This window comes from Acidaminobacter hydrogenoformans DSM 2784 (assembly GCF_900103005.1).
Classification (GTDB): domain Bacteria; phylum Bacillota; class Clostridia; order Peptostreptococcales; family Acidaminobacteraceae; genus Acidaminobacter; species Acidaminobacter hydrogenoformans.
Window position 1 is genome coordinate 1 of the sequence record NZ_FMWL01000007.1, and the last position, 57,671, is coordinate 57,671.

Genomic DNA, 57,671 nt, shown 5'->3' on the forward strand with positions numbered 1-57,671 from the left:
TTTTTCAAAGGTTAAAGATGGTCTCGCTTATGATCGGTTTCGTCGTAGGGGTATGAAAAAAATAGTGGCGGATATGATGATGGTTGCTATGGCAATAAATCTGAATAAGCTTCATAGCAAAATCCAAAACAACCAAACCGGCATTATCGAGTACAAAAAAGCAGCTTAGACCAGATATTTAAAAATACGGTGAATAGGCTTTATTGTCGACCCTATAATTCAAGATCTCATGGATGGTTTGTCAATAAGCAAAATTATTGAAAGTCAGTAATTCCAATTGGCGTAAAAAAAGAGTTGCTGTGAAACTAAATGTTATAGTTTCGCAACAACTCCTTTTTGAATAGTATTCTATATCCCAAAGCTTTGACTTAGCGCCGGCGCGCGAAAAAAAATGGAGATGCGAGGGTGAAGCCGACCAAAATTCCAGCGCCTGCTTTAATATACGAGCCTTGGAAGAGGTAGATGATACCAAAAATGATCAGGGCAATGCCTGCAAGCAGCGGCGCGTAAAATTTAAGTTTTGTCATGTCGTCGTCCTCCTGAAGGAAAGTGTGTGCGAAGCTTGTCTTACTTACTGGCAGTGCCTGGTTATCCTATGACCACAAGATCCTTGGTGAAGTGATTAAGGACTTCACAGCCAGTATCCGTGACGAGGACGAGATCCTCGATTCGGACGCCAAATTCAGTGTCAAGATAGATACCGGGTTCAATGGAAAAGATCATGCCTGGCTCAAGGCGGGCGGTGTTGCCTGAGGAGACGTCGCCAAACTCGTGAACCTCAAGGCCAATGGCGTGGCCTGTGCGGTGTGTGAAGTAAGGCCCATAGCCTCCCTCTTCAATAATTTTTCGGGCGGCGGCATCAATGTCGCAAAAGCGAGCACCTGGGCGCACTTCCTCTATGGCTGCCAAGTTAGCCTTTCGAACGAGCTCGTAAACTTCCCGGGCCTTGTCAGAAACCGTTTTGTAGAAAAATGTACGGGTCATGTCAGAACAATAGTCCTCCTTAACGCAGCCAATGTCGCAAATAATGGCATCCCCAGGCTTTAACCGGGTGGAGCCTGTATCATGATGGGGAAGGGCGGCGTTGGCGCCAAAGGCTATGATAGGTGTGAAGGACAGGTCGTCTGCGCCTAAGCTGCGATAAGCTTCCTTCAAGACGGCGCTAAGCTCAAGCTCTGTGGCGTCATGAGAGACCGCCTCCTGAAGCAGCTGCATTGCTTGATCATTCAGCGCGGAGGCTTTTCTCATAAGATGCTGCTCCGCCTGATCTTTGACCATCCGGATCGAATCAATGGTAAACGAGCCATTGATAAATGAAGCGTGAGGCAGCTTTTCCATCAGTGGCAGCAAAAAACGGGCTGGCCAGTTTTTGTCGACACCTATGTCGCCTTCATCTGCCATGAGCTCGGCCAAGATCGAAACGCCGTCCTCCGTGTCTTTGAAGTATTTAAGCGTGAGCCCGGAGTCTGTCTGTAAAGCCAGCGGAAATAGCGCGTTCAGCAGTAAGATTTTGGCGCCATTTAAATTTAGATAAAGAACGAGCAGCCGCTCTCCAGGGTGAATCCATTCGCCGGTGAGATAATAAATTGACGCTGGGTCAGATACAATCAGCTGTGCCATGTGTTGCTTTCGCATCTGATTTGTCACTGCGTTTAGTCTCGTTTGGTTCACTGCAACCCCTCCATGTCCAGAGATAGTTTAATTATAACAGTTTGGCCGTGGCACAGGTACTAAAGATTGCTAACACAGGCAAAACAAAAAAAAGAAGCGGGTGCCCAAGCTTAAGCTCACTGTTAAAGCTTACTGACACCGCTTCCTATAGTAGAATTATTTTCCTTTGCTTTCGAGATATTCGTCGAACGTCATCAGCTTGTCGACCATACCTGCTGGAGAGAGCTCAATGATTCGGTTGGCCACCGTCTGGATGAGCTCGTGGTCGTGTGAGGACAGCAGGATATTGCTGCTGTATGCGCCAAGACCATTATTCAACGCGGTGATAGATTCCAGGTCAAGGTGATTTGTAGGCTGATCGAGGACCAGGACGTTGGCCCCGGACATCATCATCCTTGAAAGCATACAGCGGACCCGCTCCCCGCCGGAAAGGACTGTAGCGGATTTAAGCGCTTCCTCGCCGGAGAAGAGCATGCGGCCAAGGAAGCCGCGGATATACGTCGCGTCCTTCTCCACAGAATATTGTCTCAGCCAGTCGACCAGGTTGAGGTCCACGTCGTTAAAGAATTCAGAGTTGTCTTTGGGGAAATAAGATTTGGTGATTGTGACACCCCACTTGACAGTGCCAGCGTCAGGCTCCAGCTCGCCCATGAGCACTTTGAAAAGCACCGTGTTCACCAGCTCGTTGTCTCCAACAAACGCAATTTTGTCGCCTTTACGGACTGAAAAGGTGACATCTTTAAACATCAGTTCGCCATCAATAGACTTGGTCAAATTTTCAACAATCAGGATGTCATTGCCAACCTCGCGGTCCGGCTTGAAGCCTACAAACGGATAGCGCCTTGTGGAAGGCTGAATGTCATCCAGCGAAATTTTATCGAGAAGCTTTTTCCTGGAAGTCGCCTGCTTTGATTTTGAAGCGTTCGCGCTGAACCGGGCAATAAATTCCTGAAGCTGCTTGATTTTTTCTTCCTTCTTGCGGTTTTGATCCTTTGACATCTGCAGTGCCAGCTGGCTGGACTCGTACCAGAAGTCGTAGTTCCCAACGAACATTTTGATCTTTCCAAAGTCGACGTCCGTGACATGGGTACATACCTTGTTCAGGAAGTGCCGGTCATGGGAGACGACTATGACAGTGCCTTCAAAATCAATCAGAAAATCCTCCAGCCAGTTGATGGACTGAATGTCGAGGTTGTTCGTAGGCTCGTCCAGAATCAGGACCCCAGGCTTACCAAACAAAGCCTGCGCCAGTAAAACTTTAACTTTTTCCGAGCCCATGAGCTCGGACATTTTTTTTGCGTGCATATCTGTCGTGATGCCAAGGCCCTGAAGCAGGGCAGAAGCTTCAGCTTCAGCCTCCCAGCCGCCCATTTCAGCGAATTCATGCTCGAGCTCGGCGGCACGCATGCCGTCCTCATCAGAAAAGTCTTCTTTCATGTAAACCGCGTCTTTTTCTTTCATAACCTCGCTGAGGCGTGGATTGCCCAAAATGACGGTCTCCATGACTTCGTTTTGTTCGAATTCAAAGTGGTCCTGCTTCAGGACAGACAAACGCGTCCCAGATGCGACAATGACTTCGCCCGTATTGGGTTCCAGGTCGCCGGACAAAATTTTCAAGAAGGTACTTTTTCCTGCACCGTTCGCGCCTATGACCCCGTAGCAGTTTCCCGGGATAAATTTTAAGTTGACATCTTCAAAAAGCTTGCGTTCGCCGAAGCGCAAACTGACGTTGGATACCGTGATCACAATGCATCTTCCTCATTTCGTATTTTGTTGGTGAGTTGAGTTTTCTTTATACAACATTGTATTATATCACAAAATTCTCTTGGAAAATTAAAAAATAAACAACCTTGGTCCAAAGCAGTATTCTCCGGTGCTTTGCCGATGGTCTCAAGAGGCCCCCCAACCCAAACGCATCTCCACCCCCAAACAACCTGAATTCCTTGTTTTTCAGTGAAATTCACATTGTGACTAAATTTACAGCATGTTATACTTAACTCAGCGGTTCACAATTTCATCAGTGCTTTTTTCGAGCTGAAAGACCTAACACGCACCTTGCGTCATGGTGTTCAGCCGCCGGGTCACAGGAGAAATCCTGCGGCCTCCCACTTGAGGAAAGGAAAAAGCCCCATAGAATCATTTTAGGCACAAGGGTTTACATAGAGCGCAAGCGCTTTCTTCTTTAAAAAACCTATGGTGGCAGTACGCGTCATAAGTACTGAATTGCTTAAAATGTCTCATTTAGGGCGTCCTTTTTTTGAGGATGTTTTTTTATCCCCAAAATCTAAGGAGGCAACGTTATGAAATCAACAATTAACTCAAAATCAAAAAAATCTTTAACCCGTTGGATGCTGGCAGTGCTGATCACTATGATGGTGTTCGCCGCTGGCTGCAGCCAGCCAGCCCCGGCAGAAACGCCTGCTGAGACACCAGCGGAAACCCCTGCTGAGACACCTGCAGAAGCAACACTTCCTTCTCTTGAGGGTCAAACCCTCATTCTTTCCACTACGACCAGCACACAAGACAGCGGCCTTCTCGACTTTATCCTTCCGGATTTTGAAGCGAAGACAGGCGCGGAAGTTAAAGTTGTCGCTGTAGGTTCGGGCGCTGCAATTCAAATGGGTGTAGATGGTGAAGCAGACGTCCTTCTGGTCCATGCCAAAGCAGACGAGGAGAAATTCGTCGCTGAGGGTCACGGTATCCAGCGTTTTTCTGTTATGTACAATGATTTTGTCATTGTAGGACCTCCAGCGGATCCAGCCGGTCTCAAGGCGGCGTCTTTTGCAAATGCCGGCGAGGCGCTCAAGCAAATCATGGATAACGGCGGTTCGTTTGTATCCAGGGGTGATGATTCCGGAACCCACAAAAAAGAAAACAGCCTTTGGAAGCTGGTCGAAATGACACCGGAAGGCGATTCGTACATCTCTGCCGGCAAAGGCATGGGAGATGTCCTCCAAATGACCTCTGAGCTCCAGGCTTATACTATGACGGACCGCGCGACTTATCTCAGCATGAAAGACAATCTTGAACTGGAAATCGTGACGGAAGGCCTTGATGGTTTATTAAATCCATATGGCGTCATAGCTGTCAATCCGGACAAGAATGACCAGATTAACGCTGAAGCTGCTCAGGCCTTTGTCGACTGGATTGTTTCTGATGAAACGCAGACTCTGATCAGTGAATTTGGCGTTGAGAAGTTTGGCGCGCCGCTCTTTTTTCCAGACGCTGAGTAAAAAAACTGTGAACCGCTGCTGTATTAAAATGGATTTAGAAGTTGACTGCTTGGGGGCTCAAACGCTTTCGTTGGCAGATTGAGCCCTGGGCAGGCTTCATAAGTGATTTAATCAAACATTCTCCAATGTGTTAGTAAAAGATCCAAAAGGGAGGCGAGCAGATTGGATTATATAGCGGACGGATTTGTGCAGGCTTTTCAACTGCTGGCGTCCTTTGATCCAGAGGTTTATGGTGTCATAGGCCTGTCGCTGATTGTTTCAACGCTGTCAGCACTGATCGCAGGGGTTCTGGGAACAGTGTCCGGAATCTATACAGGGCTCAAGTCCTTTAGAGGTAAGCGGCTGTTTGCAAGAGTACTTTATACAATGATGGGGCTGCCTCCAGTTGTCGTGGGACTTTTAGTCGCTCTGGCCCTGTCCCGGCGTGGCCCGCTTGGAACGCTGGAGCTCATTTTCACACCGACGGCTATGATCATTGCGCAGGTCATACTCGTCACACCAATTGTGACAGGTATCGTCTTCAATGTAGCGGTAAAACGTGGCCGTGAGGTATACGAGCTCGGAAAAACTTTGGGTGGCGGTCCGCTTGACCTGCTTAAGCTTTTCATAAAAGAATTGAGAGTGGAGCTTCTCGCGGCTTATGTGACAGGTTTTGGCCGGGCGGTTTCCGAGGTGGGTGCCGTTATGATAGTTGGGGGCAACATCAAAGGCCATACACGGGTCATGACGACCTATATTGCCATGAACAACAGCATGGGCAATTATGCCCAGTCTATTGCCATGGCTATTGTACTGCTCGCGCTCGCTTTCCTGGCTAATGCCTTTGTCTATCACGCCGCCGGGGAGGAAATCTGATGGAACTCATAATGGAAAAAGTTCAGAAGCGTTATGGAAAGCGCCATTTATTTGATATTGAAAATCTCAGACTGCCTTCCGGGGGACTTTATGGTCTGATGGGACCCAACGGCGCCGGCAAGACCACCTTGCTGAAAATGGTGGCGGGACTGGGCCGGCCGGATCATGGCGGGTTTCTATATGACGGGATCCCTTGGCATAAAGGTCTGTTTAAAGACATAACCTATTTAAGCCAAAAGGCTTATATGATGAATGCGACTGTAAAGGAAAATATTGCCTGGCCACTTGAAGTGCGGGGCATTGGGACGAAAGAACGCGAGATTAGGATTCAGCAGGCGCTCGAGCGCATGGAGATTCCCGAGCTCGCAGACCGAAAAGCAACGACCCTGTCCGGGGGAGAAGCCCAAAAGGTCGCCTTTGCCAGAGCCCTGGTTTTCAAGCCAAAGCTTCTTCTCATGGACGAGCCTGCTGCCAGTCTGGATAAACAAGCCAACGCGCTGTTTGAATCCAGAATGCTGCAGTATCATGAGGAGACAAACGCGACTGTAATTTTTATTACCCATAGCGCGGAACAGGCACAAAGATGCTGCAAAGAACTGCTGTGGCTCGAAGATGGGAAGATTGAAGCCGCTCCGCCGCACGTCCCACTACAAATCATGAGGTGATCACTTTTGGATCTTTTCAATGTACTGACGTTGACTGAAATCACGAAAAGGTTGGAGGACACATTTATAAGCAGCCTTCTTCCAACAGAAACGCTGCCTTTGAATCAGGCACTGGGCAGAATTTTGGCTGATGACCTGACTGCGGCGGAGGATGTGCCCCATTTCTCAAGATCCGTCGTAGACGGCTATGCGGTCAGGGCTAAAGACACCTTTGGCGCAAGCGAAAGCATTCCGGGATTTCTCAGCGTCGTGGGCGCAGTTGAGATGGGGCATCCCGCAGCGCACGCTGTCAGAGCCGGCGAGGCGGTCTATGTGCCTACCGGCGGGGCGCTGCCGGAAGGGGCGGACGCCGTCGTTATGATAGAGTATACCGAGCCCTTTGGAGCGGGACAGATTGCGGTGCATAGACCATCGGCACCACTGGAAAATGTTATGTCCAAGGGGGACGACATCACCGTAGGTGAGACCGTTCTCAGGGGTGGCACCCGGCTGAGGCCTCAGGAGCTTGGCGTGCTTTCAGCCCTTGGCGTGAACAGTGTGACAGTCTTCGCGCCGCTTCAGGTCAGTGTGCTCTCAACGGGGGATGAAATCGTCCCAATCCATGAAAAGCCCGCGGCAGGTCAAATCAGAGACATCAACAGCTACACCATCACGGGTCTGGTCGAAGCTGCCGGGGGTCGCGTCCGCAGGGCGAGCCTCGTTAAAGACGATTTTGACGCGTTGAAAGCAGCTGTCGCAGAGGCCATCACCGACAGCGATCTCGTGCTGCTGTCCGGCGGCAGCTCGGTGGGGGAAAAGGACTATACCCAGCGCGTTATACAGGCCTTTGAAGATTCGGAAATTTTGGCGCATGGTCTGGCCATAAAGCCAGGAAAACCAACGGTTGTGGCAAGAATTGGAAGAGTTTCTGTCTTTGGCCTTCCGGGGCAGCCGGCCTCAGCCATGATGATCTTCAAGGCGGTGGTGGAGCCGCTTCTTCAAAAACTGACAGGGGCAAATGCTTTGCCGATGGTATCGCAAGCCACCACCAACCAGGAAGCCGCACTGTCCCCCAGCCTCAGCACCCGTTCGGTTTTAGCGGCCGCTTCTTCTAAGATCCACGCAGCGCCAGGAAGAACGACTTTTCAAATGGTTGCGCTGGAGATGAGATCCGGGGAGCTTTTCGCGGTGCCTGTGCATGGCAAGTCTGGCATGATCTCGCTGATGAGCCGGGCAGATGGGTACATTCAAATCGAGCCGGCCCAGGAAGGGATCCTTCAAAATCAAACTGTTCAGGTCATTCTGTTTTAGCAAATTTTCCCGGAGGTGTCAGTGATGAAGCACGATCGCAATATTTATCTCAGCAATATGGCGCTGAACGAGGCCATTGAACTTTATACATCGGCCTGCGCGAGGGGCGAAATTTCCCTTGAAGACGAAGTGCTTCAAACGGTAGAGGCCCTTGGCCGAGTGACGGCGGAACCGGTTTTCGCTTCCCTGTCAGCGCCCTGGTTCAACGCCAGTGCCATGGATGGAATCGCGGTGAACGCGGCGTCAACCTATGAAGCCAGCGAGAGAAGACCTGTCGTGCTCACTAAAGGCAAGGATTACATCATAGTGGACACGGGGGATCCCATTCTCGATCCATGGGATGCCGTCATCATGGTAGAAGACCTCGTTGATTTGAGTGAGGAACAGGTAGAGATTCGGGCAGCCGTCTCACCTTGGGAGAACGTGCGCCCTGTGGGTGAGGATATTGTTGCCGGAGAGCTCATACTGCCTGCGTACCATAGGATTACGCCCATTGATTTAGGGGCGCTTCTCAGCGGTGGCGTCAACGCGGTGAAGGTCTTGAAGAAGCCCAGGGTCGCAATATTGCCAACCGGCACAGAAATCATAGAGCCTGGGACACCTATGGAAATGGGGAAAATTATTGAATCCAATTCCAGGGTCTTCGAAGGCACAGTGATCCAGTGCGGTGGGGAGCCCATCCGTTTGGCACCGGTGGCAGATGATTATCCGCTGCTTGTCGAGACGGTTAAAAAGGCCGCTGAGTCCAGCGATATGGTCATTATAGTCGCAGGCTCCTCTGCAGGGACGGAGGACTTCACGTCCCGAATTGTTGCAGAGCTGGGCGAAGTCTATGTCCATGGCATAGCCCTAAAGCCCGGAAAACCAGCAATTCTTGGAAAAATTGGCCATGCGCCAGTCATTGGGCTGCCAGGCTATCCGGTCTCCTCGTGGGTGGTCTTCGATACTATAGTCAAACCACTGCTTTATACCATGCAGCATCAGCGGCCGCTTCAAAGGCCTACAGCAGAAGCTGTCCTTTCCAGGCGTCTGGTCTCATCCCTCAAAAACCTTGAGGTGGTCCGGGTCAAGCTGGGTAAGGTGGGTGACAAGCTGATCGCGACGCCGCTAAACCGTGGGGCTGGTGTGACCATGTCCCTGGTGCGGGCAGACGGCCTGCTTGAAATTCCTCAAAGCAGTGAGGGCTTTGAGGCGGGGACGAAGGTGCCGGTTAGGCTTCTCAGGCCAATTGAAGAAATTGAAAACACCGTGGTCGTCATAGGGAGTCACGATCTGGTCATTGATCTGCTGGCAGATCAGATTCACACCAAGTGGCCAGATTCCGGGCTTTCGAGTGCCCATGTGGGCAGCCTTGGCGGCGTCATGGCCATAGTTAAAGGCGAAGCCCATATGGCGCCCATTCATCTCCTGGATGAAACAGCGGGGCAATACAATATGTCTTACGTCAAAAAGCTCTTTCCGACATTTAAAGGCTATCTGATTCGAGGTGTCAAGCGAACCCAGGGACTTATGCTGCCAAAAGGGAATCCCAAAGGCGTTCAGGGCCTTGAGGACTTGACCCGGGTGGATATACGATTTGTCAACCGCCAGCGAGGCTCAGGCACGCGGCTGCTTTTGGATCATAATCTCAAGATCAGGAATATGGACTCAGAGGGCATTCAGGGCTATGACCGGGAGATGACGACGCATATGGCGGTGGCCTCCGCGGTAGCTTCAGGAACCGCTGATGTGGGTCTTGGAGTGCGCTCGGCGGCAGCGCTGACAGGCCTTGATTTTATACCGGTAGGAGATGAAGCTTACGATTTTCTCGTGGCAGAGTCACATATTCAGGCTTTACCGGTTAAGCGTGCTATAGAAGCGCTTCGCTCTGAGGCTTTCAAGAATAAAGTGCTGGCACTGGGCGGCTATGGCGTTGAAAACTGCGGCGAGGTGATCACGATTGAGTAGAGAGCATAGAGAAGAGGGCGGTGTAATGCTGACACACATCAATGAGAGTGGCCGTGCAAAAATGGTCGACGTTGGGGAAAAAGGCGAGACCCTTCGGATTGCCACGGCCAGAGGCCGAATCAAGATGTTGCCCGAGACCTTTGACCGCATCATGAACGGCGGGGTCAAGAAGGGTGATGTCCTCGCGGTAGCACAGGTGGCTGGCGTTATGGGAGCAAAGCGAACGTCAGACCTGGTACCCATGTGCCATCCCATTTTTCTCACGGGTGTCGATTTGACCTTTACGCCGGATGAGGCGGCGGCTGCCATTGAAATTGAGGCGGTTGCCAGGACTGTAGGCAGAACCGGTGTGGAAATGGAAGCGCTGACCGCGGTGACAACAGCAGCCCTGACTATATACGACATGGTCAAGGCCATGGACCGGACCATGGTCATTGACGAAATTAAGCTTGTGCAGAAGTCCGGCGGGAAGTCAGGGGATTTCGTCCTGGAAGCGGAGTAGGGGTGAGGGCTTTGGAACTCAGCGGCATTCAATTCAAAGCTTCAAAAGGAACACCTATGATCCGGCAGGCGTCAGGGATGCTGATTAAAGGGGAAGGGCTTGAGGGCAATTACCATATAGGCGGCACCAGACAGGTCAGCCTCATGGCCTCTGAGGCGCTGAACTCCCTGGAGCCGCTGAAAGGCGCAGGCCTTTGTCTGAAAAAATACGCCGCGAACCTGATTACGACAGGGCTGGATTACGCGAACTTAAAACCCGGAGACCAGCTTGCAGTGGGCGAGGCAGTGATTGAGCTCAGAGAAGTTGGAAAGCATTGTTTTTTCGAATGTGTACTTTTTCAGCAGAAAAGTGTCTGTCCGCTGACGACTATGTCTGCATTCGCGGAGGTCATCAGAAGTGGTCAAATATCAATTGGGGATGCTGTAAACCTGTTGGATCAGGGCGAAGCATAATAAGTGAAGCACAAGTAGGATAAACTGGCGCCGGCAAACTTAAGGTTTGTTGGCGCTTTTTTTGTTTAAGATGTTTGGTGGGAACATTTGGTTGGGGACTGTCCCCAACCAAATGTTTTTTTTAGAATAGTGAGAAGGGTCTTTTGTCACGGAATTGTTTATTCAAATTAATGAAAATTATGGTATGATGGAGCTTGAAATTTACGATGATTGGAGAACGTTTATGGCTTATGTATTGCTTCTTATTGGTTTTTTGATTTTAGTTAAAGGCGCAGACTTTTTTGTCGAAGGCGCTTCAGAGATCGCGACGGTTCTTAGGATTCCGCCACTTCTGATTGGTCTGACCATAGTTGCCTTTGGCACCAGCGCCCCGGAAGCCGCGGTCAGTATTACGGCAGCCATCAACGGCACCGGTAACCTGGCCGTAGGCAACGTCGTCGGCAGCAACTTGGTTAACGTCGTGTTTATCCTTGGCATCACGGCATTGATTCAGCCTTTGGTTGTAGAAAGACAGACCGTTATCAAGGAAATCCCATTTGCGCTGCTTGGAAGCGTTGTCTTGTTTATACTGATCGCTGACAAATACCTGATCCAGTCAGACGCGCTGCTGTCCAGAGGGGACGGCTTGATTTTGCTGACTTATTTTGCGATTTTCCTCTATTACATTTTTGAAGTGGCGAAAAACAGTCGTGAAAAATTTGAGTTGGACGACCTGGATCCGGCACCGGTGAACGTGGTCAAATATGTGCTCTATACAGTGGGTGGTCTCGCTGCCATTATCTTTGGAGGGGATCTTGTCGTTAAGAACGCCATTGTGATCGCTATGTCACTGGGCATGAGTGAAACCTTGGTAGGCCTCACTATTGTGGCGGTGGGTACATCCCTGCCGGAGCTGATCACCTCTGTGACAGCAGCCATGAAGAATAAGAGTGAGATTGCCGTTGGCAATATTATAGGCAGCAACATTTTCAACCTCTTCTTTGTCTTGGGAATCGCTGCCTCAATCCGGCCTATAGTTGTCGACAGCGTTATTTTGATGGACGCTCTGTTTATGATCCTTTCCACGATCATTTTATTTATCTTTTCCCATACCCACTCAAAAATTACACGGGCTGAAGGCGGAGCGTTTATGTTGATGTATCTTGGGTACATGGCATATATCCTGATTCGAAATTAGGAGAAAACGTCAAACTGAGGGTGGAATTCATGAGCAGGATGTACCAGCTGTACCAGGATGAAAAACGTCAGTTTATTGAGGCGGTTCATCAGTCTGAGGCATTGGTAAAGAAAAGCACAAGGCCGCTTGGACCGGGAATGCCGGGAACCGAAATTGCACGGCTCCCGGATCTGCCTGAGCTGGTCAGAAGCTACCTGGAAATGGCAGGCTTCAACGAAAGGCCACTTCCTAAAGTCGCCGAAGTGATCTGGAAAGAAAGCCGGATCAAACTTGGACCTGATAAACCCTGGATGGCAATTAAAACGAAACAGTGCAATACCGCATCTCCAACGGCGAGGATCGCCTTTATGTCTGCGAAAATGTTTGGTGTCCTGCCTTTTGAAGGCAGGGACTTATACGCTCAAGGTCGAGGGCACATGCTTGGTAAAATAGCGGGTCTTGCGACAGTGTTTGACGATCAGTCAGAAGAAATTGCAAAATCCGGAGTTGTAACAGTGCTGGCGGAAGCCTTTTTGATCCCTGGAATTCTAATGTTGCCTGGTATGACGCTGGAGTCAAGGGATTCACTTTCCATAAAGGCACGTCTGACAGATCAAGGATTGACAGCAGAAGGGGTTTTCAGTTTTAATGCCCAGGGTGAGGTCACGTCCTTTGTCTCGGAAGACCGGTATTATGCCAATCCCAAGGGCGGAAATGAACGCCGCCGCTGGACGGCCTATTCAGAGAATTACATAGAAAAAGACGGCGTCCGTTTTCCGTCCACCGTCCGTGCGGTTTGGAACCTCCCGGAAGGTGATTTTGAGTACTGGAGCGGCACGATTGAAAGGGTCGTATATGATTTGTAGAATCCGGCCTGGTGTCTAAGGGAGATAAGACGGGAAGCGCATTTTGACTGCTGGCTTACTGACAAAAGGTGGGATGAGTATGTATAAGCGGTCATTGCCTGTAGGCCGTTTTGCGCCAAGTCCTACAGGGCGAATGCATTTTGGAAATATTTGGGCGGCGCTGCTGGCCTGGCTGTCCACACGTTCAGAAGGCGGGACTATGATCCTTAGAATGGAGGACCTGGATCCGGACAGATCAAAGAAATCCTTTGGGGATCAATTGATGAAAGACCTGATTTGGTTGGGGCTGGATTGGGACGAAGGACCAGATGCCGGCGGTGATTATGGTCCATACATACAAAATGAGCGTCAAAATCTATACCAATCCGCATTCGAAAAGCTGGTCGAATGTGGCCGTGCCTACCCTTGCTTTTGCAGTCGTGAGGAACGCACTGCAGCCAGCGCACCGCACAGAGGTGAAACGACTGGAATTCCGGAGGATCCCTGTCTGCTGATGCCTGAAAGCCAGCGCCAGGTGGCGCTTCAGACGAGGCGGCATACCTGGCGGCTTAATAATGAACATGAAGAGATTGTCTTCACAGATTTGAATTATGGTGAACAACGGCACCAGCTCGATATGGCACGGGATCATGTGGTTCTGCGGCGCTCGGACGGTGTGTTTGCCTATCCCCTGGCCGTGGTTGTGGATGATGGTGCTATGGGCGTCACTCAGGTGGTCAGGGGCTCTGATCTGTTGGATTCAACTGCAGTCCAGCTGTACTTGATGGATCTGCTTGGCTACCCAAGACCGGCCTATGGTCACGTGCCGCTGCTTGTGGATGCGCAGGGTCACCGCTTGTCCAAGCGCCAGAAATCCATGGATCTTGGTGCTATGATGGCCAGTGGCTGGACACCTGAACAACTTATTGGCTACCTGGGGTTTCGGGCGGGCTTTACCAAAGTGCTTGAGCCTGTCAGAGCGGCGGATTTGGTGGGGGTGTTTGATTGGAAGACCATCGGCAAAGAAGATGTCGTGATTGATGAAGAAGATCTGGCGAGTGCCAGGGACTTAATGAGAGGCAAGGCGGGAAGATAGAGCAGCTGAAAGAAGCCTTCTATTGCGGCCATGCTGAAGAAGGGAGTGAAACGTATGAACAGATTGGAAGAACTGCGGGCTAAGGTCGACGCCTGCGACAGGCAGGTGGCGCAGACCCTGGAGAAGCGCATGGAAATCATCCTGGAAATCATGATGGTGAAAAAGGAGCTTGCCGTGCCAATCTTCAGCAGAGAACGGGAGCGGGAAGTCATCCAGAAGATTGGGAATTACGTCGAAAATCCCGAGTTCAGAGAGGAGATCAAAGGCATTCACACTCATGTCCTGCGAAGCTGCAGGCGCATTCAGTCCAGAAAGCTGTTCCCGTTTCATATTTCCCTGGTGGGCTTCATGGGGAGCGGCAAAACGACTGTAGGGAAAGAATTGTCAAGGCTCCTGGCCATGGATCAGATTGATGTGGACAAGGTCATTGAGGACCGGGCCCATATGTCGATCAGCCAAATTTTCAAGGAGCATGGGGAGGCCCATTTCAGGGCGCTTGAGCGCAAAACAGTTGAAGAGCTTGCCCAGTACAACAACATCATAGTGTTCTGTGGCGGTGGGGGCATTGTGCTGGATGACCGCAACGTGGAGAACATGAAGAAAAACGGCGTTCTCATTTGGCTGAAAGCGAGCCCGGAAGTCGTTTACGAGCGTATCTCCAAGGAAGGGACAAGACCGCTGTTAAAGGATGATATGTCTGTGGCGAAGATTGAGTCCATGATGGCGTCGCGGCTGTCGCTTTATGAAGGTGCTGCGGACTTGGTCATCGACACGGATCACAAGACTGTGGAAGCGGTCAGCCTGGAGATTGTCGAACAGCTGATGCGGCTGGATGTCAGGCGTGTTATTGAATTGAAAGCCTTTAAAATGAATGAGGAAGCATAAAGGCCGTTAAGGTCTTGGCGGCTGGATAACTGGAAAAAACAAAACCCTCACAACTGCATTTAATTGCAGAAGTGAGGGTTTTTGTCATTTTGTCAGCTGTGATTGTGGCATCCATGCTCGTGGGCGTTGCAAGCCTCGCCGGAGTCTGTGAGCGTTCCGTTCAACCAGCTCTCGGCGACGACTTTGATTTCTCCTGAGCAGCCGCGGATGACTTCTATGCCGGCAGTATTCAGGACTCTGACAGCGCCTGGTCCCATGTTGCCAGCCAGCATGAGTTTAACACCTTTTTCTGCCAAGGTATCCGCAATGTTGGATTTGCAGCCGCAGCCGGCAGGGGAGGCAACAGTCTCTTCATTGGTGATGGTTCTGTTTTCCGGGCTGACCGTATAAACGGTGAAGTACTCGCAATGGCCAAAATGGTTGTCGATCTTATTTTGGCGGGAAGGTAAAGCGATTTTCATGGAATAGACCTCCTGTAAGTTGAGCAGTGCACCAGTTGTCGGTGTGGCAGGGTTATGTCATGCTAAGTATAGCTGGAAATTTGGGGCGGTTCAAGGGGCGGGTTAAATTGACAATGTAAATTTTCTTAGAACGCCTATGTGAGAAAGTGACAGTTGTTTGAGGGAAAGATTACAAATGCGTAGCGACCTATTTTCAATGACAACTCAAAAATTTGTGAATATTGACACATTAGTAGGACGGTGGTACGATGAAAACAAATTCTATACAAATGCATAATGTTTCGTCATGTGGGTGCTCTTGGTAGTTATTGAAACGCTATTTTGAGCATTAACTATGAAGGGGGAAGAATTGATGAAAAAGATTTTGCCGTTATTCATAATCATGTTTTTAATGGGTTCATTATTAACAGGCTGCAGCAGTCCAACCGAGCAACCTCCTTCAGACCAGCCAACACCTGCAGATGAAACTGCTTATCCAGAGAAGAACCTAAGTGGAATCGTTCAATGGGGGGCAGGCGGTGGTACCGACTCGCTGATGAGACCGCTTGCATCCATAGCAGAAAAAGAATTAGGCGTGAGCATTGTCGTTGAAAACAAAACAGGTGGGACAGGTTCAATCGCGACACAATATGTGTATGATGCGCCTTCAGATGGATATACGCTGCTCATGGGTGCCGAAAATCCGCAACTTTATACCATGCTCGAGATCATTAACCTTACCTATGCTGATTTTGAGCCGGTGTTTGTCATTGGAGACGAAACTGTAGGTGTTGTGGTAGGGAAAGATTCTGGATATACATCTATAACTGAATTAATTGATGCAGCACACGCGAAACCAGGAGAACTTACGGTCGCGACGACTGGTGCCGGAGGACTGCCTTGGACGGTCACTTCATATCTGACTGCAATAACTGGCGCTACTTTTACGCAAGTTCCATACGACAGTGATGCTACGGCAAGAACTGCGGTAATCACAGGTGAATGCGACTTCACAATCGCGAAAGTTCAATCTGCACTTGAAGCTCACAAGGCAGGTGATTTGAAGTACATTTCAATGCTGGCGCTTGATCAAGTTGAAGCACTGTCAGAGATTCCGCTTATAACAGAAGCTTATCCTGAATTCGCGGAATACCTCCCGTGGGGGCCGTTTTACGGGATCTTTGTAAAAGCAGATACTGACCCTGCAATTGTTCAAATCCTGTCAGAAGCTTTCGGGAAAGCGTTCAACGATCCATCTTATCAACAAGTGCTTAGCCAATTCAATATTAATCCAATGGGGTTAACAGGTGAACCAGCGAAGGAATTCTTAAAAACTTGGCAGGTTAATACAGCGAATGCGTTGTATAAAGCCGGCGCCATAACAAAATCACCGGTAGAGCTGGGCATCCAATAAGAATGATAAAATGAAGCTGTTCTCTATGCGGGACAGCTTCATTCATCTATTGTGCTGTGGGGGAAAAGAAAATGAATGGAAAATCTGGTCTTAACAATATAGATAAACAAACATTAAAAGATCGTGAAGAAAGCAATACCTCCAAATCTCAAACAAAATTCCAGCCTGGAGAAAAAGGCTTTGCAGTGTTTTTGTTTATTTTTGGGAGTTTTTTTACATATCAATCCGTTCTTATGTATCAAAAGGCTCCAGGCGCTTCATCTTATGCAGCGGTGCCTCTTTTTGTGAGTGTATTGATTATGATATTTTCTGCACTCATTTTTATTTTTGACTATAAAGCTGAGTCGGTGAACCATGATCAACCAACCGGCGAAAAAGTGAAGCGATCACTGTCTTACATATTTCAAAAAGATGTGCTCGTAATGATGGGGCTAATATTGCTGTACAGTATTGCTTTGAGATATAAACTGGGATTTTACTTTGTGACGCCGGTTTTTTTATGGCTGTCAATGAGCTATTTGATGAGGAAAAATCTTGTTAAGAATATTCTCTGGACAGCATTGAGTCTTTTGTTTATCTTTATGGTGTTTTCTTTCGCTTTTAGAGTTGTATTGCCATAGGAGGTGGAGAAGATGGAAGTTCTCCAATATGTATTAGTACCTTTTACAGATCTGTTTCTTTTTGCGCTGGTTGCTGTGGGTGTTTTTTCCGGAATTTACATAGGTGCCATACCTGGTTTGTCTGGCACAATGGCAGTATCACTTCTTGTGTCATTTACTTTTGGATGGGAAACGAATCCAGCGTTGGCTTTGATGGTTGGTGTTTTTGTTGGTGCTGTTTATGGCGGATCCAGGTCGGCAATATTGTTGAATATCCCCGGAGCGCCAGCGGCAGTTGCAACAGCCTTGGATGGATATCCCATGGCTTTGAAAGGTGAAGCTGGAAGGGCAATGGGCATTGTGACCACGCAATCTTTTATTGGCACTTTGATTGGAATCTTTGCATTAGCGTTTTTTGCACCTGCAGTTTCTAAATTGGCATTAAAATTTTCATCTGTGGATTATCTGCTGTTGGGGCTGATGGGAATGATGATGGTTGGCAGCCTCGGCAGCAAATCAATTTTCAGAGGGCTTGTCACAGCGGCACTCGGTGTACTGCTTGGTACCATTGGGATGGATACCATGACGGCTGTACCAAGATTTACGTTCGGGATCACTTATTTGCTGCCGGGTGTCAACTATGTGGTCGCAATGATTGGACTGTTTGGCGTGGCTGAAGCGCTGGTACAAATAACGACTAAAGATATTGAAGCGGTTAAGCAAAAAATAGATAAAATTGTGCCTTCGTTTGAAATTATCAAGAAATATCTGCCACTCACTATCAGATCTTCAATTGTTGGGGTCCTCGTTGGAGCTTTGCCTGGAGCGGGGGGCGACATTGCGGCTTTATTGACCTACGATCAGGCGAAGAGAACAGTTAAAAACCCTGAGGTACCTTTTGGTGAAGGTGCTGTTGAGGGTCTTATCGCGCCTGAATCCGCGAATAACGCCGCTATTGGTGGTGCCTTTATTCCAATGCTGACACTTGGCATACCTGGTGATGCCGTGACAGCAGTCATGATTGGCGCATTGACAATTCATGGTTTGCGGCCTGGTCCCAACCTTATGACAAATACGCCTGACCTTTTTTATTTGATAGTGGGCTGTTTAATCATTGCTAGTTTTGCTTTGTTGCTTTTCGGGTTGACGGGCATTAGAATATTTACAAAAATCGTTGAAATCCCAAAAGGCATCTTGCTTCCTATCATAATCATATTGTCTGTGGTTGGTTCATACGCCATTAATAATAGCCTATATGATATCTTTTGGATGTTGGGATTTGGCGTACTTGGCTATTTTCTGAAAAGATTTGATTATCCAGTCGCACCAGCCGTTTTGGGAATAATTTTGACAAAGCTTTTAGAAGAGAATTATCGTCGAGGAATCTTGCTTAAAAAGTCTGTGTTGGGTCTGGTTGGGAGTGTTTTTACCAGTCCAATTACTTTGATCCTTTTTACCTTGATTGTGGTTATGTTTGTCGCACAAACAGAAACTTATAAAAGATGGAAAGCTAAGCGAGATATTAGAAAAGCTGCATAGTCGCCCTAACGAAAAGAAGCCTTCGAGTGTGAGGGCTTCTTTTCGTTAGGGCTGAATTGAGATCTTAATAATCATAAGAGGATCTGAGAGGACTCTTCGATGCCTCTTTTATAATCATCAAATATTTTCCCGTTTTCAATTATAAAATTTTTGAAATTTTCGATGGCGGGTGACATGTACCGACTCTTATGCCATAGAAGATGTAATTCTCTGCACGGAAGGTCATTCTCTATTTGAATTACTTTTATATTAGGATATTTTGAATTCAGGGGCTCAGGGACTAGTGCGATACCAAATCCTGCTGCAACTGAACCAAAAATAATATTGTCGTGGAACGCTTCGGACACAATATTAGGTTGGATATTTAAACTATCAAAAATCGCATCAATGTATGTCCTGATTTGACATTGATAATTGTAAGTGATGAATTTTTCATCTGTTATGTCTGTTAAGTCAACGGTATCCAATACTGCTAAAGGATGGTCTTTTGAAACAATTAAGACAGTCTCATGGTCCCCAATGTGATGAAAGGCAAGTTTTTCGTTAATAGATAGTGTAGAAAATCCAATGTCAACATCATCATTCTCTATTTGCTTCTCAATTTCATAAGTGCTGCCAAGATAAAACTGGAACTTTGTCATGATGTTTCCGGTTTTTTCATAATAACGCGTGATCAAATAGGGAATGAAGTCGTGAAGTGAACTGACATAAGTTAACCTTACAACGCCTGTACCTGGGTTGGCATAATCCTGGAGTTTAGCCATACCGTCTTCAAGAATATTCAATGATTTTTTTACGTATTCAAGAAAAAATACGCCGTATTTTGTCAACATGACATTTCTTCCATTTCGCTCAAAAAGCTTAACGTTCAACTCTTTCTCAAGTTCGCTAATCGAGTGACTTAAACTGGATTGGGTCACCATGAGCTTTTCAGAGGCCTTGGTGTAGTGTTCCAGTTCTGCGATGGTCTTAAAATAATAAAGCTGATGTAAGTTCATGTTTTCACTCCGATCAATGAAGTCCAATAATTTCAGGTCTTGATTGCCTATAGTAAGATTATACGATCACTTGGCTCAAGTCAATGAATCATGAACAAAATCGATAGATTCTAATGAAAAATCCGAATATATGAATTTTTTAGAACAAAAAAATGAAATAACGGCATTAGTAAAAACACTGAATTTACTGTATATTTTGATTACACAATACATATGAGACACAAAATAAAATTTGGGGAGATGATTTGATGAAGAAACACATGTCCATCGCACTGATTCTTGTTTTGATCGCTACCGCATTATTTGGATGCAGTCAACCTCAACCAACAGAACAGACACCACCAGAAGCGGAACAACCTCAGTCAACAAATGGTGAATATCCTGCTAAGAACATCAGTGGTATTGTTCAGTGGGGTGCAGGTGGCGGCACGGATTCTCTTATGAGACCACTCGCTTCATTGGCAGAAAAAGAACTGGGTGTAAGCATCGTCGTTGAAAACAAAACCGGTGGAACAGGATCTATTGCAACACAATATGTTCATGACGCTGCAGCAGATGGTTATACGCTTCTCATGGGTGCGGAAAACCCACAACTTTACACAATGCTTGAGATTATTGATTTAACTTATGCAGATTTTGAACCCGTCTTTGTCATAGGAGATGAAACGGTAGGTGTCGTCGTTGGAGAAAACTCAGCGTACAATTCAGTCACTGAACTCATTGATGCTGCGCTTGCAAAACCTGGCGAGCTGACAGTTGCTACAACTGGTGCCGGCGGCCTCCCTTGGACGGTCACATCTTACTTAACAGCAATCACGGGTGCAACTTTTACGCAAGTCCCTTACGATAGTGATGCAACTGCACGAACTGCTGTCATCACTGGCGAATGCGACTTTACAATAGCAAAAGTTCAATCAGCGCTCGAAGCACACAATGCTGGAGATTTGAAATATATTTCAATGTTGTCACTTGAAAAAGTAGAAGTCCTTGCGGATATTCCGCTGATCACCGACGAGTATCCAGCATTTTCAGAGTACCTTCCTTGGGGTCCATTCTATGGCATATTTGTAAAATCAGAAACAGACCCAGCCATCGTAGAGACACTAGCAACTGCTTTTGAAACAGCCTTTAATGATCCAACCTATCAGAACGTTCTTAAACAATTCAATATCAATCCGATGGGCTTAACAGGAGACGGCGCAAAAGAGTTTTTGAAAACTTGGCAGGTCAATACAGCTGATGCATTGTACAAAGCAGGCGCAATTACAAAATCGCCAGAAGAGCTTGGTATAAAATAACGCTTTTGATCTTGCTGTAGAGCTGTTGTGGGGCTGCTCTGAAAAGATTATTTTGGAGCAGCTTCACAATGATACTTAATTTGGAGGTCAAAGCTATGGATAAAACATTCAACAACAAAAAGAAAAGAGTTGTTTCTTTGACGGACGACAGGGATCTCGCGGATCAATCCTATGGTCTGGATCAAGACACTAACAAGACATTTACCGAGTTTCATCCTGGAGAAAAGGGTTTTCCAGTATTCTTATTTCTCGTTGGCGCTTTCTTTGCTTATCAAGCCTTTTTAATGTATCAAAAGTCTCCGGGTGCTTCTTCCTATGCTGCAGTACCGTTGTTTGTAAGCTTGTTAATTATGATTTTTTCGGGACTTATTATCGTATTCGATATGAAATCTGACTCAGAGAACTCAAACGTACCATTCCTTCAGAAAATAACTAAATCGTTGACATATATGTTTCCGAAAGATGTAATGATCATGATGCTATTGATTCTGTCTTATTGTATAGCGCTGTTATTTAATGTTGGATTTTACATAATTACGCCTGTGTTTCTTTGGTTATCGATGTGCTATTTAATGCGTAAGCATTTCATCAAGAATATCTTATGGACAGGTTTGAGTCTAATCTTTATATTCGCCGTATTTTCTTTCGCATTTAAAGTTGTTTTACCATAAGGAGGTCGCGTCAATATGGAAGTTTTTCAATATTTGTTGGTTCCTTTTGCTGACCCTCTGCTCTTAGTGTTGGTGGCGGTTGGTGTATTCTCGGGCATCTATATTGGTGCAATTCCAGGTTTGTCAGGTACTATGGCAGTCTCTTTGCTTGTCTCATTCACATTTGGCTGGGAGACAAATTCAGCGATCGCACTTATGATTGGCGTTTTCGTAGGGGCTGTATATGGTGGTTCCAGGTCAGCTATACTGCTTAATATTCCCGGAGCGCCGGCAGCGGTCGCAACGGCGCTGGACGGTTATCCAATGGCTTTGAAAGGGGAAGCCGGAAGGGCGATGGGGATCGTAACCTCACAATCGGCAATTGGTACTCTAATTGGCATTATTGCCTTGGCATTTTTCGCACCAGTCGTATCTAAACTGGCAATGAAATTCTCTTCAGTAGATTATCTCCTCTTAGGTATTATGGGCATGATGATGGTAGGAAGCCTTGGCAGCAAATCAATATTTAGAGGTCTTGTAACGGCTGCATTGGGTGTGCTTTTGGGCACGATAGGCATGGATTCAATGACTGCAGCGCCAAGATTTACATTTGGAATTACATATTTACTTCCAGGAGTCAATTATGTTGTAGCTATGATTGGATTATTCGGGGTTGCTGAAGCCTTAGTACAAATTACGACAAAAGATATCGAGGCAGTTAAGCAAAAGATAGACAAAATTATTCCTTCTTTTGATGTCATCAAGAAATATATTCCTTTAACCATCAGATCCTCTATTGTTGGGGTTCTCGTAGGCGCATTGCCAGGTGCCGGCGGCGACATAGCAGCGCTGTTGACTTACGATCAGGCGAAAAGAACCGTGAAGAATCCGGAAGTGCCTTTTGGTGAAGGTGCTGTTGAGGGGTTGATTGCACCAGAAGCAGCGAATAACGCTGCCATAGGTGGCGCTTTTATACCAATGCTGACACTTGGCATTCCGGGGGATGCTGTAACAGCTGTTATGATTGGTGCACTCACAATTCATGGCTTAAAGCCAGGGCCAAGTCTGATGACTACAACACCGGACATGTTCTATTTAATCGTCAGCTGTCTCGTTATAGCTAGTGTTGCTCTTGTTGTCTTTGGATTGACAGGGATCAAGATATTTACCAAAATTGTTGAAATTCCAAAAGGGATCTTGTTGCCAATTATCATTATACTTTCCGTAGTTGGTTCCTACGCAATCAACAATAGCCTGTATGATATCTTTTGGATGCTCGGATTTGGTGTTCTTGGATACTTCTTGAAGAGATTTGACTACCCTGTTGCGCCTGCAGTATTGGGCATCATTTTGACAAAACTTCTTGAAGAGAATTACAGAAGGGGTATTTTACTCAAGAAAACCCTTGGTGGATTATTTGGCAGTGTCTTTACGAGTCCAATAACGTTCTTGCTATTCCTAATGATTGTGGTTATGTTTACAACTCAAACAGAGACCTATAAAAAATGGAAACAAAAGAAAGATCTGAAGGCCTCCGCTTGATGAGCGCTTTTAAGATGAAAGAATGGAGGTCTAAAATGATTCGGACTGTTCAGATTAGGGATTTGACGATTGGCGAAGGAAAGCCTAACGTCATTGTGCCAATCGTTGGAAGAACTCGCAGTGAGATTTTAGGCAATGCGCTCAGCATGGACCTCGCGCAGATCGACTTAATTGAGTGGCGCGTTGACTTTTACGAAGACGTTTTCGATTCGGTGAAACTGCTGAACACACTTGCTCAGTTGCGAGACACCCTTAAAGAAATGCCTATCCTGTTCACCTTTCGGACGAAATCAGAAGGTGGGGAAAAAGAAATAAGAATTAATGAATATGTCAATTTAAACAATGAGATTGCTAAAACGGGTCTTGTGGATCTCATAGATGTTGAAATAATGTTGGGTGATGAGACCGTTGAAAAGCTTATTAAATCTTTCCATGGATATGGGGTCAAAGTCATAGCCTCGAATCATGACTTTCAGAAGACGCCATCTGAGGAAGAGATTATCTTTAGGCTAAAAAAGATGCAAGTTATGAATGCGGACATTCTTAAAATCGCCGTTATGCCAAACAATAGAGAAGATGTATTGAAATTAATGCGGGCAACGAATAGAATGCAAACAGAATATGCTGATAGGCCAGTCGTCGCTATGTCAATGGGCGGCCTTGGTGTGATAACCAGGCTGTCGGGCGAAGTTTTCGGTTCAGCAATGACTTTTGGTGCTGTAGGTCAAGTGTCGGCTCCTGGGCAAATTCCAGTGGAAGAACTGGACGTCGTACTCAACATAGTCCATAATGCACTTTAATAAATCCACGCCAACCTTTCAATTAATATAGACACCAGAAAAATAAACGCCTCCCCAGCGTTTATTTTTTTGTAAAAAGGTGGCAGTGCGTGTATACTGTTTTGGTCAGACATAACTTGAGTTTATTCTTTTGAAAAAGATATGGAAAATCAAAATTTACGAACGAGGTGTGCAAATTATGAAAAAGGTATATACGGTTAGAGGCGTGACCATTGGTGAGGGCCGTCCCAAAATCATTGTCCCCATAATTGAAAAAACAGATGCTGCCATTATTGAAAAAGCACAGAGCCTCCTCAAATTACCTATCGATGTCATAGAATGGCGTGCTGATGCTTATGAGGAGATCCTCGAAGAAGAAAAAATCTTCAAAGTACTTAAAGCGCTTCGCGAGCTGTTTCCAGATAAGATCTTGATTTTTTCCTTTAGAACGCTCATAGAAGGTGGACTAAGGGAGATTTCTATGGAGGACTATACTCGACTGAACCATTTTGCTGCAGAAAGCGGTTTGGTTGACATGGTGGATGTGGCTATGATCTCATGGCCTGACGTCGTTGAAGAGAACATTCATCATATCCATACGGCGGGAATCCTTGTTATGGGTTCCTACCATAATTTTAAGAGCACGCCAGAGAAGGCCGTTTTAATCAGAACGTTGATGAAGATGCAAGCACTGGGTGCGGACATATCAAAAATTGCGGTGATGCCAAATACAGCGGATGATCTGCTCACCTTACTTAACGCGACGTATGAAACAGCTTCGAGATATGGTGACAAGCCTATTGTCACAACCGCCATGTCGCCCTCCGGACTTTTAAGTCGTCTCGCTGGGGAAGTCTTTGGTTCTTCAATGACCTATGGTGCAGCAGGAGAAGCCACCGCGCCTGGCCAGATCTCTGTTGAACTGTTGGATGATGTTTTGAGTTTGCTTCACGGGAACAGAGAATTGATGGGATTATAGTTTTCAGGGAATATTTAGAAAGTGGGTTCAAACGGCTATTTGGTCGGTTTGAGCCCACTTTTTTGACCAATGGGAGAGTAAATCTTTTGAACACACCAAACTGTTCCGCCTGGCGGAATATAAAACTGTTTAATGGAAAAAAGTATTGACAACGAATAGGAAACGGTGGTAATCTTTAATCAAGATAAAAAACGACACCGAGTTTCACTCAGTGGAACTTATAACGGAAACTTCGATCACGTAGACCATCATCCTTCTTAATAAAAGCATGATCCGCGCTGCGTGTTTTTTATGTCAAGAAATCAATAGCAATTAACCAGTGGAGGAGAATGTCAATGAACAGCAAGTTTTCTTTAGCACACCTCACCGTATTGGGTTGCCCGCCGCCTGAAATGACTTACATAGCATCAATGGCTGGCTACGACTACGTCAGCTTGAGACCAATTTATATGGGGCTCCCTGGGGAACCAAATTATGATCTCGCCGTCAATAAGGAAATGATGAAGCTGACCAAAACGGCTTTGGCTGAAACTGGCGTCAAGCTTCTTGACATTGAACTCGCAAGAATATTTGACGGGATGGATCCAAAGAAATATGAACCGGCAATGGAGGTCGCTGCTGAACTTGGTGGAAAGCATGTTCTGAGCAGCATCTGGACCCCAAATCGCGAATACTATCTTGAGAAATTTGGAGAGGTCTGCGACCTTGCCAAACAATATGGTCTCACAGTAGACCTTGAATTTGTCCCAATTGCAGCAGTCAATTCTCTTGAAAGCACCGTTGATGTCCTTAAGACAGTGAACAGGGACAATGCCGGCATCATGATAGATGTCCACCACATCCACAGATCGAGAGAAGCGGCAGAAGAGCTTGCAAAGCTGCCTAAGTCTTGGTTCCACTTCGCGCACCTTTGTGACGCGCCGGTTGAAATTCCAACAGAGCATGATGAGATGACCAGAATTCTCCGGGAAGCCCGCTCTTATGTGGGCGAAGGCGGCATTGATGTAGCGTCATATATTCACAGCATGCCTGAAATGCCATATTCCATTGAGCTTCCAAACCTTCAGCGTGTCCGTGAGTTTGGCTACGCAGAGCACGCGCGACGTTGTCTCGCGACAGCCAAAGCTTATTTTGAAGCACATCCAAGAAAAGACGTGTAGCAACAGGCAGCACGACGCCATAAATCTATAAAACGAATCGTCAGAATTCTTGATTTATTGTGAAAAACAGAATTGACATTTTGAATAAACGGTGATATTCTGAATACAAATTTCGCTCAGTTGAATGCAGTTCCATTAGATGGAACTTAAATAAGTTTTGAACCAGCTTATAACGGTATGAATGAATTAGAAAGTGATTACTGCTTCTGGCATTAAAAAGAATGAGGTGCATAAATGAGTCAGAATTCCGAATACAACAAAGTGGATTACATTGAGATTTGTGAAGTCGGTCCAAGAGACGGTCTTCAAAACGAAGAAAAGCTTTTGACGGTCGACCAGAAAGTGGAGCTGATTGAAGAAGTCGTCGCTGCAGGTGCGAAAATCATTGAAGTTGGATCCTTTGTCCATCCTAAAGCTGTCCCGCAAATGGCGGATACAGACGAAGTGGCCAGAAAGCTTAAGCGCTTTGACGGCGTTGAGTACAGAGCCCTGATCATGAACCTCAAGGGCGTTGAACGCGCAGAAGCAAACGGCATCATGAAAGCAAAGCTCACCGTTTCAGCAAGCAGGGCACATTCCCTGAGCAACCTGAACAAGACACCTGAGGAGGCCGTCAGAGGCTTTGCGGAAGTCGCAAACTTCGCCGCCAACAAAGGGATTGTTCTTTCAGGCGCCATCTCCACAGGCTTTGGCTATCCAAATGAAGGCATTATCCCTATTGAAGACATTTATCCCATCATAGACAGCTATCTTGAAATTGGCGTCACAGAATTATCCCTTTCTGATACCACAGGGATGGCCAACCCACAGCAAGTCTACGACTACGCGAAAGCTGTCAAAGAGAAGTATCCTCAGATCCTTTGGAACCTTCACTTCCACAATACCCGCGGCATGGGACTTGCGAATGTGGTCGCTGGCATGCAGGCCGGCATCACAAGATTTGACGCCTGTTTTGGCGGACTGGGCGGATGCCCGTTTGCGCCGGGCGCATCCGGCAATATTGCTACAGAAGACGTCGTACATATGGTCAACGCCATGGGCGTACGCACGGACTATGACCTCGACAAGCTGATCACCCTCGCCAAGAAAGTACAGGACTATGTAGGCAGGGAAGTATCAAGCTTCATTTTAAAAGCAGGAAAATCCTTAGTATAAATTTGGGACATGTTGGAAAGGAGATATAAAGTTGAAAAAATTGATTTCTGAGCAGTTGGTTGACTATCTTGAAAGAAGAGGCGTTGAACACGTTTTCGGACTTTGCGGCCATACGGTCATTGCTATGCTGGATCCTTTAAAGGACGCTAAACTCAAGTTCATCTCCGTAAGACACGAGCAGCTTGCGGCACACGCGGCTGACGCTTACGCCAGACTTACGAAAAAAGCCAGCGTCGTCCTTTGTCACCTCGGACCAGGCCTCACCAACGCAGCAACAGGTGTCGCCAACGCTTCCCTTGACTCCATTCCTATGGTGGTCATTGCTGGAGACGTTCCAAGCTACTATTATGGCAAACACCCGCATCAGGAAGTCAACATGCATGCGGATGGCGCCCAATACGAAATTTACAGACCATTTGTCAAGAGAGCATGGAGAATTGATAAACCTGAGCAGTTCCCGGAGATTCTCGACAAAGCCTTCAGACTTGCTGAGTCCGGCAGACCTGGACCAGTCCTGATCTCAGTCCCTATGGATATGTTCTCAAGAGAGCTGGACACCAGCCATTTTGAAAGAACTTACCACGACAATCCAGTAACCATTCGTCCGGCACTTTCCAAAGAAGCTGCCCAGGCATATGCTAAGATGCTTATTGAAGCTAAAAATCCAGTCATCCATGTGGGTGGCCAGGTTCTTATTTCTCAGGCCAGTGAGGAACTCAAAGCTTTGGTTGAATTCCTGGAGATCCCGGTTTCCAGAACCCTCATGGGACAAGGCGCGCTTTCTGACCTTCACCCTTTAAACGTTGGTGTTACAGGCTTTTGGGGCTGTGACTTCGTCCACGATATCACGAGAAATGCAGATGTCATCTTTGGTGTAGGCACCCGCTTTGCAGAGGCAGACAGCAGCTCTTGGTACAACGACGTTACCTTTAATGCTGAAAAGACGAAGTTTATTCAAGTGGACCTCGAGCCAGCTGAAATTGGGAGAAACTATCCTGTAGCCCTTGGTGCGGTTGCTGACCCTAAGCAAGCGCTTAAAGCGATACTCGAAGCCGCAAAAGAGCTCAAGCCGGAAGGCATTCAGCGCCCTGAACTCAAAAAAGCAATCGCTGAAAATAAAGCTGCGTTCAAAGCGTCTAACGTCGAGATTTCCAATGACGGCAGATTCCCAATGACACCGCAGCGCATCCTGAAAGATGTCCGCGAAGTCTTCCCTGAAGATGGCATCATTGCAACGGATGTGGGTTGGAACAAAAACGGTGTCAGCCAGCAGTTTGACATCACGCAGCCAGACACAATCCTTCACCCGGGCGGACTTGCTACTATGGGCTTCGGTCCTGCCGCTGTACTGGGGGCCAAGCTTGCAGCTCCGGATAAAAAAGTCATCACCTTGGTTGGCGACGGCGGCTTTGGCGCAAACCCTTCCGTACTCGCGACGGCAGTAGAATACAACATCCCGGTGGTCTGGGTCATCATGAACAACAATGCATTCGGAACCATTGCAGGTCTTGAAGCGTCACACTACAATCACACTTTTGGCACTGTCTTCCGTAAGCCGGATGGCTCCAGCTACAGTGTCAACTGGGCTGAGATCGCTGTAGGGTATGGTGTTAAGAGTAGTCGCATCAGCAGCGCGGATGAATTCAAGGCAGTTTTCAAGGAAGCCCTCGAATCCAACGAGCCTTATCTGATCGATGTTCCTATGGAGAACATCCCTGTTCCTACAGACGGCATCTGGAACATCAACGACATTTACTCGCCAAAAGACAATGTCGCTGAAGGCAAACTCATAGGCGGTCAAGCGGCACGATCCAAGCACGTTGCCACTGAATAATAAAGCGTTTTCCTGCAAGACCACATAAAATTTAGGGCGGGCAACAAATCCCCGGCCCGCCCTGCCTTCTTTGTTTAACTTTTCCAACCCCCGCTGGATCAAGATCCAGACATTGAAAAAGAGGTGAAAAAATGCGTGTTATTCGCTGGTTAAATCAACACTTTGAAGAAGCTCTGCTGACGATTTTCCTGATCATCATGGTTTTGGTCATGGGCTACCAGGTCGCAATGCGCTATATCTTCAACAACTCTTTACCTTGGTCAGAGGAATTAACGCGATACCTCTTCGTTTGGTCCGCGTTCCTCAGCATAGCCTACTGTATCAAGCATCACAGTTCTATTAAAATTGACCAGATTCTTCACTTGCTTCCTCCAGTGGCTCAAAAAGTGCTCCTGTTGCTCTCAAAAATTATAAGCTTAGCCTTCTTTTCTTATGTCCTCCGTTATTCCTTCAATGTCGTTCAATCTACCATCAAAAGTGGCCAGTTGACACCGGCGCTTCAGATCCCAATGTATTTTGTGCATTATGCAGCAGTTGTCGGTTTTGGCCTGGCGGTCTTCAGAATCTTAGAGAGCTTTGTACGTGTCGCTGCCAAAAATGTTGAAGAAGAAATTTGAACACATTGAAAAAAAGTAAGGAGGGATTCATTTGTCACCAGTAGCATTATTTCTGTTCTTTCTGGTAGCAGTTTTGTTGGCGCTGCCTATTTCAACGACCTTGGGCGTGACCGCCATTTTACCTAGAATCATGGATTCCACGTTCCCGGCATCACCAGAAATGGTCATACGGGCAATGCTGGCAGGCGTTGATAGTTTTCCAATCCTCGCTGTACCTATGTTTATCCTCTCCGGGATCATCATGGCCCGCGGCGGGATTTCAAAAAAACTGTTCAATGTATTTACTTATTTCATAGGCAATAGAACGGCCGGACTACCAAATGCCGTTGTCATGACCTGCCTGTTTTATGGCGCGATCTCCGGATCAGGTCCTGCCACTGCAGCTGCGGTCGGTTCCATGACCATTCCGCTCCTTGTAAACCTTGGTTATGACAAGGTGTTCTCAACAGCGCTGGTCGCCGTTGCCGGCGGTCTTGGCGTCATCATTCCACCGAGTATTCCTTTCATCTTCTATGGTATGGCATCCGGCGCCTCTGTTGGCGCGCTCTTTCTCGCCGGCGTCCTGCCAGGTCTTTTAATAGGTCTGTGCTTAATGGGCTATGCCTACTTTTACTGTAAGAAAAAAGGCGAAGACAAAGAAAAGATTATGGCAAACTACAATGCCCTCAGATCCCAAGGCTTTGTCAAAGTCTTTAAGGAAAGCTTCTGGGCGCTGCTTGCACCAATCATCATCCTGGGCTCCATTTACTCAGGAATCGCTTCACCAACTGAAGCAGCGGTCATTTCAGTGTATTACGCATTCTTTGTCAGCTTGTTCATCTACAAATCCTTAAAATTCAATCAGATTATCAAGATTTTCACAGAAGGTGTCGCCACCTACGCACCAATTCTCTTCATCATAGCGGCAGCCCTCGGCTTCGCACGTGTCCTCACGCTGATGAACGTCCCTCAGGCCATTGCTATGGCCATTACGTCGACCTTTACATCCAAAGTTGCCGTCTTGATTATCATCAACGTCTTCCTGCTCCTGGTAGGTATGGTTATGGATACCACTCCAGCTATCCTGATCTTAACCCCAATTCTGTTGCCGATTGTTACCGCGTTCGGCGTAGATCCAGTTCACTTTGGCGTCATCATGGTCGTCAACCTTGCGATTGGCTTCGTTACACCGCCTATTGGCATCAACCTGTTCGTCACCAGCTCCTTTACGGGCGTACCGGTTGCTGATATTGCAAGAGAGGCTATGCCATTCATATTCATGTTCATTGTTTCATTGATCTTGATCACATTTATACCTGCAATTTCTCTCGCGCTTCTTTAAGAGATCCCAAAAGCAGTATCAATGAGGTACACTGCCCTGTGGAAGGATGGTCCTTTCACTGGGCTGATGTATAGAGAAAAAGAACAAAAAAAAGAAAGGTTGGGGAAAAACATGAAGAAATTAGTCAGCATTTTACTTGTCCTCGCAATGGTCTTTTCACTCGCGGCATGTGGCGGCGGCACAACGGAGCCTGCGGCACCTGCGGAGCAGCCATCTGGGGAAACGCCTGCGGCTGAAATGGAGAGCTATTCCTGGTCCGTTGGTATTGACAGCCCTGAAGACACCGTCACGTTTATCTACGCAAAAGCATTTTCTGACAAGCTCGCAGAGCTTTCAGACGGTAAAATCACGCTTCAAGTATTCCCGAACGGCCAGCTTGGCTCTGACCGTGAAGTCGCAGAAAGCGTTCAGCTTGGCGACGTTCAATTCGTAATCCAGACAACAGCGCCTATGGTCAACTTCGTTCCTGAACTCGCCGTATTTGATATGGCAAACGTTTTCCCGAATGCTGAAGTCGCGCGTAAAGTGCTCGACGGTCCATTCATCAGTCAACTTGACGAAGCTTACGCAAAAGCTGGATTCAAGCTTCTCGGCTTTGCTGACCAGGGCTTCAGAACAATGACCACGAACAAAAAAGTTGAAAGCTTCGCTGATTTCAAAGGCCAGAAGATCAGAACTATGGAAAACCCTAACCACCTCGGCTACTGGCAGGCACTTGGTGCGAACCCTACACCAATGGCATTCTCAGAAGTTTACATTGGCCTCCAGCAGGGCACCATTGATGCTCAGGAAAACCCTTATGAAGTTATCGTTTCCGCCAAGCTTTTTGAGCAGCAAAAGTACGTCATAAACACGAACCATATGTTCCACGCGATCCAGCTCGTTACTAACAAAGCGCTTTATGAAGGCCTTCCAGCTGACGTTCAAGCGATCATAGACCAAGCAGTTGACGAAGCAAGTGTTTTCGCTCGTGAGCAGGCAGACGCTCGTGTTGCGGACAGAGTCAAGATCATTACGGACAGCGGCGCAGAAATCGTTGAAGTTTCTGACGCGCTCAGAGCCGAGATGGAAGCTGCAGCAGCAACGGTTTATCCTTCTATCGCAGAAAAGATTGGTCAAGACCTCGTTGACGGCATCCTCAAAGCTGCCGAAGAAGCGAAGTAATTCCAACGAACTGAACATTTGAAGGTCTTGAGGAGCTTTAGGCCTTAACGTACCAGTCCGGTGGAGCGCGACTGCGCGTTCCACCGGATTTTCACAAAATAGGCCGTTGCATGATGATACCGCGGTTATTGAAAAGAGGTCATCACTATGACGGATTCGTCTCTTAAGACGCAAGGCAAGCGTCACATCATATTGTTTTGTCTTATGACAGGGGCCTTTTGGTTTTCGCAATATGCCTACATACCCCAGCTAACAAAATATGCCAGCCAAATTGGGGCATCCATGCAGACCATTGGTTTAATTTCCGGTGCTTATGGACTGAGTCAGGTGCTGCTTAGAGTCCCATTAGGTTTGTACTCGGATTACATTGGAAAGCGCAAGATCTTTGTGCTGACAGGCGTTTCCATGACGGTGGTCAGTCCTCTTCTGGTACTGCTTGCACCAAGCCCGGAGACCTTGATTGTCGCCAGATTCTTTTCCGGCGTCGCAGCGGCGACGTGGGTCAATATTACCGTAATGTTCTCAGAGTACTTTAAGAGCTCAGAATCGACAAAGGCCATTGGCATTATCAATTCGACCAATAGATTTGGCCAATTGACAGCCTTTATTGTTGGCGGCATTGTGGTTGCTGCGTTCAGTGTTCGGGCTGCCTTTGCCCTGAGTGTCGCTATGGGCGCCGTCGCATTGGTCATTGCCTTTAAACTCAAGGAGACTGGTGTAAAAGACGCAAGAAAAGCAACCTTTAGATTCAAGGATATTCTACAGCTCTATAAAAACAGAAGACTGGTTTCTGTATCTCTGCTGGGACTTCTTTCGCAGCTCATCACCTTTTCAACGGTGTACAGTTTTACGCCGCTGCTGGCAACAGAGCTTGGCGCTGAGAGCTTTCACCTCAATTTATTCAATATTTTATTCATGCTGCCTCAAATATTATTTGCGGCCTTAGCGGGCACTGTGATCCGCGACCGTTTTGGGGAGAAGGCAACTTTGTCCGCCGGGTTTGCCTTGGTGACGGTGAGTTGTATTTTGACACCTTTTCTGAATCATTATGTGCAGCTCTTTCCGGTTATGTTCATTAGTGGCATTGGAAATTCATTGTCCTTTCCGCTGTTGATGGGCATTGCGATCAAGGATGTTGAGCTCGCTTATAAATCGAGTGCTATGGGATTCTATCAATCGGTTTATGCAATTGGCATGACTATTGGTCCAATCCTTATAGGAATGGTGAGTGGCCGGTTTGGACTTACCGCCGGATTTATGGCCGTTGGAAGTATAGGTCTTGTGGCGCTTGTCGCGATTCACATGCCTGCGGCGGGTATTTCTGGGAAGCAATCACCATCGGCAAAAGCTTAAGTCTATAACTAATGAATCATCTTTTGTAGAGCATAGCTCTATTGTGAGGGAGAATCCATATGTCGGAAGTCAAAAACGTCAAAAGTGAACCTACAGTACGCACGTTATCGCGGGCGTTATCCATTTTAATGGCGTTTACATGGGATGACCGCGAGCTTTCCCTGACTCAAATTTCGGAAAAAATTGGACTTGCGAAGTCTACGACCTTGAGGTTGCTTGGGGCTTTGGAGTCTGAAGGATTTATAGAGAAGAATTTCAGGACGAACCATTACAAACTGGGTCACAACTTATATTATTTAGGACTCATCGCTAAGGATAGTTTGGATATTCGAACGGTGAGCCGGCCTTTTATGGAAAATATCACCCAGCTGACCAAGGAAACAACGAACCTCTATCTTCTGGATCACTATGACAGAATCTGCTTTGACCAGGTTGAAAGTCCTTTAGCAATTAAGCGAACGGTAAGAATTGGTGAGCGCTATCCAATCTGGGCAGGAGCTACAGGCAAGTCGATCCTGGCGTTTATGGACAGGGAGATTTGGGAGCTTATGAAAGGACGTCTGGAAAAGATCACAGAGCTGACTATAGCGGACCCTGAGGAATTTATTTTAGAGCTTGAGAAAATCAGGTCTATGGGGTATGCCGTCAGCGTTGGGGAAAAGGATTATGAAGTAGGCTGTGTGGCCGCACCAATCTATGACGCTTCTCAAAAGGTCATTGGATGCTTATCAATTTCCGGTCCCAAATTTCGTTTCCCAGCGGACACGGAATATTTCGCAAAGCTGGTGCTGGATGCTTCGCGCCAGATTTCCAGACAGCTCGGATATTATTCAAAAAGCATGATGTACGCAGAGTAAAGTTGTTCTGTGCATTATATAGGACCAGGTTACATAGTGACATGGTTTCATGGCGAACAAGAGAATCAGCCACGAAAAGGAGAATGCAAAATGATCAAATGCATTGACGGCAGATACAGATTGACAGGTCTACTGGGGTATCCGCTGAAAAACAGTCGTTCACCGCGTATGCACAACATTTCCTTCTCGGCGCTTGGGCTTGAATATGCCTACCTCGCTTTTGAAATTGAGGATGGGTTTCTTCCTGGAGCGCTTGAGGCAATGAAGGCGCTGCACGCTCAGGGGTTCAACGTCACAATGCCTCACAAGCAGAAGGTTCTTCAATATTTGGACGAAGTTGATCCGGCGGCCAGAATGATTGGCGCGGTAAATACAGTGTACAACGATAATGGCAGACTCGTTGGTTACAACACAGATGGTAAAGGCTTCGTCAAAGGCCTTGCTGAAGAGGGCTTCGATCTCGCTGGAAAGCGGGTTGTACTCGTAGGTGCCGGCGGCGCAGGCCGGGCGGTTGGTGTTCAGGTTGCCCTATCAGGGATTACGGATATGACGATCTTTGACGTTGAGTCGGAGAAAGTGACTGAGCTTCTCGAGACCATTCACGAGAATATCAAATCCGTTAATGCGATAGGCGTAGTATACAACGAGGCAGCTGTTGTTGAAGCTGTTAAGAATGCGGATCTCCTGATCGACTGCACACCGCTTGGGATGGACAAGGTTGTTACTAATGCAGAAGGCCAGGAGGAGAATTTAATCGATAAGTCTACGGTTAATGATCCTTCAGTGTTCAGACCGGACCTTTTCGTGGCGCATATAGTCTACATCCCGCTTGAAACGAAGCTGATCAAAATGGCTAAGGACGCTGGCTGTAAGACTATGAACGGCATTCCCATGATGATCTGGCAGGGCGCGGAAGCTTTTGAAATCTGGACGGGGCATCAAATGCCGGTGGACGTTGTTAAAAAGGATCTCTTTGGCGAATAGCCAAACAGGCTACTATTGCAAAGAGGACTTTTAATAAATAATTGTACCGAAATTAACGGGTTGGCCAAGTAAACACAAGATATTTACAATTACGAGGAGGAACAAGAATGAGCAAGAATGTTGACATGAAAGCACGTTATGCTGAACTGAAACTCGGGCAGGATGCTATCGATGAAATCGAAGAGGCCTATGCCAAAGCGGTAAAAGCACAGCGTGAATTCGAGACCTGGAGCCAGGAGCAAATTGACAGAACGATTCAATCCGTAGCTCAAATCGTTGCCAATTCACATAACTTCCACGAGCTCGTCATGATGGGTATTGAAGAAAGTAACTTTGGCGATCCAGTCAGCCGCGAAGCAAAGCGCTTCAAAATCCGCGGTATTCTCCGTGACTGCCTCAGACAGAAATCTGTCGGTATTATTGAAGAAGTGCCAGAAAAGAGAATTGTCAAGTACGCTAAGCCAGTGGGCATTATCGCTTGTGTTATTCCTGCGACCAATCCGGACCTGACACCAGCTGGCAACGCAATCTACGCAATCAAAGCCAGAAACGCCATCATCTTCTCGCCACACCCACGTACAAAGAAGACCAGTGCTAAAACGATTGAGCTCATGAGAGAAGGTCTCAGAAGAGTAGGTGCGCCTGAGGATCTCGTTCAGATTCTCGGTCAAAAGGCTAAAATCAACAAAGCAACTTCTGAAGCGCTCATGTCAAAGTGTGACCTCGTCGTAGCCACGGGTGGTCAGGGCGTTGTCAGCCGCGCCTATACGTCAGGCACGCCTGCATATGCGGTCGGCGCGGGCAACGCGACTATGATCTGGGACGAAACTGCTGCCCAGGACCTGAACAAAGCTGCGTTCAACACTATGCGTTCCAAGACGTCTGACTTTGGCTCAGGCTGCTCAGCAGATGGCAACATTGTGATCAGCGAGAAGATATGGGATGCGGCGCTTAATGAACTGGTTGCTGTTGGCGGCTACATGCTGTCTGCAGAGGAGCAGGAAGCAATAAGAAAGGCAATGTGGGACGACGAGCTTCACAGACTCGCAGATACAGTTGCGCTTTCCCCGCAGGATATGGCAAAAGCGGCTGGCTTTGAAATTCCGGAAGACAGAAAGTTCCTGATTGCCTCCCACGGCACTGGCATATTCAATGACGCCCTCGAAGGCGTATGGTGTCGTGAGAAGCTCACAACACTTCTCGCAGTACACAAATATGAAGGTGAGTTCCAAAATGCTATAGATGCAATTATGGCGATTCACGAAGTTGGCGGTATTGGCCACTCCGTCGGGATCTTCTCCTTTGACGAGGACCACATTCACAGACTTGCCATGGTTGCCCGTGTTGGACGCATCATGGTCAGACAGCCTCAGTCCAAGGCAAACTCCGGCAGCATGAACAACGGCATGCCTATGACATCTTCCATTGGCTGCGGTACCTGGGCAGGCAATGCGACCTCAGAGAACGTTCACCTTCACCACTACATGAACGTGACATGGGTCTCCAAGGAATTCGACCAGCCGGATTCTCCGTCTGACGAAGAGCTCTTTGGTGAGTTCTATGATCCAGAGCTTGAGAAAGTTCAATACTCCAAGTACTAAGAGTTTACGGTCGATTCGCTGTTGGGCGTATGGACTTGAAACAAAGTTATTAAATTGATCATCCTGTTCGCGCTGGCGCTTTGCAGGTGGGAAATCCACCTCCATGTGTCAGCGCGTTTTTTTATTGGGCGGATGCCATTCACTATTGAACCGTAATAATTCAGAACAAATTTTGTGAATTATAAAGCAAGGTGACCAAAAATACGATATAATTAACACATCTTATAAAATGCATCAAACGGAGCGGTGTTAGGCTGCTCACAGAAATAGCTGGTGAAACATTGAAAAAATCTTGAGAGGACAATGACCATGCCGAAAAAAATGACGGATTCAACTGAAGCAAAGCCTGAGGCAGCGTCTGGCAAAAAGGCCAAGACAACTACAAAGCGTGGGTCTTCCAGGTCTGCATCAAAGTCAAAGCCTATCAAGCGTTCGAAGACCTTCCTCAATTTGCCGCTGGTTATTTCAGAGGAGCTCCGGGAAGCCATTTTGAGTGGTGAAATTCCGTTAGGGGGCCACCTGAAGCAAGAGGAGATTGCCAAGCGGTTCAACAGCAGTCTGATCCCAGTCAGAGAGGCGCTCAGAACCCTGGAAACGGAAGGGTTGATCACCATGATCCCTAACCGTGGCGCTGTGGTCAGCATGTGGGATCCTGAAAGGGTCCGGCAACGCTTCGAAACCAGAATTTTCCTTGAAGTTGGCGCTATGAGGAAGTCCGTTCCCCATTTAACAGACGAAGAGCTGGCAAGGGCAGAGGAAGCGCTTGAAGAAATTGACCGGCAGACGACCGCGAAAGGCATCAGTGCCCACAACCAGGAATTCCACCATATTTTGATCAGCCATTGTGACAACCCTTATTTGATGGAGCAGATCAATATGATGCACCGGAGCATTGACCGCTATTTGAGATATTATTTGTCAAATGAGGAATACAACAGGCTTTCCCAGGAACACCACCACAAGATCCTCGAAGCGGCGAAAGACCGTGATGGGGAGGGCGCTGCGAAATGGGTCGAAATCCATTTGAGAGAGGCGCTGGATCATCTTGAGGCGACCACTCAGATTGAGTGATGAGGACCTTGCGGTGGGTGACCATCGGCAAAAAAACCTAAAAGAAAGAGGCTGCCTCCCGCGGAAATGAACCCGCAGGACAGCCTCTTTTCAATTGTTCTGTAATTTGAGGGATTGAAATAAAAACGGGTAATGCAAAGGAAAATTTTCAACTTCCTTTCAGGTTTCTCTGGTAAAATTGGTTTAAATCAGCAGGAGCGAGGATTTGAGTTAGATTGCAAGGCTCGACGCAGATGGGGGCTTAATAAATTATGAAAGTTTTGTTGATCGAAGACGAGCGCGCTTTATCTGAGGCGCTTTGTACGCTGATGCGCAAGCAAAAAATAGCAGTGGAAGCAGCCTATGACGGGGCTGCAGGGCTGGATGCAGCCCTGTCGGATCGCTTCGACGTGATCTTGCTGGACCTCATGCTGCCTAAAATGAATGGACTCGAAGTGCTTAAAAACCTCCGGTCCAGCGGCATTGCCACCCCGGTCCTCCTCTTGACCGCCAAGGGCGAGGTGGCTGACAAAGTGCGGGGGCTTGACGAAGGCGCGGATGATTATTTGCCCAAGCCTTTTGCGACGGAGGAGCTTTTTGCTCGAGTCCGGGCGCTGACAAGGCGAAAAGGGGAGCCGGTCCTTGAGCCTGGTCTGGTCGTGGGTGATCTGACGCTGGACTTTGGAACCCTGATATTAACAGGTCCCAAAGGTGAGGTGCAGCTGACGCTAAAGGAGTTTGAGATTCTAAAACTGTTGATGGAGCGGCCTCAGCATGTGATGCCAAAGGACGACATTATCATTAGTGTGTGGGGGTACGACGCTGAGGTGGAGCACAACACGCTGGAGGTCTACATCAGCTTTTTACGAAAAAAACTTAGCTTCCTTGAGTCTGGGGTGAGCATCAATGCGCTCAGGGGCGTAGGTTACCGCTTGGGAATGGGGGACTGACAATGTTTCGAAAATTGAAGTGGCGGTTTGTCCTCCTGATCATGAGTCTGCTCGTTCTTGTTTTTGCGGGTATTTTTGGGGCGATTTACGGACTGACGGCGAACAGCATGAACCGTCAAAGCCAGTTTGCCCTAGAGAAGATTATGAGGGCGCCCCCAAAAGTGCTCCCCGAAAGTAGGGAGACGTTTGGCAGCCTGATTGTCGAAACGGATCAAGAAGGTGGTCTCTTGTTTGTCTTGTCCCATTTGGAGGTGGATGAACCGTCTCTGGAGGTGGCGGTGGACAAGATCCTTAAAAAAGAAGGTTCTATGGCGCTCAGCTCAGAGGTGGATCAAGCACCTGATAAAGCACTTGATAGAGTACTTGATAAAGTACCAAACCCGGACTCTGGACGGACATTTGGAAGAGTTAAAATTGGCGAAAAATCCTACGATTATTTGGTTGAGAGAACGCCTGCTGGCTATAAGATAGTCTTACTTGACCGAACGCCGCTTCATGACTCTCTGAATGATTTGCTGATGGTCTTTCTTTGGGTAGGGGGCGCCAGTCTGCTGATCCTGTTTGGGGTCAGTGTCTATTTTGCCAGCAGAGCGGTTCGTCCTATTCAGGAAGCTTTTGAAAAGCAGCGTCAGTTTTTGGCGGATGCCTCACATGAGCTGCGAACGCCGCTGACGGTGATTCAGACTCAGCTGGCGCTTCTGGAGAGCACTAATGACGCACGCATGACTGGGGAGGGCGGGGCGACCCAGTGGATCCATGGCATCAAGCAGGAAACAACGCATATGGCAGCGCTCATCACAGATATGCTGGATCTGGCGAAGCTGGAGCACGTGGGCGTGCCCGTGAAGATTGAAGTCTCTCTGAAGGCACTCCTCGAGAAAGCCCTTCTGACCTATGAAGCGATCTTTTTCGAGCATGGTGTTGAACTTTCAGTTGCACTGGAGGAGGTGGGGATGGTCAAAGGTGATCCGGAAGGGCTGCGGCGGGCTCTGGTGATTCTCCTTGACAACGCTGTGAAGTATACCCCTGAAGGTGGCCGGGTTACGGTGTCGCTGACCCGTGAAAAGCACAAGGCCTGCTTGCGGATTCGGAATACGGGAGAGGGGATTCCGGCGGATCGACTGGAAGCGATTTTTGACCGGTTTGTCAGACTGGACGCGTCGAGAACCAAGGGCTCTGGCGGGTATGGCCTTGGACTTGCCATAGCCAGGGCGATTTCAGAACAGCATGGCGGCCGACTGTCAGCGGACAGCACCCCAGGGGAATGGACAGAAATGACGCTGGTACTTCCTCTAATGACGTGATAGACATGCAAAAAGGCGGTTAGAGAGAACCTCACAATTTTGGTCGTGAGGTCTTGCTAACTGCCTTCTTTTGAATGAGAGATTTTTTTGTGAGCAAATCAGTTGACTCGACGAACCAGCTCTACACCGCCAGCAGCCATCAGGTCGAGCCCAATCAAATGATACAGGTCACCGGGATGATCCGGGGTATCAAAGGTGTTGACGGCGTTGACAGGGACAATGATCCGGGAAGGCTTGTTTTCTGACTGATAATATGTTTTGAGCGCCAGTGCGAACTGAAGGACGCAAATGTCGGTACAGTCGCCGGTCAGGAGCCAGGTGCTGCGGTTCTCGTTTTCTTTGAACCAGGCTTGAAAGGCTGGGGCATGCCAGATTTGGGTAGAGTTTTTGGGAAGTGTTAAAATGCCGCTCAGTGCTTTCAGCGGACTGACCAGTTCGCTTTCTTCTGTATTTGAGACACAGTGCGGTGGGTAGGCGCTGAATTCCTCCGCCTGAAGCGTGTGATGGTCAGAGGGGGCAATAACGGGGATGCCTTTATTTAGACAAGCCTTAGCCAGGTCTTTAATAACTGGCACCAGGGCGCCGACTCTTGGACTTGAGAGGGGGCCTTCAAAGGCAAAGCCATTTGTCATATCAATGATGACAAGGACGGACGTCTTGGGATTTAAGGCTTCCAGGGGGAGGGGCGGCAGCTCATCAAGGTGGGACTGGCGTGCGTTCACCCAGCGTTTTGCGCTTTCGTTCAGGGCGGTTTGCTGAGGTAACATAGCGTCAATTGGCATAGTGGGGCTCCTTTCTTGGGAGATTAATACGAGGTTGGATGGTTTGGGGGGTGTGAACTAAGGATTTGTTACCTATATACCCTCATTGACCTACTTGCGGACAGGTGGTGGATGTGATATGATGACATGTATTTTATCAATGTCGTTTTGCATACAAAGTGCTCCTTAAAATTGGGGCGTTTTCTTTAAGATAAAAAGGGGCACAACAAAGTGATACTCAAGACACTGGATTCAAAGGAAACATATCTTTTATATACGGATGAAAGATTATTCGAGCTGATGCAGATTGCGATCCCAGAGGCCACGTTTGGCAAGGTGAAAAGTATTTCTGAAGCCCTGTATGCCAACTTTAAGAGCAGGATGTACCTTGTGGTTGGGGAGGGGGATGCCGGGACCATCGGCATAATTGGTCTTTCCAAGGCGGTTCGAGGAGAGGCTGAGATTCAGCATTTCGCGCTGCTGGAGTCGGTGGAGCAGCTGGAAACTGCCCGGGCGGTGTTCGCAGAGCTGAGGGAGAGCCGGCGGGATTTGACAGTGCTGAAGATCAGGGTGCCACATGAGAAGTCGCCTTTTTTCAGAAAGCTGGATTTTTCAGTGAGGCGGTATCCGGATAATCCTTATGGGCTGGACGGGGACCTTTGTACGCTGAAGTTTTAGGTGGTCGGGCTTAACAAGATTTTGCTTGAACATAAGAGCAGTTCATTATATAATAAAAAGGTTGACAAACTACTTCGCCTGCTCCCGACTTTGGATGAGCGGGCTTTTTAAAAGAATGAAGGATGGAATCATGTCAGATACAAGCATAAAGCAAGGCATTTTGAACCTCGCGGTCATCGCACACGTCGATGCCGGCAAATCGACCCTGGTCGACGCACTGCTGTCCCAAAGCGGCGTCTTCAGAGCCAATGAAGAAGTTGTCGAGTGCGTCATGGACAGCAACGACCTCGAGCGTGAGCGCGGCATCACGATCTACTCCAAGAACTGCGCGATTGAACACAGCGGGGTGAAGATCAACATTGTTGATACGCCTGGCCATGCTGACTTCTCCTCTGAGGTGGAGCGAATCATGCGTACCGTGGATTCGGCTATTTTGCTGGTGGATTCCAGCGAAGGGCCTATGCCGCAGACGCGGTTTGTTCTCCACAAGGCGCTGGAGCAAGGGATTCGACCGATTCTCTTTATCAATAAAATTGACAAGCGCGACCAGCGTGCGGAAGAAGTCGTCGACATGACGTTTGACCTTTTCGTGGAGCTTGGGGCAACGAACGAGCAGCTTGATTTCCCAATTGTCTATGGGATCGCCCGTGAGGGGATTGCAAAGCATGAAATGGGCGACGAGAGCACTAATCTGGAGCCGCTTTTTGAAACGATTGTCAAGCACGTGGAGGCTTATCCGAATCTTGACACTGAACCGCTTCAAATGCAGGTGTCCTCTCTGGCTTATGACGAATACATTGGGCGCCTCGGCATTGGCCGGATCAAGCGCGGTGTGATTTCCAGGGGCCAGACGGTTTCCGTAGCTAAGCAAAATGGCGAGATCGTGCGCGGCAAGATTGCGAAGGTCTTTGTCAACGAAGGGCTCGCCCGGGTTGAAAAGCCTTTTGGCACAAGTGGGGACATTGTGACAATTGCAGGGATTCCGGATATCTCAATTGGTGAGACCATCTGTGCCTTGGATTTTGTTGAGCCGCTTCCTTTGATCGAGATCGAGGAACCAACGCTTTCCATGAACTTCTATGTCAATGACTCTCCGTTTTGCGGCCGCAGCGGAAAATTCCTGACGTCCCGTCACCTCAAGGACCGCCTTGACCGTGAGCTGGAGGTCAACGTGGGACTACGCGTTGAGGAGCTCGAGAGCAAAGAGGGCTTCAAGGTCTCAGGTCGCGGTGAGCTGCATCTTTCGATTCTGCTCGAGAACATGCGCCGTGAAGGTTATGAGATTGGCGTTTCCAAGCCGGAGGTTCTCCTTCATGAGGAAAATGGCCGTCTTTGCGAGCCCGTGGAAAAAGTGCTGATCAACGTGCCGGATGTCTATAGCGGTACGGTCATTTCAAAACTGAACCAGCGAAAGGGCACTATGCTGCTGATGCACTCTGAAGAGGGCTATACGCGCCTGGAATATGCGGCGCCGACACGTGGACTCCTGGGCTACAGAAGTGAGTTCATCAATGATACCCGTGGCGAAGGTACGCTGGTGCGTTCATTTGAGGGCTTTGAGCCACACTTTGGAGAAATTCAGGGGCGCAACAATGGCGTTCTGATCGCGCAGCAGGCGGGTACAGCTATGGCGTATGCGATTTCGAATTTGAGTGAGCGCGCGGAAATATTCGTGGAGCCTGCTCAGGAAGTTTATATAGGGATGATTGTTGGCATGAACAGCCGCCGTGACGACATGGTGGTCAACATCTGCAAGAACAAGAAGCTGACGAATATGCGTGCTTCTGGTTCGGACGACGCGGCGCGAGTGCCTGATCCACGACTGTTTACGCTGGAAGAGGCGCTTGAGTTTATTGAGATGGACGAGCTGGTGGAGATTACACCTGAGGCTATTCGTCTGCGCAAGCGCATTCTGGATGAGCAGGACCGTCTGCGGGCCAGCAAGCGTAAGGACGCTCAGCCGGCGTAAAGGTTGGGCAATAAAGGATAAAAAATGAGGAAGTGAGTCACTCTGGCTGTCGCGCCTGCGGCAGTTGGGGAGAGGCTCACTTCCTTTTTTGTTTTTTTGAATTGGAGGTGGCGGTTTTTTATTAATAAAGACTGAGGTTCGGTATGAGGCTTTGGCATTGCCACGTTTAAGACGAAGCTTCGGTATGTGTCTCTGCTTCAGGATTCTTGCACACATCGACCCAGGTGCCGTGGGTGATTTCCTTTAAACGCTCCGGGGAGATTTCAATGGAGGCATTGTGGGCGCCTGCGGCAGGGAAGACGGTGTCAAAGCGCTTCAGTGAGGCGTCAAGGCAGATCTTCATTTCTGTTTTCAGGCCAAATGGGCAGACGCCGCCAACGGGGTGTCCGGTGGCTTCAAGGACATCTTCTGCGCTCATCATGCGCGGCTTTGCTTTGAATGTCGCTTTGAATTTCTTATTGTCGAGGCGGGACATGCCTGAGGTCACCAGCAGGAATTTTTCATCGCCTGCGTAGAGCGCTATGCTCTTTGCGATTTGGTCCGGCACCACGTTGTGGGCTGCCGCGGCGAGCTCAACGGTGGCGGTGCTGTCTTCAAGCTCCATGATTTCAAAGCTGAGGTTGTGGTCTTCGAAAAATTTTTTGACATCTGATACGGACATGGTGTCATGCTCCTTTGTATGGGTTTTTGGGTGTTTATTCGGGTTGCAGGTTAGGATTTGGGATGTTCTGTGACATCTTAAGTAAATGTCATATTTTATAACATTATATCGCTTTACTTTGGGCTTTGCCAAGTGTATATTATTTAGTGTACGAAATATTAGTGGGCGAAACATTTGGAGCATATTTCAGTACGTCGCTTTCTGATTGGAGTGACGAAACTAAAGATAAGCTGCTAAGATAGACTTTGCGGTAGGGGACAGGGACGGACCGGACTTCCGGTCCGTCCCTGTCCCCTACCAAAAAATCAGGAGGTTTCAACATGTCAGAGGCGTCAAATGAAAAAAAATATATCATTGCCAAGCTCTTTCACGAGCTGAGCATGACCGTCAAGCAGACTATGCGACGGGAGTTTGAAAGCCTGGGACTCACCATGCCCCAGTCCATGGTCATAGGCATGCTGATCAAGCGGGGCACCATGAAGGTCAGCGAGCTCAGTGAGGCCCTTGGCTTCACCAACAGCACCGTCTCCGGCATCCTGGACCGCCTTGAGAAGCAAGGCATTGTTCAGCGGGATAGGAGTCCCGAAGACCGCCGGGTAGTTTACATCTCCATTACCGATGCTTTTTTGGCAAAGCACAAGGGCTTTTCTGAGTGCCTGACCAGGAACTTTGAGAATCTCCTTCAAGGCGCAGAGGAAGAGGAGCTTAGTGCGATCCTCAAAGGGCTGACGACCTTGCAAAGTGTACTTAAATCCCAGGAGGAACGACCATTATGATAAGACTTTTCAAATATGCAAAACCCTTCAAATTCCTGGTAGCAGCTGTCGTCTTGCTGGTTTTTCTGCAAACCATGGCAGACCTCTATTTACCCACCCTGATGTCAGACATCATAGACAAAGGCGTCATGAGAGGCGACACCGGCGTCATCCTCAGCACCGGTGGCAGCATGCTGGTGGTGGCGGGCCTTGGGGGTCTCGCCGCGGTCCTGTCCAGCTTCCTGTCTGCCAAAGTAGCTGTGGGTTTTGGCAGGATCCTGCGAAATGAAGTGTTTTCCCACGTCTCCTCTTTCTCTGAAAAGGAAATTGACCAATTTGGGACGGCAACCTTGATCACCCGTTCCACAAATGATATTACACAGATTCAAAACGTCGTCATTATGATGCTGCGCATGATGATCAGCGCCCCCTTCATGGCTATAGGCGGCATTATGCTCGCCTTGTCCAAAGACAGAGCCCTGACCCTGGTCTTCGTGGTGGCTATGCCCATCCTGGCCTTGGTCATAGGCTTTATAGCCAGTAAGGGCCTGCCGCGTTTCAGAAAAATCCAGGTCAAGATTGACCGTGTTAATCTCGTGCTCCGTGAAAAGCTCACGGGGATCCGTGTCATCCGTGCCTTCAATCAGACACGGTACGAGCGCCAGCGCTTTGATGAGGCCAACCGCGACCTGACGGACAATTATATTAAAATCAACCGGATTATGGCCTTCATGATGCCCTCCATGATGCTGGTCATGAACGTTACAGCACTTGCCATCCTATGGTTTGGCATGATCCGGATCGACAGCGGCAGCATGGGCATGGGCGCCCTTGTCGCCTTTACCCAGTACTCCATGCAGATCATGTTCTCCATGGTCATGCTGTCCATGATGTTCATCATGGTGCCCCGTGCCCAGGCGGCGGCCGTCAGGGTCCTCGAGATCCTGGACGCCCAGCCGGACATCAAGGATCCGCAGAGCCCTGTGAAGACCAGCCTTAACCGGGGTTATGTGGAGTTTCGGAACGTCACCTTCCATTACGCCGGGGCAGAAGCGCCTGCAATTTCGAATGTCAGCTTTTCGGCGGGCCCTGGAGAGGTCACGGCCATTATTGGCAGTACCGGTGCAGGCAAATCGACCATTCTCAATTTGATCCCAAGATTCTACGATACCATCAGCGGCGAGGTTTTAGTCGATGGTGTAGATGTCCGCAAATGGTCCCTGGAGTCCCTCCGGCACAAAATTGGCTATGTGCCTCAAAAACCGGTTCTGTTTTCCGGCAGCATTGAAGACAATCTCCGTTATGGTCGTGAGTCAGCGAATGCATCAGACCTATCCAAAGCCGCAGAGATCGCCCAAGCCAGTGATTTCATCACTGAATTCGAAAGGGGCTATGTCCACCAGATCTCACAAGGCGGCACCAACCTTTCAGGCGGTCAGAAACAGCGACTTTCCATTGCCAGGGCTCTCGTTCGAAACCCTGAGATCTACTTGTTCGACGACAGCTTCTCCGCTCTGGACTTCAAGACGGACTCCAAACTTAGAACCGCTCTGAAGCCTGTCACAAGGGAAGCAACGGTCATTCTCGTCGCTCAGCGGGTTGGAACTGTCATTGACGCAGACCGGATCGTCGTCATGGAAGAAGGAAAAGTGGCGGGGATTGGCACTCACCAGGAGCTCCTGGCAAATTGTCCGGTCTACCGTGAAATCGTCTTATCCCAGCTTTCTGAGGAGGAAATCGCATGAGTGCGCAGAAAAACAGCACAAACGCCATGCGGGACAATGACCGACAGAATATGCCCCGTCAAGCCGCCACCCGTCCGGGCCCAGGGCCTGGTCCAGGCTTCGGCCGGCACGGTCCTGGCATGCCCGTTGAAAAAGCCAAGGACTTTAAAGGCACTTTAAGAAGACTGGTTAAATTTCTCAGTCCCCACAGAGCTAAGCTCATCATAGTCTTGATCCTTGCCATGGCCAGCACGCTCTTTACCATTGCCGCACCAAGAGTCACCGGGGAGGCCATGAACAAGCTTAAAGACGGCTACGTCGCAAAAAATCTGGTCCAGAGTATGATTCCGGTTCAGGAGGCCCTAAGCACAGAGTTTGAGGCCGAGCTTGAACAAAATACGGCCCTTAATGCAGCAGAGCGGGCACAGATCGAAGCCTTTGAAGCCCTGCCAAGCCTGGCAGAGGCAAGTGACGGCGAAGCAAAGGCGGCCATTTTGAGTCAGCTTTTCACCCTGATGCCGCAGTTGCCGCAGATGCCAACAAACCCCAGCGCTGAGATGGGCGAGCCTGACCCAGCAAATGCCCCCGCAAATGCCCCCGCAGGAAACCCTGGCGCCGCGATCACGGACTCAATGACCCCTGAGCAGCTGACGGATGCCTTGAGGGCCGTCGCGGAAACCGGTGGGCGCATTGATTTCTCAGCTATTGGCACCATTGCCGCCATCCTCCTGGCCATGTACCTGCTGAGTGCCGGCTTCAGCCTCGCCACCGGCCTGGTCATGTCCGGCGTTGCCCAGAAAACCGTCTACGACCTCAGAAAAAGGGTGGATGAAAAGCTCGAGCGCCTGCCCCTCAGCTACTTTGACAAGCGCACCCACGGCGAAATCCTGAGCCGCATGACCAACGACGTGGATACCATTTCCGGGACGTTACAGCAGAGCCTCACCCAGCTGATTACGGCGGTGGTCCAGATCCTGGGCTTCGTCATCATGATGCTGACCATCAGCCCACAGCTCACGCTCATAGTCCTCGTTACGCTGCCGCTGTATGTCTTCGCGACCCTCACTGTCACCAAGCGCTCCCAGAAGTTCTTCGCCGCCCAGCAGAAAGCCATGGGCCAGCTCAGCGGCCACGTGGAGGAAATGTACTCCGGCCACAGGATCGTCCGGGCCTTTGGTCAGGAGGCGGATTCTATCCAGAAGTTCACGGCGGTCAATACCGAGCTTTATGACGCCGGCTGGAAGGCTCAGTTCGTCTCCGGCACCCTGTACCCTGTCATGGGCTTCATCAGCAACCTGGCCTATGTTGTCATAGCCGTCGCAGGCGGCCTCTTCATGACCCGCAGCGTCCTCAATCTGGGCGACGTCATGGCCTTTATCCAGTACTCCAGGTCCTTCAACCATCCTATTGTACAGACCGCCAATATTGCCAACGTCGTCCAGTCCACCATTGCCTGCGCAGAGCGGGTCTTTGAGGTTCTGGACGAGGCGGAAGAGTTAAGCCCGGCCGGTGCTGCTGATAGTCCTGCTTCCCAACCGCAAGCCCAAACCTGCGGCGCCGTAGCTCTCGAGGACATCTCCTTTCGCTATGTGGATAGCGAGCCGCTGATCGACCACATGTCCCTAATGGTCGAACCCGGCCACACCATTGCCATAGTCGGACCCACCGGCGCCGGCAAAACCACCCTGGTCAATCTGCTGATGCGCTTCTACGAGCTGCGCGGCGGCCGCATCACCATAGACGGCCAGGATATCTCGAAAATGTCCCGTGAAGCCCTCAGGTCCCGCTTTGGCATGGTCCTGCAGGACACCTGGCTCTTCAATGGCACCATCCGCGACAACATTGCCTATGGCAGGCAGAGCGCCACGGAAGCAGAAATTGTTGAAGCCGCCCAGGCCGCCCATGCTGACCACTTCATCCGCACACTGCCGGACGGGTATGACACCATTCTCAACGAAGAGGCCAGCAATATTTCCCAGGGCCAAAAACAGCTCCTGACTATAGCCCGGGCTATTCTCTCGAATCCCGCCATCCTGATCCTCGACGAGGCCACCTCGAGCGTCGACACCCGCACGGAGCACCTGATCCAGAAAGCCATGAACCGCCTGATGGAAAACCGCACCAGCTTTGTCATTGCCCATCGCCTCTCCACCATTAGGGAAGCGGAGGCCATTCTCGTCATGAACCATGGCACCATTGTCGAGATTGGCACCCACGACGAGCTCCTTATGAAAGGCGGCTTTTACGCGGACCTCTATCAGAGCCAGTTCGCCGGCGCCATGGTGGAGGCCAGCGCGTAAAGGGCCGCCCCATACAAAAACAAAAATAAACTGCCGATGGTTCCCTGTCCCCAACCAAAATTCTTGGTGGGGGACAGGGAACCATCGGCAGTTTTGGTTGGGGACTGGGCCGGCCCAAAAAGAGGGCTGGCCCTAAAGATTAAAGGCGGATAATCCTGGTGGCCAGCCTCTGCGCCTCCTCCGGGTCGTGGGTGACGAGGATAATGGTCAGGCCGGTTCTCCGCTGAAGCTCCAGGAGAAAGTCCTGCATTTTCAGGCGCATTTCACGGTCCAGACTGCCAAAGGGCTCGTCCATCAGCAGGATTTTCGAGTGGCAGACCAGCGCCCGGGCAATGCCGACCCGCTGCTTCATGCCACCGGAAAGGGCTCCGGGCTTTTTGTGGCGGTGCTCGCTGAGGGCCACGGTTTCCAGCACCTCATTAAGCGCGGCTTCCGTCAGTCCTTTAGCCACCAGCCGGATGTTGCCCTCCACTGTCTTCCAGGGCAGGAGGGTGTCGAACTCCTGAAAGACAAAGGGTAAGGGCACGCTGATGCCCTCAAAGAGCGCCGGGTGGTAGAGCATCTCGCCCCCGTCGTAAGGCTCCAGCTGTCCAATCACGTTGAGCAGTGTGCTCTTTCCGGCGCCGCTGGGGCCCATGAGGACGAGGATTTCATTTTCGTAAACCTCCAGGTTGAAATCCTCAAAGAGGACTTCAGCGCCAAAGGCTTTTTTCATGTGCTTGATTTTGATCCAGGTTTTGTTTTTCTCCTGGTGGACTGTGTTGTTCATGAGGCTTCACCAGCCTTTTCAGGACGGAAAATCCAGGATTCGAAAAGGATCCCGCAGAGGGCAATGGCGGCGAGGCCCGAATAGAGGCCCGGCGTGTCCATGTACATGCGGCGTTCATAGATCAGCCAGCCCAAGCCGGACTGGCTGCCGGTGATGCCAAAAATCATCTCGACGCTGATCAGTGCCCGCCAGCCCCGGCTCCAGGCCACACCAAGGCTGCTCTTCAGGTCCTCGGCGGCCCCGAGGCAGTAGACGTGCCAGAAACGCGTCCACAGTGAGAGCTTGTAGGCCCGCTCAAAGCGGCTAAAACGGCGGATAAGCTTCTCCACGGCCAGGCTCAGCTGGGTCCAGAGGGGCCAAAGGGTCGCGTGAACCATAATCACCAGCATGGAGGTCCTGGAGAGGCCGAACCATAAAATGACCAGCGGTAAGATGGCAACCCCGGGTATGGGTGCGGCTACAGCGCGAAGGACTTCCACTGCGGCAGAGACAGGCGGCAGGGCTCTTGTCAGTATCAGCAGGAATATTGTCAAAAGGAGGCTGACTAACATAGCCAGCCAGATAATGCCTATGCTGTAGAGGGTCTTCGTCAGAAGTGAAGCCTCAAGAACCAGCGCCACAAAGCGTTTGCCTATAGTGCCAAGCCCCGGAAACAGAAGCTCCGAAAAAGGACCATACATGGCCGTCAGCTCCCAGGCGACGAGAAAGAGAAGGACGGTGATGAGCTTATAAAGTCGTTCGGGCTTAGTTTTCATATTCTTTTGAGCTCCAGAAGAAATCCTTCATGTTCTCTGAGGTCCGGATCACGCCGGTTCGGCTCATAAAGTCGTGAAAGACTTCAAGGCCCTGAACCTGTTTGTCAAACCGCAGCTGCGGGTTAGACAGGTAAAGCCTTAAGTCCGCTTCAGAATAATCGTAAGCTTTGCTTAAAATGGCAATGGCTTCCTCAGGGGTTTCATTCATAAAGGTGATAGCCCCAGACAAAGCCTCTTCAAAAGCCTCATAAAGGGGTGTATTGTCGTAGACCCGCTGCGGGCAGATGCCGACAATAAAGGTAAAGGGGCCATTCATGATCGCTTCGCCGTCAATGAGGACTTTGTAGCCTTCTTGAGCCAGCTCCTGCTCAAGATAAGGCGGTGAAGTGAAATGCAGCTGAGTATTCGGACCGTTCATCATGGCCATCATGGCATCCGGGTGGGACATGGCCATGAGCTGGTTGTCAAAGGCTTTCGGATCCTTGAGGGTCTTTTCAGCATACATGGAAAGCAAAATGTGCTGGACGCTGCCGGGCTGGGGCAGGAGGATTCTATGCGCTGAGGTCAGATCGCGCAGGTCGTAGAGCTCCGGGTCTTTGGTCACCAGCGCCATGGGGCTTTCCGAAAGTCCGGTGATGATCCGCCAGTCCATGCCCCTGTCTTTGCCTATAAGGAACGGTGGGATGGCCACGAAGCCAATGTCCAGGTCCCCGGAGACCATGGCCTCGCGGATGGCGGCGGTGTTGCCAAGACGCTTGTACTCTACCGTGACATCCGCGAGGCCACGTTTGGCCAGGGCGCTTGAAAGCAGGTCCGTTGCCTTTAGGATCTCTACAGGTGCGTAGGCCAACCCAAATTGGTCAGCGATCACTAGTTTATTCGGGGACTGGGCCGGACCAGAATTTGCGGGTTTTTCAGCGTTGTTCTGATCAGCGGCGCATCCGGTCAGCAGTAGCGGTGACAGCACGGTGAGGAGGATGAGGAAGACTATTGGCAGCAAGTTTTTAGTGTGCAGATCCATACTATGGCGCTGCATCTTGTCAGCTTTTTTGGACTTGGCAGTTTGAATTCGTGAAAGCATGCGGGTTAGTCCTTTCTAAGATCAAATGCGTTCGCGTTACTGAATTTCTCGCTATGCCACAGGACAGTTTCCAGAAGGCCTTGTTCAAAGGGGATACAAGGGAACCAGCCAAGGCATCGCTTAATTTTCGAATCGTCGACAGCGTACCTCCGGTCGTGACCGGGGCGGTCCGCGACATGGCGGATCAGGTCCTGTGGACGCTGACAAAGCTTAAGAATCTGCCGGACCACCTCGAGGTTAGTCTTTTCGCAGCCGCCGCTTATGTTGTAGATCTCACCGGGCAACCCTTCAAATAAAATGGCGTCCAGGGCGCGGCAATGGTCTGAGACGTGGATCCAGTCGCGCAGATGGAGTCCGTCGCCATAGAGGGGCAGCGGCTCTCTCCGTAGGGCCTTTTCGATCATTAGCGGAACCAGTTTTTCCGGATACTGACCGGGGCCGTAATTGTTGGTGCACCTGGAAAGGTTGACGGGCAGCCCGTAGGTCTGGGCATAGGCCAGGACGACGAGATCCCCTGCGGCTTTGGAGGCGGCATAGGGGTTGCTGGGCCGCAGCGGCGCTTCTTCAGAACGCTTCTCAGGCGCTTCAATGCTGCCGTAGACCTCGTCCGTTGAAATCTGCAGAAACTTGACGCCATCTCTATAGACTCTGCAGTTTGGATCTGCGGGGTTTGTTTTCCAGTAATTCTTGGCGGTGTCCAGCAGCACCTGGGTCCCAATGACGTTCGTAGTCATGAAGACGTCCGGCTCGGTCACGCTTCGATCGACGTGAGACTCTGCCGCGAAGTTGACGACCTGGCTAATATCATAATCCTTGAAAAGCGCGCTCATGGCTTCGCGGTTTCGTATATCCTCCTGGACGAAGGTATAGCCTGGGTGGGCGCTGATATGAGCGAGATTTTCCTGGGATCCGGCATAGGTCAGCAGATCTGCGTTCAGAATCTGGATTTTGGGGTATTTCTTAAGCATCATGGCAATAAAATGACTGCCTATAAAGCCGGCGCCGCCGGTGACCAATAATGTTGTCATGGGATGAGGCTCCTGTCTGCTTTGATGTGGTAATGGATGTTTTGTCTTGGCTGATTTAAGTATACAGTATTTTGCCTCCGGACAGGAAGGATGAAGTCGTCATCACAACAAAAAATGCTGACTGCCGATGGTCACATGAAAGGAGCCAAGATCATGCACCTCCATCCTAATCTCCGCCGCAGCTCCAGACTTCTGGTTCTCGGTCTCAGTCTCCTTCTCCTGGTCCTGTTATTGACGATCGCCGCTGCGGGCATCAGGGCACGCGTGATCATGAAAGTTTCTTCCTGGCAGCAGTACGCTGAGAGCCCCCTTAAGGAACTGGGTGTTCGGATTGACCTGCCGACCGGTCAGGGCTGGTTTGACGACCTTTTGTTCTACCATGACGCAAGTGGCTTAAAGTCCGAGACAGGGGTGCCGCTGGACCTGTCGATCTACTACAATTTTGGCGCGTTTGAAAAAGGTCGTTCATTGGTTTATACGCCTGGAAGCGGTTATTATGGGTCGTTTTACGGCGCTTATATTGTTACAGGCCCAGCTTTGCCCGCGCTGGACGCAAGATTTGTAGAGCGCGTGGCTGCCTATGACTATGAGACGCTGATTCTGAGGGCACTCGGACACCCGAGTCCTTTTGGAACCTTTGAGGTGCTTGAGGCTGAAGTGGCGCCTGTCGAGCTGCTTATGGACATTGCTGACTGGACCCGTTATGAGGTGCAGATTCAAGTGCCTGGGGTCGCACACATTAAAACTCAGTGGCGCCTCCACTACTGGCAGTTTGGAACCCCGCCGCCGCTGAGGGATTTGGAACCCTTTGAGCGTGCTGAGCTTCACGGGCGCCTTTATGTAAAAAGCTTTGAAGCAGAAGACATGCGGATCATAGTCTACATGCTTTGTGAATCCCCAGAAGTTTTGGAACGGCTTGACGAGAGGATTCGATCAGAAGGGCGGCTTCAGATTAAGCCATAGCAGAGGTTGAAAACAAAAAATCATTTTTAGAGTGTGACATAGGGCACACTTGTTTGAACCAGCCTTCCCTTATAATAAATCAAGACAGTGTAATCTGAGGAGGGCTTTATCTTGAAAACATTACGTATGATCATTCAGTATTTATTTTTGGCGGCCTTCGCCTTTTTAGTCAGTCAGGGGAAGATGACACTGTGGCTTGGCGTTTTCGCCGTGGGTCTGGTGCTGTCTTTTGTATTTGGGCGTGGCTACTGCGGCTATGTTTGTCCTATGAATGCGGTCATGAGGCCGGCCCAGTGGATTTCAAAAAAGCTGGGTCTTCAGCGCACCCAAGCACCAAAATGGCTTGGAAGCAAAATTTTCCCCTGGGCATTCATCATCCTGACTTTGGGGCTCATGCTGGGCGGCAAGCGCGTCCTTCATGTACAGCTGCCGGTCCTTGCAGTTCTACTTGGCATAGCCTTTGTGATGACGCTCTTTTACAAGCCAGAGATATTTCATAACCGTGTGTGTCCTTTTGGCGCAGTACTGAGCTTGACCGGCCGCTATGCGTTCAATAGTGAGGGTGTCGACGCGGATGCCTGCATTGGCTGTAAGCTCTGCGAAAAAGCATGTACTACACAAGCTATTCAGGTTGAACCAGGGACTAAAAAGGCTATCGTCACCCCGGCACTGTGTCATCAATGCAGAGCATGTGAAGACGTATGTCCAAAGGATGCGATCCACTATGGGCGGGCTGTCAAAGTATATTCGTAAAGTCGGTGTGTTGGTTGGGGACTGGGCCCGACCGAATGTCTGGTCGGGGACTGGGCCGCACCGAATGAATTTGAAATATTAAAGGGAGCTTCTATTATCAGAAGGCTCTCTTTTTATGTTTAATAAGCATAGCTTACATACATTATAGGCATTGGTAATTGTAATGCGATATCAATATAATTCAATTAAGAAAAATAGTCGAAATATTTCAAAAACAGAAATAGATTTGATTATATGTCATTGAACATTACATTCATGTATAAAATTTTGAATAGTGAGGTGATTTGAATGCAAAAGGAAATACCTTGTGTCATATTTCGGGGTGGCACAAGTAAAGGTGTATTTTTTCAAGAAGAACTCATTCCACCTCCTGGGGCAGAAAGAGATGCGCTTCTGCTCAAAGTCATGGGCAGTCCCGATTTGCGTCAAATAGACGGTTTGGGAGGTGCCACATCAACAACAAGCAAAGTAGCGATCATTAAATCATCAGAGCATGAAGGCGCGGATGTAGATTATACGTTTGCTCAAGTATCCATAGATAAGCCGATTGTTGATTATAAAGCCAACTGCGGCAACATTTCAGCGGCTGTTGGGCCTTATGCAATCGAAATGGGGTTTGTTGAGCCACAGGAAAATGAGACAGTCGTCAGGATCTACAATACCAACACAAAGAAAATTATCTACTCCTATGTAAAAACGCCAAAAAGAGAAGTTGCCTACGAAGGAGACTTTATAATTGCTGGTGTTCCAGGCACGGCTTCGCCAGTAATACTGAAATTTAATAATCCAAGTGGATCTGTAACTGGAGCTTTGCTGCCAACTGGCAATGTTGTAGATGCTATCGAAATTGAAGGATTAGGAACAATAGAAATCTCCATTGTAGATGTAGCAAATCCCTTGGTTTTCGTAAAGGCAGAAGATATAGGCCTTGAAGGGACGGAACTGCCTGACTACATAGACAGCAACCAAGACATGTTAAGAATTTTGGAACAAATAAGAGGAAAAGCAGCGGTCGTTTTAGGCTTTGTAGATTCTTGGCAGGATGCCGCAGCAAAGTCACCAGCAGTTCCCAAAATGACGGTGGTCACCTCTCCAAAGACGTGCAAAACGGTTAATGGGGAAGTGATTCAATCAGACCAGGCAGATTTATGCGGCAGAATGATGTCCATGCAAAAAACCCATAAAACCTATGCACTGACAGGGGCATTATGTACTGCATCAGCAGCAATAATTCCAGGTTCAGTCGTGAATAAAGTTATCAGGGGTTCTTTTGACCCAGAAAAAATCAGATTATTTCATCCAGGTGGTATAATGCAAGTTGGAGTAGAAAAAAAGCATTCAAATGATGACAATTTTGATGTTGTATCCGCTTGGGGTTACAGGACTGCAAGGTTAATTATGAAAGGCGTAGTATACTATTAAAAATTAGGGAGGATTTGAAATGATGAAAAAGAAATGGCTGTCACTCGCGCTCAGCGCAATTGTATTACTTTCATTTGCAGCATGTGGACAAGAGGCTCCAAGTTCAAGTGAACCAGCAGAACAGACAGTAAAAACAGATTTTCCAAAACGTCCGGTTGAAATGGTCATACCATTTGGTGCTGGCGGAGCCAGCGATATCTTCGCAAGACAATATGCTCAAATTGCCGAAAAGTATTTAGGTAAACCAATCACTGCTGTAAACAAGGGCGGTGCAGGTACGATTGAAGGTATGTCATATGCGCATGCCGCGCCAGCAGATGGTTACACAATTCTTGAGATCACCCCTTCGTTACTTATAGTTGAGGCCCAAGGGAAATCGGATATCAAGTTCCGGGAGGAATTCGAGCCGCTGTTGAAGGTTCAATCAGACGTAGTCGCTTTTGGTGTCTCCTCTAAAAGTGAATTCCAAACGATTGATGAACTCTTGGAATTTGCTAAAGCTAATCCAAAAATTCTAAAAATTGGCGGGCTTTCACCAGGTGGCCTTGATGACTATATCGCAAACGGCTTTGCACTTGAAGCTGGCATTGAATGGACTTATGTACCGTATAAATCTGGTTCTGAGTTAAAAGCTGCGGTGCTTGGCGGTGAGCTTGATGTCTACCAGGATAAGTTGATTTCATTTCTTCCTTTGGTTGAGTCCGGCGACATCCGTCCATTGGTTGTATTGAATGATACAAAGCTGGAGATGGTCCCTGCTTTAAAAGATGTGCCTTCTTCAGTAGAAAAAGGGATAGACTTTGTTCAAGGATCTTGGCGTGGATTTGCGATTAAAAAAGGTGTACCTGAAGAAGTTAAGGCGATCTTGATTGACGTCCTTCAGAAGTCATATGACGACGAAGCGTATAAAGCCATGGAAGAACAGGAAATGACTAATGTGCGCCCAGGATACATGAAAGCTGAAGACTATGGGAAGTCCTGGGATGAGGAATATGAAGGTTACGTTGAAGTATTCAAAGCAATGGGTATCATTCAATAATGTCTAAATAGCCCCTTTAACACACCACACTGGCTCGTCCGTTAAACTAGTGTGGTGTGATTTTACAAACGAGAAATGCTTTAGTTTTAAACCGCTTTAATTAAGGAGGCGATATGCGATATGGAAATAATCTTTAACGTTATTATAGCGATCTTTATGATAGCCTATTTATTCTTGGCAGCCCAGTTTAATGTAACAACGGTGACCGGTGACATTGTTGGTGCTGGTGGTTATCCTAAAGTGCTGGCAATATTGGGACTCTTACTGCTTCTTATCATTTCTTTCAATGTCATGAAAAACAAAAACACAATAAGGATCCCTATGCTCGACTTAAAGTCGAAGGATGGGAAAGCTGTCCTTCTAAATGTTGTAATGCTTACGGGCTATTTAATCATGATGAATACTATTGGATTTCTGCTCTCGACGCCACTGTATCTTTTTGGCAGCACAAGATTAATGGGTTACAAAAAATATGTACCATTATTGATTTATACAGCAATTTTAAGCACGGTTCTTGTAGTGATCTTTGGAAAAGTATTTTATGTACCACTTCCAAGAGGTATTGGGATTTTCAGAGAACTTAGCTATAGTTTCTACTAAAAGAGAGGTGAAGACAATTGGATATTATGATTCAATCCGTAGTCGAAGTGATGCAGCCCTTAAATCTAATTTTGGTAATAATTGGGACAATTTTTGGAATGGTGTGCGGTTCTCTCCCAGGTCTAAGTTCCTCAATGGCGATCATACTCGTGCTTCCTTTTACATATTCAATGGAACCTGTTACAGGCATTCTGCTGCTTATTGCAGTTTATGTTGGCGGTGCATGTG

The 57,671-nt window shown here is 48.6% G+C and carries 55 protein-coding genes and 1 riboswitch (1 of these 56 running past the window's edge); of the genes, 44 read left to right on the forward strand and 11 right to left on the reverse strand.

The features are described 5' to 3' along the window. Positions 1 to 169, forward strand: a 169-nt coding sequence (locus BLP63_RS17335; protein WP_170829365.1) for a transposase, incomplete at its 5' end; no start/stop codon positions are given. A 199-nt stretch (positions 170 to 368) separates the two neighbouring features. Here the strand turns inward: BLP63_RS17335 and BLP63_RS16845 are convergent. From BLP63_RS16845 to BLP63_RS08265, 3 genes are all read right to left on the reverse strand, one after another. Beyond that, complete coding sequence (locus tag BLP63_RS16845) at positions 369 to 527, reverse strand: hypothetical protein (RefSeq protein WP_170829366.1); 159 nt, start codon at positions 525 to 527, stop codon at positions 369 to 371. Between the two features lie 61 nt (positions 528 to 588). Continuing rightward, complete coding sequence (locus tag BLP63_RS08260; protein WP_092590450.1) at positions 589 to 1,671, reverse strand: M24 family metallopeptidase; 1,083 nt, start codon at positions 1,669 to 1,671, stop codon at positions 589 to 591. 156 nt (positions 1,672 to 1,827) lie between these two features. After that, entirely contained in the window at positions 1,828 to 3,417 is a 1,590-nt protein-coding gene (locus tag BLP63_RS08265; protein WP_092590451.1) for an ABC-F family ATP-binding cassette domain-containing protein, read from the reverse strand. 269 nt (positions 3,418 to 3,686) lie between these two features. Next, positions 3,687 to 3,809: riboswitch (molybdenum cofactor riboswitch) on the forward strand. A gap of 162 nt (positions 3,810 to 3,971) precedes the next feature. Here BLP63_RS08265 and BLP63_RS08270 point away from each other — a divergent pair. The 11 genes from BLP63_RS08270 (at position 3,972) to BLP63_RS08320 (ending at position 14,597) form a co-directional block, all read left to right on the forward strand. Then, positions 3,972 to 4,904, forward strand: coding sequence for a substrate-binding domain-containing protein (locus tag BLP63_RS08270; RefSeq protein ID WP_242870846.1), 933 nt, complete (start codon positions 3,972 to 3,974; stop codon positions 4,902 to 4,904). A 162-nt stretch (positions 4,905 to 5,066) separates the two neighbouring features. Beyond that, entirely contained in the window at positions 5,067 to 5,759 is a 693-nt protein-coding gene (locus BLP63_RS08275) for an ABC transporter permease (protein WP_092590452.1), read from the forward strand. Continuing rightward, positions 5,759 to 6,424 (forward strand): ATP-binding cassette domain-containing protein, encoded by a 666-nt coding sequence (locus BLP63_RS08280; RefSeq protein ID WP_092590453.1) that lies wholly within the window; start codon positions 5,759 to 5,761, stop codon positions 6,422 to 6,424. Before BLP63_RS08275 ends, BLP63_RS08280 begins: the two co-directional genes overlap by 1 nt. A 6-nt stretch (positions 6,425 to 6,430) precedes the next feature. Further along, the gene (locus BLP63_RS08285; protein ID WP_092590454.1) at positions 6,431 to 7,714 is read left to right on the forward strand and encodes a molybdopterin molybdotransferase MoeA; all 1,284 of its coding nucleotides are present in this window, start codon (positions 6,431 to 6,433) and stop codon (positions 7,712 to 7,714) included. 24 nt (positions 7,715 to 7,738) lie between these two features. Then, complete coding sequence (locus BLP63_RS08290; RefSeq protein WP_092590455.1) at positions 7,739 to 9,661, forward strand: molybdopterin biosynthesis protein; 1,923 nt, start codon at positions 7,739 to 7,741, stop codon at positions 9,659 to 9,661. Between the two features lie 25 nt (positions 9,662 to 9,686). Then, complete coding sequence (gene moaC, locus BLP63_RS08295) at positions 9,687 to 10,163, forward strand: cyclic pyranopterin monophosphate synthase MoaC (RefSeq protein WP_092590457.1); 477 nt, start codon at positions 9,687 to 9,689, stop codon at positions 10,161 to 10,163. Positions 10,164 to 10,174: 11 nt separating this feature from the next. Further along, complete coding sequence (locus BLP63_RS08300) at positions 10,175 to 10,615, forward strand: MOSC domain-containing protein (protein WP_092590458.1); 441 nt, start codon at positions 10,175 to 10,177, stop codon at positions 10,613 to 10,615. Between the two features lie 223 nt (positions 10,616 to 10,838). Then, positions 10,839 to 11,792 (forward strand): calcium/sodium antiporter, encoded by a 954-nt coding sequence (locus tag BLP63_RS08305; protein WP_092590702.1) that lies wholly within the window; start codon positions 10,839 to 10,841, stop codon positions 11,790 to 11,792. A 29-nt stretch (positions 11,793 to 11,821) separates the two neighbouring features. Beyond that, positions 11,822 to 12,637, forward strand: a complete 816-nt coding sequence (locus tag BLP63_RS08310) for a DUF6544 family protein (protein WP_092590460.1) — start codon at positions 11,822 to 11,824, stop codon at positions 12,635 to 12,637. Between the two features lie 79 nt (positions 12,638 to 12,716). Beyond that, positions 12,717 to 13,712: a tRNA glutamyl-Q(34) synthetase GluQRS gene (gluQRS, locus tag BLP63_RS08315; protein ID WP_092590462.1), complete on the forward strand. Its 996-nt coding sequence runs from the start codon at positions 12,717 to 12,719 to the stop codon at positions 13,710 to 13,712. A 54-nt stretch (positions 13,713 to 13,766) separates the two neighbouring features. Then, on the forward strand, positions 13,767 to 14,597 hold the full coding sequence (locus tag BLP63_RS08320; protein WP_170829367.1) for a shikimate kinase: 831 nt from the start codon (positions 13,767 to 13,769) through the stop codon (positions 14,595 to 14,597). 92 nt (positions 14,598 to 14,689) lie between these two features. Here BLP63_RS08320 and BLP63_RS08325 read toward each other — a convergent pair whose 3' ends face one another. Next, a complete protein-coding gene (locus BLP63_RS08325) occupies positions 14,690 to 15,058 on the reverse strand; it encodes a NifB/NifX family molybdenum-iron cluster-binding protein (protein WP_092590466.1) in 369 nt (122 codons plus the stop codon). A gap of 352 nt (positions 15,059 to 15,410) precedes the next feature. Here BLP63_RS08325 and BLP63_RS08330 point away from each other — a divergent pair, with 352 nt between their 5' ends. The 3 genes from BLP63_RS08330 to BLP63_RS08340 all read left to right on the forward strand — a co-directional run bounded on the left by BLP63_RS08330 (position 15,411) and on the right by BLP63_RS08340 (position 18,589). Continuing rightward, entirely contained in the window at positions 15,411 to 16,451 is a 1,041-nt protein-coding gene (locus tag BLP63_RS08330) for a tripartite tricarboxylate transporter substrate-binding protein (RefSeq protein ID WP_170829368.1), read from the forward strand. Positions 16,452 to 16,522: 71 nt separating this feature from the next. Continuing rightward, positions 16,523 to 17,071: a tripartite tricarboxylate transporter TctB family protein gene (locus BLP63_RS08335; protein ID WP_092590470.1), complete on the forward strand. Its 549-nt coding sequence runs from the start codon at positions 16,523 to 16,525 to the stop codon at positions 17,069 to 17,071. A gap of 12 nt (positions 17,072 to 17,083) precedes the next feature. Further along, positions 17,084 to 18,589 carry a tripartite tricarboxylate transporter permease gene (locus BLP63_RS08340; protein WP_092590472.1) on the forward strand — a complete coding sequence of 502 codons (1,506 nt, stop codon included), beginning with the start codon at positions 17,084 to 17,086 and terminating at the stop codon, positions 18,587 to 18,589. Between the two features lie 71 nt (positions 18,590 to 18,660). Here the strand turns inward: BLP63_RS08340 and BLP63_RS08345 are convergent, their stop codons facing one another. Next, a complete protein-coding gene (locus BLP63_RS08345) occupies positions 18,661 to 19,587 on the reverse strand; it encodes a LysR family transcriptional regulator (RefSeq protein ID WP_092590474.1) in 927 nt (308 codons plus the stop codon). A 248-nt stretch (positions 19,588 to 19,835) separates the two neighbouring features. Between BLP63_RS08345 and BLP63_RS08350 the strand changes: the two genes are divergently transcribed. The 18 genes from BLP63_RS08350 to BLP63_RS08435 all read left to right on the forward strand — a co-directional run bounded on the left by BLP63_RS08350 (position 19,836) and on the right by BLP63_RS08435 (position 40,185). Beyond that, the gene (locus BLP63_RS08350) at positions 19,836 to 20,885 is read left to right on the forward strand and encodes a Bug family tripartite tricarboxylate transporter substrate binding protein (protein WP_092590476.1); all 1,050 of its coding nucleotides are present in this window, start codon (positions 19,836 to 19,838) and stop codon (positions 20,883 to 20,885) included. A gap of 95 nt (positions 20,886 to 20,980) precedes the next feature. After that, positions 20,981 to 21,556, forward strand: coding sequence for a tripartite tricarboxylate transporter TctB family protein (locus tag BLP63_RS08355; protein WP_170829369.1), 576 nt, complete (start codon positions 20,981 to 20,983; stop codon positions 21,554 to 21,556). Between the two features lie 15 nt (positions 21,557 to 21,571). Then, positions 21,572 to 23,077: a tripartite tricarboxylate transporter permease gene (locus BLP63_RS08360; protein WP_092590480.1), complete on the forward strand. Its 1,506-nt coding sequence runs from the start codon at positions 21,572 to 21,574 to the stop codon at positions 23,075 to 23,077. 35 nt (positions 23,078 to 23,112) lie between these two features. Further along, positions 23,113 to 23,877, forward strand: a complete 765-nt coding sequence (aroD, locus tag BLP63_RS08365) for a type I 3-dehydroquinate dehydratase (RefSeq protein WP_330387120.1) — start codon at positions 23,113 to 23,115, stop codon at positions 23,875 to 23,877. A gap of 178 nt (positions 23,878 to 24,055) precedes the next feature. After that, entirely contained in the window at positions 24,056 to 24,835 is a 780-nt protein-coding gene (gene aroD / locus BLP63_RS08370) for a type I 3-dehydroquinate dehydratase (protein WP_092590482.1), read from the forward strand. A gap of 335 nt (positions 24,836 to 25,170) precedes the next feature. After that, positions 25,171 to 25,995: a sugar phosphate isomerase/epimerase family protein gene (locus BLP63_RS08375; RefSeq protein ID WP_092590484.1), complete on the forward strand. Its 825-nt coding sequence runs from the start codon at positions 25,171 to 25,173 to the stop codon at positions 25,993 to 25,995. A gap of 234 nt (positions 25,996 to 26,229) precedes the next feature. Continuing rightward, entirely contained in the window at positions 26,230 to 27,150 is a 921-nt protein-coding gene (locus BLP63_RS08380; protein ID WP_092590486.1) for a hydroxymethylglutaryl-CoA lyase, read from the forward strand. Positions 27,151 to 27,181: 31 nt separating this feature from the next. Next, a complete protein-coding gene (locus BLP63_RS08385) occupies positions 27,182 to 28,984 on the forward strand; it encodes a thiamine pyrophosphate-binding protein (protein ID WP_092590488.1) in 1,803 nt (600 codons plus the stop codon). A 131-nt stretch (positions 28,985 to 29,115) separates the two neighbouring features. After that, positions 29,116 to 29,601, forward strand: coding sequence for a TRAP transporter small permease (locus BLP63_RS08390; protein WP_092590490.1), 486 nt, complete (start codon positions 29,116 to 29,118; stop codon positions 29,599 to 29,601). Between the two features lie 31 nt (positions 29,602 to 29,632). Beyond that, positions 29,633 to 30,922 (forward strand): TRAP transporter large permease, encoded by a 1,290-nt coding sequence (locus BLP63_RS08395; RefSeq protein WP_092590492.1) that lies wholly within the window; start codon positions 29,633 to 29,635, stop codon positions 30,920 to 30,922. A gap of 111 nt (positions 30,923 to 31,033) precedes the next feature. Then, entirely contained in the window at positions 31,034 to 32,086 is a 1,053-nt protein-coding gene (locus tag BLP63_RS08400) for a TRAP transporter substrate-binding protein (RefSeq protein ID WP_242870847.1), read from the forward strand. A 147-nt stretch (positions 32,087 to 32,233) separates the two neighbouring features. Further along, positions 32,234 to 33,439, forward strand: coding sequence for an MFS transporter (locus tag BLP63_RS08405; RefSeq protein ID WP_092590494.1), 1,206 nt, complete (start codon positions 32,234 to 32,236; stop codon positions 33,437 to 33,439). A gap of 59 nt (positions 33,440 to 33,498) precedes the next feature. Next, positions 33,499 to 34,296 carry an IclR family transcriptional regulator gene (locus BLP63_RS08410; RefSeq protein ID WP_092590496.1) on the forward strand — a complete coding sequence of 266 codons (798 nt, stop codon included), beginning with the start codon at positions 33,499 to 33,501 and terminating at the stop codon, positions 34,294 to 34,296. A 90-nt stretch (positions 34,297 to 34,386) separates the two neighbouring features. Beyond that, positions 34,387 to 35,280, forward strand: a complete 894-nt coding sequence (gene aroE / locus BLP63_RS08415) for a shikimate dehydrogenase (protein WP_092590498.1) — start codon at positions 34,387 to 34,389, stop codon at positions 35,278 to 35,280. 107 nt (positions 35,281 to 35,387) lie between these two features. Then, a complete protein-coding gene (locus tag BLP63_RS08420; RefSeq protein ID WP_242870848.1) occupies positions 35,388 to 36,881 on the forward strand; it encodes an aldehyde dehydrogenase family protein in 1,494 nt (497 codons plus the stop codon). Between the two features lie 309 nt (positions 36,882 to 37,190). Beyond that, positions 37,191 to 37,952: a GntR family transcriptional regulator gene (locus tag BLP63_RS08425; protein ID WP_170829370.1), complete on the forward strand. Its 762-nt coding sequence runs from the start codon at positions 37,191 to 37,193 to the stop codon at positions 37,950 to 37,952. 251 nt (positions 37,953 to 38,203) lie between these two features. Continuing rightward, positions 38,204 to 38,881, forward strand: coding sequence for a response regulator transcription factor (locus BLP63_RS08430; protein WP_092590502.1), 678 nt, complete (start codon positions 38,204 to 38,206; stop codon positions 38,879 to 38,881). A 2-nt stretch (positions 38,882 to 38,883) separates the two neighbouring features. Next, positions 38,884 to 40,185, forward strand: coding sequence for a sensor histidine kinase (locus BLP63_RS08435; protein WP_092590504.1), 1,302 nt, complete (start codon positions 38,884 to 38,886; stop codon positions 40,183 to 40,185). Between the two features lie 98 nt (positions 40,186 to 40,283). Here BLP63_RS08435 and BLP63_RS08440 read toward each other — a convergent pair whose 3' ends face one another. Further along, complete coding sequence (locus BLP63_RS08440) at positions 40,284 to 40,967, reverse strand: isochorismatase family cysteine hydrolase (RefSeq protein WP_092590506.1); 684 nt, start codon at positions 40,965 to 40,967, stop codon at positions 40,284 to 40,286. 210 nt (positions 40,968 to 41,177) lie between these two features. Between BLP63_RS08440 and BLP63_RS08445 the strand changes: the two genes are divergently transcribed. Then, positions 41,178 to 41,624 (forward strand): hypothetical protein, encoded by a 447-nt coding sequence (locus tag BLP63_RS08445; RefSeq protein WP_092590508.1) that lies wholly within the window; start codon positions 41,178 to 41,180, stop codon positions 41,622 to 41,624. A gap of 130 nt (positions 41,625 to 41,754) precedes the next feature. Next, positions 41,755 to 43,593 carry a translational GTPase TypA gene (typA, locus tag BLP63_RS08450; protein ID WP_092590510.1) on the forward strand — a complete coding sequence of 613 codons (1,839 nt, stop codon included), beginning with the start codon at positions 41,755 to 41,757 and terminating at the stop codon, positions 43,591 to 43,593. A gap of 166 nt (positions 43,594 to 43,759) precedes the next feature. Here typA and BLP63_RS08455 read toward each other — a convergent pair whose 3' ends face one another. Then, positions 43,760 to 44,254 (reverse strand): YbaK/EbsC family protein, encoded by a 495-nt coding sequence (locus tag BLP63_RS08455; protein ID WP_092590512.1) that lies wholly within the window; start codon positions 44,252 to 44,254, stop codon positions 43,760 to 43,762. A gap of 320 nt (positions 44,255 to 44,574) precedes the next feature. Here BLP63_RS08455 and BLP63_RS08460 point away from each other — a divergent pair, with 320 nt between their 5' ends. From BLP63_RS08460 to BLP63_RS08470, 3 genes are read left to right on the forward strand one after another with little or no spacing between them, the layout of a single operon-like run. Next, positions 44,575 to 45,030, forward strand: coding sequence for a MarR family winged helix-turn-helix transcriptional regulator (locus BLP63_RS08460; protein WP_092590514.1), 456 nt, complete (start codon positions 44,575 to 44,577; stop codon positions 45,028 to 45,030). Further along, positions 45,027 to 46,754, forward strand: a complete 1,728-nt coding sequence (locus tag BLP63_RS08465) for an ABC transporter ATP-binding protein (RefSeq protein WP_092590516.1) — start codon at positions 45,027 to 45,029, stop codon at positions 46,752 to 46,754. Before BLP63_RS08460 ends, BLP63_RS08465 begins: the two co-directional genes overlap by 4 nt. Next, on the forward strand, positions 46,751 to 49,033 hold the full coding sequence (locus BLP63_RS08470; RefSeq protein WP_092590518.1) for an ABC transporter ATP-binding protein: 2,283 nt from the start codon (positions 46,751 to 46,753) through the stop codon (positions 49,031 to 49,033). Before BLP63_RS08465 ends, BLP63_RS08470 begins: the two co-directional genes overlap by 4 nt. A 139-nt stretch (positions 49,034 to 49,172) precedes the next feature. Here BLP63_RS08470 and BLP63_RS08475 read toward each other — a convergent pair whose 3' ends face one another. Genes BLP63_RS08475 through rfbB form a run of 4 tightly spaced genes read right to left on the reverse strand, consistent with a single transcriptional unit; the run spans position 49,173 to position 52,666 of the window. Further along, entirely contained in the window at positions 49,173 to 49,802 is a 630-nt protein-coding gene (locus BLP63_RS08475) for an ABC transporter ATP-binding protein (RefSeq protein ID WP_092590520.1), read from the reverse strand. Further along, the gene (locus tag BLP63_RS08480; RefSeq protein ID WP_092590523.1) at positions 49,799 to 50,557 is read right to left on the reverse strand and encodes an ABC transporter permease; all 759 of its coding nucleotides are present in this window, start codon (positions 50,555 to 50,557) and stop codon (positions 49,799 to 49,801) included. The genes BLP63_RS08475 and BLP63_RS08480 overlap by 4 nt, the downstream gene beginning before the upstream one ends. Further along, positions 50,547 to 51,638 carry an ABC transporter substrate-binding protein gene (locus BLP63_RS08485; RefSeq protein WP_092590525.1) on the reverse strand — a complete coding sequence of 364 codons (1,092 nt, stop codon included), beginning with the start codon at positions 51,636 to 51,638 and terminating at the stop codon, positions 50,547 to 50,549. The genes BLP63_RS08480 and BLP63_RS08485 overlap by 11 nt, the downstream gene beginning before the upstream one ends. Positions 51,639 to 51,643: 5 nt before the next feature. Continuing rightward, positions 51,644 to 52,666: a dTDP-glucose 4,6-dehydratase gene (rfbB, locus tag BLP63_RS08490; RefSeq protein WP_092590527.1), complete on the reverse strand. Its 1,023-nt coding sequence runs from the start codon at positions 52,664 to 52,666 to the stop codon at positions 51,644 to 51,646. A 153-nt stretch (positions 52,667 to 52,819) separates the two neighbouring features. Between rfbB and BLP63_RS08495 the strand changes: the two genes are divergently transcribed. The 6 genes from BLP63_RS08495 to BLP63_RS08520 all read left to right on the forward strand — a co-directional run. Next, positions 52,820 to 53,629, forward strand: coding sequence for a hypothetical protein (locus BLP63_RS08495; RefSeq protein ID WP_139159797.1), 810 nt, complete (start codon positions 52,820 to 52,822; stop codon positions 53,627 to 53,629). Between the two features lie 111 nt (positions 53,630 to 53,740). Further along, a complete protein-coding gene (locus tag BLP63_RS08500) occupies positions 53,741 to 54,382 on the forward strand; it encodes a 4Fe-4S binding protein (protein ID WP_092590531.1) in 642 nt (213 codons plus the stop codon). Between the two features lie 288 nt (positions 54,383 to 54,670). Beyond that, positions 54,671 to 55,804: a 2-methylaconitate cis-trans isomerase PrpF family protein gene (locus BLP63_RS08505; protein WP_092590533.1), complete on the forward strand. Its 1,134-nt coding sequence runs from the start codon at positions 54,671 to 54,673 to the stop codon at positions 55,802 to 55,804. Positions 55,805 to 55,823: 19 nt separating this feature from the next. Then, positions 55,824 to 56,843 carry a Bug family tripartite tricarboxylate transporter substrate binding protein gene (locus BLP63_RS08510; RefSeq protein ID WP_092590535.1) on the forward strand — a complete coding sequence of 340 codons (1,020 nt, stop codon included), beginning with the start codon at positions 55,824 to 55,826 and terminating at the stop codon, positions 56,841 to 56,843. Positions 56,844 to 56,963: 120 nt separating this feature from the next. Beyond that, positions 56,964 to 57,443 carry a tripartite tricarboxylate transporter TctB family protein gene (locus tag BLP63_RS08515; protein ID WP_092590537.1) on the forward strand — a complete coding sequence of 160 codons (480 nt, stop codon included), beginning with the start codon at positions 56,964 to 56,966 and terminating at the stop codon, positions 57,441 to 57,443. Between the two features lie 26 nt (positions 57,444 to 57,469). Further along, a protein-coding gene (locus BLP63_RS08520; RefSeq protein ID WP_242870854.1) for a tripartite tricarboxylate transporter permease crosses the window boundary here: on the forward strand, positions 57,470 to 57,671 show its 5' end (the start). 1,289 nt of this gene lie beyond the right edge of the window; the window shows 202 of its 1,491 coding nt (coding positions 1–202); the start codon lies at positions 57,470 to 57,472; its stop codon lies off the right edge, out of view.

Bases quoted from the DNA above. Each gene is read 5' to 3' on its own strand.
- BLP63_RS16845 (WP_170829366.1), bottom strand. From the start codon at position 527: ATGACAAAACTTAAATTTTACGCGCCGCTGCTTGCAGGCATTGCCCTG.
- BLP63_RS08270 (WP_242870846.1), top strand. From the start codon at position 3,972: ATGAAATCAACAATTAACTCAAAATCAAAAAAATCTTTAACCCGTTGG.
- BLP63_RS08280 (WP_092590453.1), top strand. From the start codon at position 5,759: ATGGAACTCATAATGGAAAAAGTTCAGAAGCGTTATGGAAAGCGCCAT.
- BLP63_RS08290 (WP_092590455.1), top strand. From the start codon at position 7,739: ATGAAGCACGATCGCAATATTTATCTCAGCAATATGGCGCTGAACGAG.
- moaC (WP_092590457.1), top strand. From the start codon at position 9,687: ATGCTGACACACATCAATGAGAGTGGCCGTGCAAAAATGGTCGACGTT.
- BLP63_RS08305 (WP_092590702.1), top strand. From the start codon at position 10,839: ATGGCTTATGTATTGCTTCTTATTGGTTTTTTGATTTTAGTTAAAGGC.
- BLP63_RS08310 (WP_092590460.1), top strand. From the start codon at position 11,822: ATGAGCAGGATGTACCAGCTGTACCAGGATGAAAAACGTCAGTTTATT.
- gluQRS (WP_092590462.1), top strand. From the start codon at position 12,717: ATGTATAAGCGGTCATTGCCTGTAGGCCGTTTTGCGCCAAGTCCTACA.
- BLP63_RS08320 (WP_170829367.1), top strand. From the start codon at position 13,767: ATGAACAGATTGGAAGAACTGCGGGCTAAGGTCGACGCCTGCGACAGG.
- BLP63_RS08325 (WP_092590466.1), bottom strand. From the start codon at position 15,058: ATGAAAATCGCTTTACCTTCCCGCCAAAATAAGATCGACAACCATTTT.
- BLP63_RS08330 (WP_170829368.1), top strand. From the start codon at position 15,411: ATGAAAAAGATTTTGCCGTTATTCATAATCATGTTTTTAATGGGTTCA.
- BLP63_RS08335 (WP_092590470.1), top strand. From the start codon at position 16,523: ATGAATGGAAAATCTGGTCTTAACAATATAGATAAACAAACATTAAAA.
- BLP63_RS08340 (WP_092590472.1), top strand. From the start codon at position 17,084: ATGGAAGTTCTCCAATATGTATTAGTACCTTTTACAGATCTGTTTCTT.
- BLP63_RS08345 (WP_092590474.1), bottom strand. From the start codon at position 19,587: ATGAACTTACATCAGCTTTATTATTTTAAGACCATCGCAGAACTGGAA.
- BLP63_RS08350 (WP_092590476.1), top strand. From the start codon at position 19,836: ATGAAGAAACACATGTCCATCGCACTGATTCTTGTTTTGATCGCTACC.
- BLP63_RS08355 (WP_170829369.1), top strand. From the start codon at position 20,981: ATGGATAAAACATTCAACAACAAAAAGAAAAGAGTTGTTTCTTTGACG.
- BLP63_RS08360 (WP_092590480.1), top strand. From the start codon at position 21,572: ATGGAAGTTTTTCAATATTTGTTGGTTCCTTTTGCTGACCCTCTGCTC.
- aroD (WP_330387120.1), top strand. From the start codon at position 23,113: ATGATTCGGACTGTTCAGATTAGGGATTTGACGATTGGCGAAGGAAAG.
- aroD (WP_092590482.1), top strand. From the start codon at position 24,056: ATGAAAAAGGTATATACGGTTAGAGGCGTGACCATTGGTGAGGGCCGT.
- BLP63_RS08375 (WP_092590484.1), top strand. From the start codon at position 25,171: ATGAACAGCAAGTTTTCTTTAGCACACCTCACCGTATTGGGTTGCCCG.
- BLP63_RS08380 (WP_092590486.1), top strand. From the start codon at position 26,230: ATGAGTCAGAATTCCGAATACAACAAAGTGGATTACATTGAGATTTGT.
- BLP63_RS08390 (WP_092590490.1), top strand. From the start codon at position 29,116: ATGCGTGTTATTCGCTGGTTAAATCAACACTTTGAAGAAGCTCTGCTG.
- BLP63_RS08400 (WP_242870847.1), top strand. From the start codon at position 31,034: ATGAAGAAATTAGTCAGCATTTTACTTGTCCTCGCAATGGTCTTTTCA.
- BLP63_RS08405 (WP_092590494.1), top strand. From the start codon at position 32,234: ATGACGGATTCGTCTCTTAAGACGCAAGGCAAGCGTCACATCATATTG.
- BLP63_RS08410 (WP_092590496.1), top strand. From the start codon at position 33,499: ATGTCGGAAGTCAAAAACGTCAAAAGTGAACCTACAGTACGCACGTTA.
- aroE (WP_092590498.1), top strand. From the start codon at position 34,387: ATGATCAAATGCATTGACGGCAGATACAGATTGACAGGTCTACTGGGG.
- BLP63_RS08420 (WP_242870848.1), top strand. From the start codon at position 35,388: ATGAGCAAGAATGTTGACATGAAAGCACGTTATGCTGAACTGAAACTC.
- BLP63_RS08425 (WP_170829370.1), top strand. From the start codon at position 37,191: ATGCCGAAAAAAATGACGGATTCAACTGAAGCAAAGCCTGAGGCAGCG.
- BLP63_RS08430 (WP_092590502.1), top strand. From the start codon at position 38,204: ATGAAAGTTTTGTTGATCGAAGACGAGCGCGCTTTATCTGAGGCGCTT.
- BLP63_RS08435 (WP_092590504.1), top strand. From the start codon at position 38,884: ATGTTTCGAAAATTGAAGTGGCGGTTTGTCCTCCTGATCATGAGTCTG.
- BLP63_RS08440 (WP_092590506.1), bottom strand. From the start codon at position 40,967: ATGCCAATTGACGCTATGTTACCTCAGCAAACCGCCCTGAACGAAAGC.
- typA (WP_092590510.1), top strand. From the start codon at position 41,755: ATGTCAGATACAAGCATAAAGCAAGGCATTTTGAACCTCGCGGTCATC.
- BLP63_RS08455 (WP_092590512.1), bottom strand. From the start codon at position 44,254: ATGTCCGTATCAGATGTCAAAAAATTTTTCGAAGACCACAACCTCAGC.
- BLP63_RS08460 (WP_092590514.1), top strand. From the start codon at position 44,575: ATGTCAGAGGCGTCAAATGAAAAAAAATATATCATTGCCAAGCTCTTT.
- BLP63_RS08465 (WP_092590516.1), top strand. From the start codon at position 45,027: ATGATAAGACTTTTCAAATATGCAAAACCCTTCAAATTCCTGGTAGCA.
- BLP63_RS08470 (WP_092590518.1), top strand. From the start codon at position 46,751: ATGAGTGCGCAGAAAAACAGCACAAACGCCATGCGGGACAATGACCGA.
- BLP63_RS08475 (WP_092590520.1), bottom strand. From the start codon at position 49,802: ATGAACAACACAGTCCACCAGGAGAAAAACAAAACCTGGATCAAAATC.
- BLP63_RS08480 (WP_092590523.1), bottom strand. From the start codon at position 50,557: ATGAAAACTAAGCCCGAACGACTTTATAAGCTCATCACCGTCCTTCTC.
- BLP63_RS08485 (WP_092590525.1), bottom strand. From the start codon at position 51,638: ATGCTTTCACGAATTCAAACTGCCAAGTCCAAAAAAGCTGACAAGATG.
- rfbB (WP_092590527.1), bottom strand. From the start codon at position 52,666: ATGACAACATTATTGGTCACCGGCGGCGCCGGCTTTATAGGCAGTCAT.
- BLP63_RS08495 (WP_139159797.1), top strand. From the start codon at position 52,820: ATGCACCTCCATCCTAATCTCCGCCGCAGCTCCAGACTTCTGGTTCTC.
- BLP63_RS08505 (WP_092590533.1), top strand. From the start codon at position 54,671: ATGCAAAAGGAAATACCTTGTGTCATATTTCGGGGTGGCACAAGTAAA.
- BLP63_RS08510 (WP_092590535.1), top strand. From the start codon at position 55,824: ATGATGAAAAAGAAATGGCTGTCACTCGCGCTCAGCGCAATTGTATTA.
- BLP63_RS08515 (WP_092590537.1), top strand. From the start codon at position 56,964: ATGGAAATAATCTTTAACGTTATTATAGCGATCTTTATGATAGCCTAT.